Raw genomic sequence first — 56,690 nt, 5'->3', positions numbered from 1 at the left:
TTGAACCATTGGCCGACCGCTCGCCCAATGCCATCGTGGTGACGACGCTCGGCATCCTGATCGTCCTGTCGGAAGCAAGCCGCATCGCGGCCGACACGCATGATCTGTGGCTGCCGCCGATGCTGGCCGAACCCATCGTTTTCGCCGAAGGCTCCGGTTTCAAGGCGACGCTGACGCTGATCCAGGTGCTCGACTGCGTCGTGGTCCTGGCGGCGGTCGCACTCGCTACATGGGCGTTTGCCCGCTCAAACTTCGGCCGGTGCTGGCGCGCCGTCTCCGACGACCCCAGGGCCGCCGCCCTGTGCGGCGTCGACGTGCGTGGCGTGTTTAGGCGTGCCGTGCTGCTCGGAGGCTTCTGCGCGGCGCTGGCCGGGGTCATGGCCAGTCTCTATTACGGCAACGTCAGCTTCGGTTCCGGCCTGGTCTACGGCCTGAAGATCCTGTTCGTGACGGCTGTCGGCGGCTATCTCTCGCCGCCACGGGCCGCGCTGGGAGCGGCCGCTTTCGGCATGGCCGAATCATTGTGGGCCGGCTATTTCCCGGTCGAATGGCGCGATGCGTGGATGTATCTGTTCCTGGTGGCCATGCTGATCCTGATCGGCGCCGGCCGCGACACCGGCAAGGTCGTCTGAACCCCATCAGACTTTGGTTGCATGACGTATCGTCAGGCTGCGGTTTTCCACCGTGCCGCAAGAGCCGATGGCCTGCATCCTTCCTCCTCTTGTTGACCAACCGGACCACGCACTGCATACGGTTGGGCCAGGCGGCGCGACGAAAAAGGGGGATCCCGCGTCACCGCATCAGGGAGGAATGCATGGCAGGGCTTCTCGCTCTATCCAGAACGATCGATCGTATGAACGAGTTCATCGGCAAATCGGTATCCTGGCTGATCCTGCTGGCCATCCTGGTGAGTGCGGCCAACGCGGTCATCCGCAAGGTGTTCGACACCTCGTCGAACGCGTGGCTCGAGCTGCAATGGTACCTGTTCGGCGCCGCCTTCATGCTGGCCGCCGCCTATACGCTGAAACAGAACGAGCATATCCGCATCGATATCGTCTACGGCCTGTTTTCACGCCGCGTGCAGCACTGGATCGACCTCTTCGGCCACCTCTTCTTCCTGATGCCGTTCGTGACGCTGATGGTGTTCTATTTCGTGCCCTACGTATCGCTGTCGTTCCACAGCGGTGAAATGTCGACCAACGCCGGCGGCCTGATCGTGTGGCCGGCCAAGGCCATCCTGCTGGTCGGCTTTTTCCTGCTCGCGCTGCAGGGCATTTCCGAGATCATCAAGAAGATCGCCATCATGCGCGGCATCATTGACGATCCCAACCCGTTCATTTCCGTGCACGAACAGGCTGAACTCGAAGCCAAGGCGCTCGCTGAAGAAGCCAAGGCGCTCGCTGAAGAGGTGCGTTCGTGATGGAGTTCATCGCCCAGAACATGGCGCCGATCATGTTCGCCTCGCTGATTCTGTTCATGCTGATCGGCTATCCCGTCGCCTTTTCGCTCGCCGCCAACGGCCTGATGTTCTTCTTCATTGGCGTGCTTTTGACGCCCTATTCAGGCGGCGCGATCAATCTCGCCTGGCCGCTGCTCTATGCGCTGCCGGACAATTTCTACGGCAGCCGGGTGATGTCGAACGACACGCTGCTGGCCATCCCGTTCTTCACCTTCATGGGCATCGTGCTTGAGCGATCCGGCATGGCCGAGGACCTGCTCGACACGATCGGCCAGTTGTTCGGACCGATCCGCGGCGGCCTCGCCTATGCGGTGATCTTCGTCGGCGCGCTGCTGGCGGCGACCACTGGCGTGGTGGCGGCATCCGTCATTGCCATGGGGCTGATCTCGCTGCCGATCATGCTGCGCTATGGTTATGACCGCCGGGTAGCATCGGGCGTCATCGCGGCGTCGGGCACGCTCGCCCAGATCATTCCGCCATCGCTGGTGCTGATCGTTCTCGCCGACCAGCTCGGCCGCTCTGTGGGCGACATGTATGCCGGCGCCCTGATCCCCGGCCTGGTGCTGACCGGCCTGTACACGCTCTACATCGTGATCATGTCGATCGTCCGGCCAAAGTCGATGCCGGCTCTGCCGCTCGAGGCGCGGACACTCGGCCATGGCGTGGTGTCCTTGCTGATCGCGCTGGTAGCGGCCGTGGCCACCGCCTATGCGGCCTACCATTACCTGGTGCCCGCTCATGGCGACAATGCCGACATTCTCGGCGCGGCCGTCGGCGTCATCTTCATCTACGTCGTCGCGATTCTCGACCGCGGCCTGAACATCAACATGATGTCGCGGCTGGCGCAGCAGGTCGTGATCGTGCTGATCCCGCCGCTGGCGCTGATCTTCCTGGTGCTCGGCACCATCTTCCTCGGCATCGCCACCCCAACCGAGGGCGGCGCCATGGGCGCGGTCGGCGCACTGGCGATGGCGGCGATGAAGGGCCGGCTGTCGATGGACGTGATCAAGCAGGCGCTGGCCTCGACGACGCGGCTGTCGTCCTTCGTGCTGTTCATCCTGATCGGCGCGCGGGTGTTCTCGCTGACCTTCTATGGGGTCAACGGCCAGATCTGGGTCGAGCATCTCTTGACCTCGCTGCCGGGCGGCGAAGTCGGCTTCCTGATCGGCGTCAACATGCTCGTCTTCTTCCTCGCCTTTTTCCTCGATTTCTTCGAACTGGCGTTCATCATCGTGCCGCTGCTGGCGCCGGCCGCCGACAAGCTCGGCATCGACTTGATCTGGTTCGGCGTGCTTCTGGGCGTCAACATGCAGACCAGCTTCATGCATCCGCCGTTCGGTTTCGCGCTGTTCTATCTGCGCTCGGTCGCCTCGCGCGTGCCCTACCTCGACCGCCTGACCGGCAAGCAGATCGCGCCGGTGACGACGGGCCAGATCTATTGGGGCGCGGTGCCGTTCGTCTGCATCCAGGTGATCATGATCGGCCTGACCATCGCCTTCCCGCAAATGGTGATGCGCTACAAGGGCGCGGCCGTCGATTCCGGCACGATCGACTACAAGGTGCCGGAAATGCCCAGCCTGTCGCCGCTTGGCACGCAGGAAGGTGGCGGCGCGCCTGCCAATGGCGGTGGCGCACCGGCGGCGCCCGGTACGCCCGACCTGTCGCAACCGCCGAATTTCGGCGATACGCCACCAGCCAAGCCGGCGACACCGACGCCGGACCTGTCGCAGCCGCCGAATTTCAACTGAGCTCGGAGGGGAGACGCCATGAAAGCCGTGCGGCTGGAGAGAGTGGGCAGCATCTCGCTACGCGAAATTCCCAAGCCGGTCCCCGGTCCGGACGAGCTTCTGGTGCGGATCGAGGCCTGCGGTGTTTGCGGCACCGACCGGCATCTTTTCCACGGCGAGTTCCCCTGCAGGCCTCCACTGACGCCCGGGCACGAATTCTCCGGCATCATCGCGGCGGTCGGCACCGCCGTCTCCGGCTTTGCCGTCGGTGACCGGGTCACTGGCGACCCCAACATTGCCTGCGGACGCTGCGGCCACTGCCATGCCGGCCGCGTCAATCTGTGCCGCAATCTCACCGCCATCGGCATCCACCGCGACGGCGGCTTTGCCGATTATGTGGTGATGCCGCAGAAACAGGCTTTTGTCCTTCCCGCGGATATGAAGCCGACACATGGCGCGTTCTGCGAGCCGCTCGGCTGCTGCCTGCACGGCGTCGAGCTTGCCGAGATCAGGCCAGGCAGTTCGGTTGTCGTGCTCGGCGGCGGTGTCATCGGCCTGCTCACCGTGCAACTGGCGCGGCTTGCCGGGGCCACCACCATCATCCTGTCGACAAGGCAAGCCTCGCGGCGCGCGCTTGCCAGGGAACTCGGTGCGACGGCGACGGTCGACCCCACAGCCGCCGATGTGATCGATGCCATCGCCGGTCCGACCGGCCTGATGCCTGATGGCGTCGACGTGGTGTTCGAATGCGCCGGTGTGCGCGAGACCGTCGAGCAATCGATGCGGCTGGCAAGGGCCGGCGGCACCGTCGTCATCGTCGGCGTGACGCCGCAAGGCATGAAGGCGGAATTCGAGCCCTTCGACCTGTTGTTCCGGGAGCTGAAGGTGCTGGGCTCGTTCCTCAACCCCTACACACACCGCCGCGCCGCCGCGCTCATCGCGTCGGGCGCCATCGAGATCGACCGGCTGATCTCCAGGCAAGTCACGCTCGAAGAGGCGCCGGCGGTGATCGCCAACGCGCCGGCTCCAGGCGAAGTGAAGGTGCTGGTGGTGCCGGGTTTGGGCTGAGGCGCGGGCTTCGGGCGTCTGGCAATTGCCGTCGCCGTTGAGCAAGGAAAAGCCCCGGGACAGAAGAGCCCCGGGGCTTTCGAACAAACAAAGTGCGATCGCCTACAGCTTGCCGTTGCGCTGCTGGACCATCATGAAGGTGTCGTAGTTGTATTCGGCCACCTGCGCCCAGAGATAGTGCTCCTTGCGGAAGCCCTTGATCGATTCCCAGATCTTCTTGAACGGCGCGTTCGAGGCTTCCATTTCGGCATAGACCTCGTTGGCCTTCTCGAAGCACGCGGCCATGATCTCCTGGCTGAACGGACGTAGTTTCGCCCCGCCGGCCACCAGCCGCTTCACCGCCGGAGGGTTCACGTAGTCGTATTTCTGCAGCATGTTGGCATCGGCGGCCTGGGCGCACGTGCGCAGCAGCGATTTGTAGGTCGGCGAAAGCTCGTCGTATTTCGCCTTGTTGAACATCAGGTGGACGGTCGGGCCGCCCTCCCACCAGCCCGGATAGTAGTAATAGGGGGCGACCTTGTAGAAGCCGAGCTTCTCGTCGTCATAGGGGCCGACCCATTCAGCGGCGTCGATGGTGCCCTTTTCCAACGCCGGATAGATGTCGCCGCCGGCGATCTGCTGCGGCACGACGCCGAGCTTCTGCACCACTTTGCCGGCAAAGCCGCCGATGCGCATCTTGAGGCCGGAGAGGTCGGCGACGGTGTTGATTTCCTTGCGGAACCAGCCACCCATCTGCACGCCGGTGTTGCCGCCCGGCAGGCCGAACAGACCTTGCGTGGCGAGGAACTCATTGAATAGGTCGATGCCGCCGCCATGGTAGTGCCACGCATTCATGCCGCGCGCGTTGAGCGAGAAGGGCACCGCCGCACCCAGCGCCCATGTCGGATCCTTGCCCCAATAATAATATGCCACCGTGTGGCAGGCCTCGACCGTGCCGGCCGTGGTGGCGTCGGCGGCCTGCAGGCCGGGAACGAGTTCGCCGGCGGCAAAGACCTGGATCTGGAAATTGCCGTCGGTGGCTTCAGACAGCATCTTGGAGAACACTTCGGCCCCGCCATAGATGGTGTCGAGTGACTTCGGGAAGGAGGACGCCAGCCGCCATGTCACCTTGGGATTGGACTGGGCTATTGCCGGTGCGGCGAGCGTGGCCGCTGCCGCGGCTGCGCCGACGCCGGTGACGCCGGCCTTGCGGATGAATGAACGACGATCCATGCAGTTCCTCCCTTTTGGATCAACAGACCGACGTTCGGGAAATCCTCGGCCCCCGCATCGGTTCGCACGAAACAATACACGGGCAAGGAGTCGAGTCCAGCACCGCGGCCGGATTTGGTGGCGAAGCCGTGCGACCCTGCAACTATAGTCTAACAGGCGGTTTCCTGGCCCATGCGACACGCTGAAACTTGGCTGGAAAAATGCCGGGGGATCGCTTATTTTAAAGGCAGGACATCCCTTGCCAGATGGAAAACAGACCCAAATGCAGCAGCCGCTCGTCGCCATATCGACCGACGTCCGTCAATTCGACAACTACACCTGGCATGCCGCGCCCCAACAATATCTGGAAGCAGCAATCGTAGGTGCCGGCGTTTTCCCCCTGCTGGTGCCCTCGTTCGGCGACCGGCTGGACTTCGACGAACTCCTGTCGTCGGTCGACGGCGTCATGCTGACCGGCTCGAAATCCAATGTCGATCCCTCGCTCTATGGCAGCGATGCCAGCGAAGCCAATGGCCCCTATGACACCGCGCGCGACTCCACGACGCTGCCGTTGATCCGCAAGGCGATCGAGCGCGGCGTGCCGCTGCTTGCCATCTGCCGCGGCATCCAGGAGCTGAACGTGGCGCTTGGCGGCACGCTGGGCACCGAGATCCAGGAGCGCGAGGGGTCGCTGGACCACCGTGCGGCGGTGAGCGACAAACAGGATGAGCGCTTCGCCATTCACCAGACGATTTCGATCAAGCCAGGCAGTTGCCTCGCCGGCGTGTTCGGCGCGGGCGACATCAAAGTCAATTCCTTGCATCGCCAGGCGATCGACCGGTTGGGCTCGAAGCTCGAGATCGAGGCTGTCGCCGCTGACGGCACGGTCGAAGCGGTTTCGGTCAAGGGCGCGCGCGCCTTTGCCGTCGGCGTCCAGTGGCATCCCGAATACTGGGTCAAATCGGACAGCAATTCCGCCAAGATTTTTCGCGCTTTCGGTGATGCGGTGCGTTTGCACGCGGCGGCGAAAGCCGGCGCACGGGCCGCGGCTGAGTAGTCAGTTTCCGCGCTTCAAGCCACCGTCCGATGCCAGCGACAGCAACGGCAGCGCCGGGGCGTAGGATTCGTAGCCGTTGCCGTCAGCCACGGCGAAGGTGACGATCGGATCGATGCCGTTGGCGCTGAAGGCGACCGTTCCGTCGTTTTGCTCGCGCCAGAATTTCGCCTGCTCGAGGCCCGGCAGGAGCCGTCGGCAATTCGGAGCCACGGTCAACAGCGACAAGCCATCCGAGACCGAGGCGCCGCGCGTGACCGCGCAGGCCCCCTCGTCGCCATTGGCCACCAGCCTGTAGGTGTCGGACGGCGTGGCCTCTTCGCCGACGCTTTCAACACCGCCGGCATGAAACAGCTGAACGCCGCCGAACAAGGCAGCGGCCCCGATCAATGTGGAAAGCGTCTTCATCCTGATCTTCACCCACGCACGCACAGGATGAACAATGATTTCAAAGGGTTAAGCAGACGTTAATAAATATGGCGAAGCCGGGCGCTCAGCTGTGCGCCCGCACATGCGCCGTCTCGGGCACCGGTGTCAGCGGCCGGCGCTCGCTGAACCACGACACCAGATTGTCGACGCACAGATCGGCCATGGCGCGGCGCGTGTGCTCCGAAGCCGAGCCGACATGCGGCAACAGAGAGGTGTTTGGCAAGTCGAGCAACGCCTTGGGGACATTCGGCTCGTCGGCGAAGACATCGAGCCCGGCTGCGGCGATGGTGCCGTCGGCGAGAGCGACCGCCAGGGCCGCCTCGTCGACGGTGCTGCCGCGGCCGATGTTGACGAAGACGCCGTTCGCGCCGAGCGCCGACAGTATGTCGGCATTGACCGCTTTCTGTGTCGAAGCACCGCCGGGCGCCACCGAAATCAGCGTGTCGACTGCCTCGGCCAACCCCTTCAGCGTCGCGTGATACTGGTAGGCAAGACCTTCGACACGACGTCGGTTGTGATAGGCGACCGGCAGTCCGAACGCCTCCAGCCGCCGTGCAATGGCCTGGCCGATGCGGCCCATGCCGAAAATGCCGACACGGCGCGCGCGCAAGGTCAGCCGGCTCAGCGGATAGTTACCCTTGCGCACCCAGCTGCCGTCACGCAGCCAGGTCTCGGCGCGCGGCAGGTCGCGGATTGTGTTGATCAGCAGGCCGATCGCGGTGTCGGCGACCTCCTCGGTCAGGACGTCGGGCGTGTTGGTGACCATGATGTTCTTCGCCGCCGCATGGTGGACGTCGACCGAATCATAGCCGACGCCGAAGGAGGCGATGAGTTCGAGATTGGGCAACGCATCCATCATCGCCGCACTGATGCCGGCAAAGGATGCGATGCCACGCACGGCGCGGCGCATCTCCTCGGTGACCAGCGCCGGATCGGCGCGCTCGATGCGGACGCGCCTGAAGGTCCGTTCGATACGCCCGACGGCGTGATCGCTGAAATCCGCCGGCACCAAAATGGCAACGGCTTGCAGATCCTTGGCCCTGGTCATGCACGCTCCACCGGCTTGCCGGTCGACTGGCGCACATGCAGTTCAGGCTTGATCAATTCCTGCGAGGGCCGCACCGTCTGCCCGTTGAGCTTGTCGAGCAGCGCGCTGGCGGCGCGGCGGCCGACCTCGCGCTGCCCGTTCCAGACGGTGGTCAGCGCCGGCGTGGCGATCGCCGCCTCCTCGAGATCGTCATAGCCGGTAACGGAGATGTCGATGCCCGGCACCAGGCCGGCGCGCGCTATGCCGTTCATCAGGCCGATGGCGACGAGGTCGTTCCAGCAGCAGGCGGCGGTCGGTCTGTCCTTCAGCGCCAGGAACTGCCCGGCCGCCTCGAAGCCGGCTTGCTTGGTGCGCGGGCCGGCAATGCGCCAGGACGGTCTGACTTCAAGCCCCGCCGCCTCCATGGCGTTGACATAGCCCTGGTAGCGATCACGCCCTGTCGAGGTCTGGTCGGTGCCGCCGATCATGGCGATGCGCTTGTGGCCGAGCGAGATCAGGTGGTTGGTGGCGAGGCCCGTGCCATAGGCATCGTCACCGCGAAACACCGGCACGTCGGCGCCCTCCACGGTGCGTGCGATCAGCACCGCCGGCAAGCCGTTCTCCTCGGCCATGACGATATCTGATGCGGGCGTGCCGATGGCCGGCGACATGATGACGCCGTCGGCGCCGAGCTGCAGCAGCGTATCGATGAAGGTGCGCTGCTTTTCGAGCTGATCATAATGATTGGACAGGATGAAGGTTTGCCGGCTGCGGTCGAGCTCGCTCTCGATCGAGCGCAGGATCTCGGCGAAGAACGGGTTCATGATGTCGTGCACGACGACACCGACAATACCCGAGCGCGAGGTGCGCAGACTGGCGGCGCGGCGGTTGTAGATATAGCCGATGGCGCGGGCGTGTTCCTTGATGCGGTCGCGCGTCGAGCCGGCGACCAGCGGACTGTCGCGCAGCGCCAGCGAAACCGTGGCCGTGGACACGCCGAGCGCATCCGCGATCGTCGACAGCTTGATCTTCTGTGCCAGGCTTTCGCTCCCCGTCGTTTTTTAAACTGTTTAAGGGCGGCCTTATGCCATCGATCGGGGCCAAATCAAAGTTTTTTTGCCAGCGCTTCGGCCTCGACATCCGAGGCCGCGCGGCTGCGCAGCCTGAGCCGGTGTTCGCGATGGACGATGTAGAGGCCGCTGGCGACGATGATGGCGGCGCCGACCAGCGTCCAGCGGTCGGGGAACTGCTTGAAGACAAGCCAGCCGGAAATGATCATCCACACCATCTGCGAATAGGGATAGGGCGCCAGCGCCGTGGTCGTCGCCAGCCGATAGGCCTGCACCAGCAGCCAATGGCCGACGCCACCGAACACACCAAGCATGAGCAGGATGAACCAGTGCCAGCCATCGTGCGGCAAGGAGAAGGAGAACGGCAGCATGGGTAAAAGCAGCACCGCCGGCGCCAGCGCCGAGAACAGGATCAGGCTTTCCGACGTTTCGGTCGCCGACATGCGGCGCGTCATGATGACATAGAAGCAGTTCGACAGCATCGAGCCGAGCGCGAAGAGATGTCCCACGCCGAAAACACCGACACCCGGCCTCGTGATGATCAAGACCCCGGCGAAAGCGGCCAGGATCGCCAGCCAACGCCGCCAGCCGGCCCATTCGCCCAGCAGCGGGCCGGCAAGCGCGGTGATCACCATGGGCCCGAAGAAATAGATCGATGTCGTCTCGGCCAGTTGCAGGGAGCGCAGCGCCAGGACGTTGAACATGGTCGAGCCGAACAGGAAGGCGCCGCGTATCACATGCGCGGGCAAGTTGACCGGGCGGAACCGCACCGGCTCGCGCCAGCCGCGCAGCAGCGCCCCGACCAGCACGACATGCACGGCAAAGCGCACCCAGGCGACGATCAGGACGGAGACGCCTGCAAGGACGAGATATTTGCTGCTGGTGTCGAGGAAGGTGAAGAAGACATAGGTCGTCAGCATGCACAGGATCGCCACCGGCGGCGTCGCGCTTTCTGCATCTCTTTGGGAAGGATTCACGTGCAGGCCGGGGGAAAAGCTGGGCTGGAGCCCACCTTTGCGGGAATTGTCGCTTGCCGGCAAGCCAAAAACGTCTGGCACAACAAGACGCCTGGACAGGCTTAGCCTCGTCCGGCATGTCACGGCCCAAACCGCCACCAGCTCAGGTCAAGTCTGAGTACAGGCTCCATGGTCTTTTTTTGTTGATCGACGTCGAAAGCATGCCGACTTGACGACATGCACCTTTCCGCCTAGCCGTGATGCCATGAACATCGCAATGATTTTCATCGTGGTAAGAGAGCGCATGGGCAGGATGGTGTAACCATCCGGCGAAAGCACCATGCGCGGTAAGCAGGCTCCAGACGGGGCCTTTTTTTATGCCCGGAATTTGGGCCGCCCCGTCAGACCCTCACTTCAATCCCACCGACCAGGCGAACGAGATCATGGCGAGCGACAACCCCATTCCGAGTCCGAGCACAGACACAATCAGGAAAACGATATTCTCCGAACCGGCTGCTCCACCCCGACTAATCACTCTCATTCTGCTTTCAGCTCTTGCAGTGTTGCCGGTGAACATGATTTTGCCGTCGCTGCCGAACATTGCCGCAACGTTTCAAGCTGATTTCGCATTGGTCAATCTGTCGGTTGCCGGCTTTGCGATTATCACCGCCCTCATAGAGGCCGCCGGAGGCGCAATATCGGACCGATTTGGGCGAAGGCTGGTCGTCTTGGCATCTCTCCTGATCTTCGTCGCCGCGTCCATCGGCTGCGCCCTGGCCCCCAACATCGGCATTTTTCTTCTGTTTCGCGCTATGCAAGCGTGCATTGGCCCTTGCTACTCCGTCGCTCTGGTCATCATCAAAGAGACATCGGGTGAGCGCGAAGCCGCCAGCAAATTTGGTTATCTCGCCATGGGGTGGGCGCTCGCACCCATGGTCGGTCCCTTGTTGGGCGGGTCGCTGGACGAACTGTTCGGATGGCGGTCAAGCTTCATTGTCTTCGCGATCCTCGGCGCGGCAACCTTGGCCTTATCCATGCGCGAGATCAGGAGAACGGCCACCCCATTGTCGAGGTCCGATGGGAACTACGCTGCCTCATATGGACTGCTCCTCCGGTCGGCGCGGTTTTGGGCCCACACCCTGTGCATGGCCTGCTCGATGGGCGTGCTTTATGTGTTCCTCGGAGGAGCGCCATTGATCGTCGGCGATGCGCTCGGTGGGTCAAGCATGAAGCTCGGCTTTTACATGGGATTAGTCCCGACCGGCTTCCTTCTCGGCAGCTATTTGGCCGGGCGATATGCCTCGAAGATCTCGCTGGGCGCCACACTTGTTTTTGCGCGCCTCCTGACCTGCGCGGGTCTGGTGATCGGCCTGGTCCTGTCAAGCTTTGGCACCACTCACGTTCTGGCCTTCTTTGGACCTTGCGTGTTCATCGGTATCGGCAACGGGTTGACCATGCCCGCCGCCAACAGCGGCGCATTGTCGGTACGGCCGGATGTTGTTGGCACCGCGGCAGGACTGGCCGCCGCAATGAGGATCGGCGGCGGGGCACTCATCGCCTCCATCGCCGGCCTGTTTCTTGCAGATTCAGCTCCAGCGCTTTTTTCCATGATGCTGGTGTCGGCGATATTCGCATTGCTGGCGGGACTGTATGCAGCTTTTCTCGATCGGCGGTAGCCAGTCGATTGAGTTTGTGAGTTTGCCTCTATGCATGCATGCGGGCACCCTTGGTGATCTTGTCGACGACCTTCTTCCCTGCGCGCAGCGCGATGCCGACCACCTTGGCGTCTTCGGGCGCGAATTCGGCAAAGACGGCGCGATTGGCGGCGTCGAAGCCGGTCGAAAACATCTCCTCGACATAGAGCGAGGTGGTGACGCCGCGTTCCAGCGCACGCCGGTGGATCGCACCAAGCGCCGCATGGTCGGCCGAGAGCACGATGACCGGCTGGATCGATAGGGGATTGTAGAGATTGTCGGCGCGGTCGCGATAGGGCTCGCCGATGATGTCGGGGAATTGCGCGACGACGCCGCTGGTCAGGAAGGCGGTGACGTTGAGTTTCTGCCAGACGGGCAGGTCTTCCCGCAGTACGATTGCAAATTCGTATCAAACATGAGAAAATGCGCCATTCGAGGTTAGGCCCCGTATTGCGAGGCTGAAGGAGACGATGTCGTTCGAACTAGACCGCCAGGCCTTCGAGGGTCTTGGACGTTTGTGCGCCGATGCCGCTGAAAGCTGCATCATCTCCGCTCCCGACCCTGCGGGGATGGAGCGCATCGAGGCGCGGTTTCACGGCAGCGCCTTCGATCCCCATCGCCACGACACCTATGCGATCGGGGTGACGCTGCGCGGCGTGCAGACCTTTCGCTATCGTGGTGCCGCGCGGCATAGCCTGCCCGGCCAGGTTATCGTGCTGCATCCGGACGAATTGCACGATGGCGGCGCGGGTACCGAGGAAGGCCTGCGCTACAGAATGCTCTATCTCGAGCCGTCAATGATGCTCGACTGTCTCGGCGGCACGGCGTTGCCGTTCGTCAGCGACGGCGTGGTGACCGACGATACCTTTTGCGCGACGCTGCTTTCGGCGCTTGGGCCATTGGAGCGGGAACTCGACGAGCTATTCATCGAAGACTTCCTGGCTCAACTGGTGCAAAGCCTCGCCCGGCATGCCGGTCAGCCGGCAAAGGCACTAGCCGGGACGGCGTGGCGGGCGGCGACACTGGCGCGCGAATATCTCACGGAAAACCTCGACCGGCCCGTGCGTTCGGACGAGTTGGAAGCCATCACGGGTCTCGACCGCTATGCCCTGTCGAGACATTTCCGCGCGGCCTTCTCGACCAGTCCGCATCGTTTCCTGGTGATGCGCCGGCTTCAGAGCGCGCGCAGGATGATCGCCGCCGGCGAGCCCTTGGCGCAGATCGCGGTCGAGGCCGGCTTCAGCGACCAGAGCCATTTCAACAGGCAATTCAAGAAAGCGTTCGGCATGACACCGGGACGCTGGTCGTCCTTGATCCACGGAGCTGCCGCGGCGGCTTGATAGCCGAAGAGATCATTCGTCCGCCTCGGCGTCGTCGTCGATCAGCACCAGTTCCTCGTTGGAGAGGTTGGCCTCGATACGGGCGAGCAGCTTGAACAGCGCCTTCTGGTCTTTCTTGTCGAGGCCCTTCAGCGCCTGCTTTTCGGTCTTCTTCACCGACTTCTCGATGGCGCGGATGGTTTCACGGCCGGTATCGGTGAGGAAGATATGGGCCTGGCGGGCATCGGATTCCGATGCGCGTTTTTCCAGAAAGCCCTGCGCCTGCAGCCGGTTGATGGTCTTGGTGATGGTCGGCGGACGCACGCCGAGACGCCCGGCAAGATTGCCCGGTGTCTGGCCGTCCTCGCGGTCCAGCGACAGCATGATCTGATCCTGGCCGGCGTAGAAGCCGTGCGCCAGAAGCCGTGCCGCCAGCGCGGTCCTTGCCAGCCTTGCCGCCGAATGCAGCCGGCTCATCGTTGCAGTCTTGTCCGCCTTGGCCATGGTCATCCCTCTTCGGCCGTACCGGTGCGCACAGCATAGACGCAGCCGGCCGGTTGGCAATCGACGATCGAAAAAGATTCCGGCATCCGAAACAGCTTTGCCGGCAAGCATTTGCGGTGTCCGCCGTGGTGATGCCAGATGTTTATTTCAGTTAGATGACAAACGAGTTTCGCGTGCAGGAAATTCGGACCAACCGCTGCGTGAATGCGGTCCGACACCCGCCAGCCCGGGCAAGGCGACCCCCTGATTATTCCATCGCGCGGCGGCGACCGCTTTTCGCGGCCACGATGTCAGAACGAATCCCAGCGGTAAAATTTGGCCCATGGTTTGCCCCGTGCAAAAGCCCGGCGCACATCCTATATGGAACCGACAATCCCTTTCGCGGCCTGGATTTCAGGGCCCAGTCATTTCGAGGCAAGCCATGAGCGACGCACAGACGCAGATCCCCGTAACCGTTCTTACCGGCTATCTCGGCGCCGGCAAGACGACGCTGCTCAACCGCATCCTGTCGGAGACCCACGGCAAGCGCTACGCCGTCATCGTCAACGAATTCGGCGAGATCGGCATCGACAACGAGTTGATCGTGGAATCCGACGAGGAAATCTACGAGATGAACAATGGCTGCGTCTGCTGCACGGTGCGCGGCGACCTGATCCGCGTCGTCGAGGGCCTGATGCGCCGGCCCGGCCGCTTCGACGCCATCGTCGTCGAGACCACCGGGCTCGCCGATCCGGTGCCGGTGGCGCAGACCTTCTTCATGGACGACGACGTGCGCTCCAAGACCAAGCTCGATGCCGTGGTGGCGCTGGTCGACGCCAAGCATTTGCCGCTGCGGCTCAAGGATTCCAGGGAAGCCGAGGACCAGATCGCCTTCGCCGACGTCGTCGTGCTCAACAAGACCGACCTTGTGACCCCGGAAGAGCTCGCCAAGGTCGAGGCGACGATCCGCGCCATCAATCCGGCGGCCAGGATCCATCGTACGACCCGCGCCGGTGTCGAGCTGTCGGAAGTGCTCGACCGCGGCGCCTTCGACCTGTCCCGGGCATTGGAAAACGATCCCCATTTCCTCGAGGCGCATGATGATCATGATCACCATGACCACGATCATGATCATGATCATCACGACCATGATGGCCACGATCACCACCATCATGATCATGACGGGCATGACCATCACGCACATCCTTCCGACATCCATGACGTGACGGTGCAGTCGGTGTCGCTGCGCGGCGGCGAGATGGACCCGAAGAAATTCTTCCCTTGGATCGAGAAGATCACCCAGATGGAAGGCCCCAACATCCTGCGACTGAAAGGCATCATCGCGCTCAAGGGCGATGATGAGCGCTATGTCATCCAGGGCGTGCACATGATCATCGAAGGCGACCACCAGCGCGCCTGGAAGGACGGCGAGAAGCACGAAAGCCGGCTGGTGTTCATCGGCCGCGAACTCGACGCCGAGCGGCTGAGGAAGAGTTTCGAGGCCTGCCAAGCCTCGTAGGGCTGTATTGAAGGGCTCTCGAGATTGACTATGGGTCCATGTACACATATCATGTGTACATGGACCCGAGGAGATTTCCGATGCCCAGGTCGGCCGACAACAAAACCGAGCGCTATCAAATCCGCATCGCGCCTGCCCAGAAGGCGATGATCGCGCGCGCCGCCGCGCTATCTCATCAGGACGTTACCGACTTCATTCTCAACAAGGTGGTTCCGGAAGCACAGGCCGTAATCGAAGCAGCCGAGGTTGCGAAAGTGTCCGACCGCGATTTCACACGTATACTCGATCTGCTGGAGAACCCGCCGAAACCCAATGCCAAGCTCCGAGCAGCGATCGCAGCCTTGCCGGATACTCTGTGACGCTTCCCGCCTGGCACGAGGAGCCGATTGCGAAACGCCATGATCGGGCCTCGTTCGATTGCGGCGATGCGCAGATGAACGATTTTCTGCGGCGGTTCGCGCGGCAAAACCACGAACAAAATGCCGCCAAGACTTTCTGTGCGATCGACGATACCGCTTTGGAGCGGATCTTTGGCTTCTATACGATCGCGCCGTCAGCCATTGCTCATGAAACCGTGCCGGAGACGATGACGAGAGGCTTGGCGCGGCACGAGGTTTCCGGCTTCAAGCTTGTCCGGCTGGCGACCGACCGCAGCGTCGCCAGGCAAGGACTTGGAGGTCAACTGCTTGCCGCCGCCGCGTTGCGCTGCTTGCGACTTGCTGGCGAAGGCGGCGGCATCCTGCTCATCATCGATGCCAAGAGCGAGCGGGCCGCAAGATGGTATGCCAGCTACGGGGCCGAGCGTCTCGATGGATCGGATCTGACCTTGGTGATGCCATTGGCGACGTTCGCAACCGATTTGCGGGCGAAGGGCCTGCTTTGATGACAGCCTCTCGCCATCTGATCTGCCGGTTGCCGGAACCGCAAACGTCGAGTAAGCCGCCTCTGTAATCTCATTCAGTTGAACAAAGACAATCATGCCCACAGTCGCCCCGCTTGATCTCGAAGGCCATTGCGTTACCGCCGTCTTCCTTGGCGATGTGCCGCATTTCGCGCTGGCCGATGGCGCCGTCCACCGGCTCGACAATGGCCACAAGACTGTGCAGGCCAATGATGGGCTGCTCGCGGCCTTTCATGACGCGGCCAACGACCGGCTGATCACCGGCGGTGAGGACGGCAAGGTGTTTGCCGTCAAAGCCGGCGGTGAGACCCAGGAGGTGGCGAGCGCCGGCAAGAAATGGATCACCAGCGTTGCCGCCGGGCCGCAAGGGGCCATCGCCTATGCCACGGGCAAGACCGCCTTCGTGCGCTTCGCCGATGGCAAGACCCGGGAATTTGCCCATCCGCGCTCGGTCGAGGGGCTGGCGTTCTCGCCCAAGGGCATGCGCTTCGGCGTTGCCCGCTACAACGGCGCGACGCTGCATTTCCCGGCCGCCGAAGGCAAGCCGGTGGAACTCGAATGGGCGGGCGCCCACACCGGTATTACCTTCTCGCCGGACGGCGCCTTTCTGGTCACCACCATGCAGGAAAACGCCCTGCATGGCTGGAAACTCGCCGACGGCAAGCACATGCGCATGAGCGGCTATCCCGGCAAGGTCAAAAGCCTGTCGTGGAGCGTGAAAGGCAAGTGGCTGGCCAGTTCCGGCGCGCCGGCGGCGATCGTCTGGCCGTTCTCGGCCAAGGACGGGCCGATGGGCAAGGCGCCGCTGGAACTCGGCACCCGGGGCAACGCCATGGTGACGGCGGTCGCTTGCCACCCGAGCCAGGATGTCGTCGCCGTCGGCTATGACGACGGCATGGTCATGGCGGTGCGCTTTTCCGACGCCAAGGAAGTGCTTTTGCGGCGCCCGGGCAAAGGCGCCATCACCGCGATGATGTGGGACAAGGAAGAACGCCGCGTCGCCTTCGGCAGTGCCGCCGGCGACTGCGGCGTCATCGACATCACTGCGTAGTTTCGAAACAGCAGATTACTCGGCGCCGCAGGAAACCTTGCCGGTCAGATCGACCGGCTTGCCATCGCTGTCCTTGTCGGCCGTGCTGTCATAGACGGCGAGTTTGTAATCTCCATCATAGACGCCCTCGTCGCTGGCCCTGGTCAGGATCGTCAGTTCGACCGAACTGTAGGTCTTGGCCAGCTCCTGCTCGTGGTAGATGTTCAGCCGCAGCTCCTTGTTGTCGAGCCAGTATTGGGTGAGGTTGGAGTTCTCGAAAGTGGCCTTGCGCAGCTGATCGCCGGCCGGCCTTGCCTTGATTTCGAGGTCGCCGCGGAAGTTGAAGGTCGGGCCGCCCATGCCGGTGGTGACGCCGGCATCGACCTGGAATTTCACCTGTGGATCATCGACGGAGCACCAGATGCCGCCGGTCGCACAGGCCGTACCGGCCGACAGGAACAGTGCCGTCACGCAGATGATCGTCCGCATTTCCCTTGCCCCCTATTGCCGTTCCCATTGGCGCCGACTTCGCGCAGAGCGTCAAGCGCCGCCAGCTAGGGCTGAGCCAATGCAGAACGGCCGCGCGGCCAATTGCCGTCGCGGAGGTGGATTGGCTAAGAGGGACGTGCCAGAGGGTTTTCATGCACAGCGACAGTTCAAAGACCATCGGCGGCATCAGCCGCGACCGCATCGCGCAATTGCGCGAGACGGAAGGTGCCGTATTCCGCAAGGCGCGGCCGAAATCGCAGGCCAAGGTCGGCAACGGTATCCCCGGCTTCTTCGGCGGCGTGCCTATGCACTGGATGAACGACTGGCCGACGCCGTTTCCGATCCTGGTCGACAGTGCCCGCGGCGCCACGATCACCGACATGGACGGCAACAAGCTCGACGATTTCTGCCTCGGCGACACCGGTTCGATGTTCGGCCATTCGCCGCCGCCGGTGGCACGCGCCCTTCGCCGCCAGGCTGGGCGCGGCTTGACCTACATGCTGCCTTCGGAAGACGCGCTCGCCATCGGGCCGCTGCTGCAGCAGCGCTTCGGCCTGCCGTTCTGGCAGATCGCGACGACGGCGACCGACGCCAACCGGTTCGCGCTACGCGTCGCCCGCGCCATCACTGGGAGAGAAAAAATCCTGGTCTTCAACGGCTGCTATCACGGCTCGGTGGACGAGACGATGGTGCGGCTGATCGACGGCAAGCCCGTCAACAGGCCAGGACTGGCGGGTGAATTCCGCGACCTGACCCGCACGGCCAAGGTCATCGAATTCAACGATGTCGCCGCTCTCGAAGCCGCGCTGAAGGACAGGGATGTCGCTTGCGTCATCGCCGAGCCGGTGCTGACCAATTCCTGCATGGTGCTTGCCGATCCCGGCTACCATGATGCGCTGCGAAAGTTGACGCGCGAAGCGGGCACGCTGCTTTTGATCGACGAGACGCACACGATCTCGACCGGCCCGGGCGGCTACACCAGGAAATATGGGCTGGAGCCGGACTTGTTCGTGCTGGGCAAGCCGATTGCCGGCGGCGTGCCGGCGAGCGTCTGGGGCATGAGCGAGGAGGTCGCGTCGCGCTATGCCGACTACAACAGGACGAAAGAGCCTGGCTATTCCGGCATGGGCACGACGCTGTCGGCCAACCCGCTGCAGTTCGCGGCGATGCGCGCCACGCTCGAGGAGGTGATGACGCAGGAGAATTACGACCGCATGGATCATCTGGCGCGGCGGCTCGATGCCGGGCTGACCGGCGTGATCGATCGCTATCGTCTGCCCTGGCATGTCTCCCGTGTCGGGGCCCGCGTCGAGTTCATCTGCGCGCCCGGCCCGCTGCGCAACGGCGCTGAGGCGGAGGGTGCGCATGCACCGGAACTGGAGGCCGCCATCCATGTCGCGCTGGTCAACCGCGGCGTGCTGATCGCACCTTTCCACAACATGATGCTGATCTCACCGGCAACGTCAGGCGCCCAGGTCAACCGGCTGATCACCTCCTTTGGCGCGGTTGCGGCAAAGCTTGCGGCATGAGACAAGCCACCAAGCCAAACCCGAGTTCCACCATGACCTCACCTTCGGGCTCGACGCCTACCGAGGCGCAAGCCTTCCTCGACGCCCATCCCGAGGTCGAGGCCTTCGATATCGTGCTGACCGACGCCAACGGCGTCGGGCGCGGCAAGATCGTGCGCCGGCATGAGCTGAAAAGTATTTTCGAAGGCGGCCGGCATATGCCGATCTCGATCCTCGGCCTCGACATCACCGGCGAGGATGTGCACGAAACCGGGCTGATCTGGGACAGCGGCGATGGCGATCTCAGGGCCTGGCCGATTCCCGGCACGCTGGTGCCGCTTTACGGCACGAACCCGCCCCGCGGCCAGGTGCTGATGGCGATGCACCATCTCGACGGCCAGCCAATGTCGTCGGACCCGCGGCTGGCGCTCGCCCGGCAGGTCGACATACTGGCGGCCAAGGGCCTCCATCCGGCTGGCGCCTTCGAGCTGGAGTTTTTTCTGCTGGCCAATGAGCGCGATGCCGAGGGCAAGGTGCAGCCGGCGCGCGCGGTGCTCGATGGCCGCGTCTCGGGCAAGACGGAGGTCTATTCCGTCGACCATCTGCACGGCATGGAGCCGCTGTTCTCCGACATCTACACCGCCGCCAAGGCGCAAGGCATTCCGGCCGAGACGGTGATCTCGGAATATGCGCCTGGCCAGTACGAATTGACGCTGAACTACCGCAAGGACGTGATCCGGGCGGCGGACGATCTGGTCATGCTGAAGCGGCTGGTGCGGGCGCAGGCGCGCCGCCACGGCGTCACCGCCTGCTTCATGGCCAAGCCGATCGAGAAATATGCCGGCTCCGGCATGCATTTCCATGTCTCGCTCCAGGACAAGGACGGCCGAAACGTCTTTTCTGAAGCAGCCGGCGAGAACTGGTCGTTGCCGCTGCTGCGTGGCCTCGGCGGGCTGATCCAGACCATGGCGGAATCGATGCTGGTGTTTGCGCCGCACGCCAATTCCTGGCGCCGCTTCGTCTCGCAATCCTATGCACCGGTCGCGCCGACCTGGGGCGTCAACAACCGCTCGGTGGCGCTGCGCGTGCCGGCGGGCGATGCGAAAAACCGGCGTATCGAACATCGTCCGTCCGGCGTCGACGCCAACCCTTATCTGATTGCGGCGACGGTGCTCGCCGGCATCGTCAAAGGCCTCGATGAAGGGCTTGATCCAGGCCCCGAAACGACCGGCAATGGCTATGAGGCGTCCGTCACCCGTACGACGATGCCGGCCGATTGGCGCGCCGCCATCGAAGCAGCCAAGGCATCCAGCTTCCTGAAAGGCGCGCTCGGCGAGGACCTGCACCGCACCTTCGTGGCAATCAAGCAGTCCGAATACCTGCGCGTGGCGCGCACGGTCAGCGAACTGGACTATCATCTCTACCTGCACGAAGTCTGATGGCTGGGTGACCCGGCGACGATCACTTTTTCGCCGTCGTCATCAAAATGAGGTGGCGTATCAGCCATCCCATAGAAATATTGGCGGAACCTTCCCGAGGCCTCGCTCATTCCTGACTTGATCGCGAGAGCGGACAAGGCCGCCAGGGATATGATTGCGAAGATGCCGACAACGCCGGCGCCGCACCACGCCAAGGTGCAGGCGAGGCACTGGCCGAAGCAGCAGCCAGCCGAAACACCTGATGACGATGCCGCGGACACAGTTTCCGAATTGCGAGAGGTCGCGAAGGGATGCCGCCGCTGTCCGCTCTGGCGCGATGCGACGCAGACGGTATTCGGTGAAGGGCCTGACAATGCCAAGGTGATTTTTGTCGGCGAACAGCCGGGCGACCAGGAAGACCTCGCCGGCCAGCCATTCGTCGGCCCGGCGGGCAAAGTGTTCGATGCCATATTGGACGATGCCGGGGTCGATCGCCTGAAGGTCTACGTCACCAACGCGGTCAAGCACTTCAAATTCGAGCCGCGCGGCAAGCGGCGCATCCATTCCAAGCCGAATGTCGGCGAGGTTCAAGCCTGCCGCTGGTGGCTCGACCAGGAGTTTGACCTGATCAAGCCGAACGTCGCCGTGGCGCTCGGCGCCACGGCGGCGCTGTCCCTGCTTGGCAAGGCGATACCGGTGACCAAGATGCGCGGCCAGGTGATCGAACGCGAGGATGGCTTGCGGGTCTTCATCACCATTCATCCCTCCTTCATCCTGCGCATTCGTGATCACGCCGACAAAGAGGCCGAACGCGAGCGGTTTTTGCAGGATATGAAGCAGGTGAAGCGGCTTATGGCCGCTTGATTGCCGGTCTAGAGCGGTTCAGTGTTTGTTGGAATCGCCGAACCGCTCTAACTCTTGGTTTTCACGCAATTCCAGGCGGAAAACCGCTACGCACTTTTCCTGGAATTGCTCTAGCGCGCGTCGCGTCGAAACGGACTCATGCGACGCGCTTTAGGTCTTTGTGTTGATGCATGTCCTTCCCCCAAATCCGAGGTCACTTGGGCGACATGCATTAGCGGACGAGAATTGCCCTGAGATCGTTGACGTTCGTGCCGGTGGGGCCGGGCACGAAGAGATCGCCGACGGCATTGAAGGCCGTCCAGGCGTTGTTGCCGGCGAGCATCGCCTTGGCATCCACGCCCGCCGCGCGCATGCGCGAAACAGTCGAGCCGTCGGCGAAGGCGCCGGCATTGTTTTCCGAACCGTCGATGCCGTCGGTGTCGGCCGCCAAGGCATGAATACCCTCCACGCCATTGATGCCGATGGCGAAGGCGAGCAGGAATTCCGAATTGCGGCCACCCTTGCCTTTGGCCCGCAAGGTCACGGTGGTCTCACCGCCAGAAAGGATCAGAACCGGCTTTTGGAAGGGCCGGTTGCGCGTCGCCACTTCGCGGGCGATTGCCGCGTGGACGCCGCCGACCTCGCACGCTTCGCCTTCAACGGCATCGGAGAGGATGACGGCTTCTATGCCTTGCCGCCTCGCTTCCACTGCTGCCGCTTCCAGCGACACACCGGCAGAGGCGATCAGGTGCACTTCGTTGCGCGAAAAGCGCTCATCGTCGGGATCTGGCGCGTCGGCCGCAGGCGACCGGATATGCGCCATGACTGCGTCCGGCAGTTTCATGCCATAGGCTGATATCGAAGCCAGGGCATCTTCACGGCTGCCGGTATCGGGAACGGTCGGGCCGGACGCGACAAGGGCCGGATTGTCGCCGGGGATGTCGGAGACCACCAGCGACACCACCTTGGCCGGCCAGGCCGCGGCAGCCAGCCGGCCGCCCTTGATGGTGGAGAGGTGCTTGCGGATAGTGTTCATCGCCGCGATCGGCGCGCCGGAGGCGAGCAGCGCCTCGTTGACGGCACTCTCGTCGGCGAGCGTCAGGTCGGCGGCGGGAGACGGCAGCAGCGCCGAACCCCCGCCGGAAATCAGCGCCACGACCAGATCGTCCGCTGTCAGCCCGTGCACCTTCTCCAGCAGCCGCCGCGAGGCCTCGAGCCCGGCGGCGTCCGGTACAGGATGCGCCGCCTCGATGATCTCGATGCGCTCGCATTTGGCACCATAGCCGTAGCGGGTGACGACCAGGCCCTCGATCGGGCCATCCCAGACCTTTTCGAAGGCCGCGGCCATCTGCGCCGAGCCCTTGCCGGCGCCGATCACGATGGTGCGGCCCCTTGGCTTGGCCGGCAAATGGTCGCGGATGGTACGCTCCGGATCGGCGGCGGCGACGGCGGCATTGAAGATCGAGGTAAGAAAAACCTTGGGATCGGGCACGGTCATTCGGGGTCCGCGGACAGCGCCAGCTCGCGCCTGTCCATGCCCAGGTGATCGCACAGCGCATCGACCACCACGCCATGATCCTGGCGCTCCGGCAGGCCGGACACCGCGATCACACCGATGACACCGGCGCCCTTGACCGTGACCGGGAAGCCGCCGCCGGCCAGCACGTAGTCAGCAATATCCAGCCCCTCGCCGATCTTGAAGGTGCGGTCAGGACGTTGCTGTTCAAGCACCAGACGGTAAGTGCTTCTGAGATAGCGCTTCACGACATTGATCTTGCGCCGCGCCCAGTCGGGGTTGGAAGCGTTCGAACCCGGCATGGCGGCATAGAAAAGCGGCCGGTCCCATAGCCTGATGTCGACGATAATCGGCAGGTTCTCGGCCATTGCACGACCACGGATGGCTGCGCCGATCTCGAAGGCGACGGCCTCGTCGAAGGCTGCGAAGACAAGGGTCTCTTCCTGTCTCTTGATCAGAGCGATGTCGTCAGCAACGGCCATGTCTCTTTTCTCCGAAAATCGTGACGTTTCGTTTGTACGACAACATCGGCCGGGTCAAGCTTGCATCGCGGCGCCCCCTCATCCGGCCGCTGCGCGGCCGCGTTCTCCCCGGTTGGGAGAAGAGCCTGGCGCCAGCGCCGGCGGTCTCCTCTCTCCTTGGGGAGAGGCCGGATCGCCCCGAATTGCCCTTCGCAATTCGGTTGGCAAGACGGGGTTCACCCCGCGATCATGTCGCTCTTGGCCGCCCGCCCCGCCACATAGACCTCGCGCACGGCTCGGTCGTCGCCAAGCGTCTGCAGCAGAAACAATTCCTGCGCCAGCGTCTCGACCGTTTCCATCCTGAGCCGCATGGCGGGCGTCGCCCTGGCATCGAGCACGACGATGTCTGCATCGGTGCCTTCCTCCAGCGTGCCGATCTTGTCCGCCACCGACAGCGCCTCTGCGTTGCCGCGCGTGATCTGCCAGAAAGACTGGAACGGGTTCAGCTTCTCGCCATTGAGCGCGATGACCTTGTAGCCCTCGTCCATGGTGCGCAGCATCGAATAGTTTGTGCCGCCGCCGACATCGGTGGCGGCCCCTATGCGCAACGGCTTGTCGCGGCGGCGAAAGCGCTGATAGTCGAACAGGCCGGAACCGAGGAACAGGTTCGAGGTCGGGCAGAACACGGCCACCGAACCGCTGTCCGACAGCGCGTCCGCCTCGCGCTCCGACAAATGGATGCAGTGGCCGAACAGGCTCTTTTTGCCCAGCAGCCCATAATGCTCGTAAACATCGGTGTAGTCGCGCGACCAGGGGTAGAGTTCCCCGGTGAAGGCGATCTCGGCGTGGTTTTCGGACAGATGCGTCTGCATGTGCAGGTCGGGATGTTCGCGGCACAACGCGCCGGCCATCTCCATCTGCTCCGGTGACGAGGTGATGGCGAAACGTGGCGTGATGGCATAAAGCTGGCGGCCCTTGCCGTGCCATTCGGCGATCAGCGCCTTGGTGTCGTCATAGCCCGATTGCGGCGTATCGAGCACGCCTTCGGGTGCGTTGCGGTCCATCATCACCTTGCCGGCGACGTTGAGCATGTCGCGCGCATGCGACTCGGCGAAGAAGGCTTCCGCCGACGCCTTGTGCACCGAGCAGTAGGCGGCAACCGTGGTGGTGCCGTGGCGCACCGTCTCATCGAGGAACAGGCGCGCGATGCGGCGGCCATGCTGGGCGTTGGCGAATTTTGTTTCCTCGGGAAAGGTGTAGGTGTTCAGCCAATCGAGCAGTTCGGCGCCATAGGACGCGATGACCTGCATCTGCGGGAAATGCACATGGGCATCGATGAAGCCCGGCAGCAGGAGATGCGGCCGGTGGTCGATTTTTTTTGCCGTCTCACCGGCCTCTTTCTCGACATCGGCATAGGCGCCTGCTGCAACGATCCTGCCGTCGCTAATCAGCAGCCCGCCATCCTCCTCGTAGCGCCAGGCGGAGTGGTCGTCGATGGTTTGCGGCCAGCGCACGAAGGACAGCGTGCGGCCACGCAGAAGTGTCGAGGTCATGCTTATTTCCCCGCGCCTTCGAACCACGCCACCAGCAACGCCCGTTCCTTGTCGGTGATCTGGCTGACATTGGCTGGCGGCATGGCGTGGCTGCGGCCGGCCTGCAGATAGATCTCGCGGGCATGCTCGGCGATGCCAGCATCCGTATCCAGCATCACCCCCTTGGGTGCGTGATAGATGCCTTCATAGACCGGCTCCTGCGCATGGCACATCGAGCAGCGGCCGAGCACGGTGTCGCGCACGGCCGGGAAATGCGCCGAAGCGATATAGACCTCAGCCGCGGCGGAGGCCTTGGGCTCGCCCGTCAGCACCTTCGGCACCGTCGACAGCCAGATGATGATGAGGAACAGGACCAGGGCGCCCAGCCAGGTCCAGTGCGGATTGCCGGCGCGCTTGTGCACGCTGTTGAAATAATGGCGGATCAGGACGCCGATGATGAACACCAGCGAGGCGATGATCCAGTTGAACTCGGTGCCGAACGCCAGCGGATAATGGTTCGACAGCATCAGGAACAGGACGGGCAGCGTCAGATAGTTGTTGTGGAGCGAACGCTGCTTGGCGATCTTGCCGTATTTCGGATCCGGCTTGCGGCCGGCGATGAGGTCGGCGACGACGATCTTCTGGTTGGGAATGATGACCATGAAGACGTTGGCCGACATGATCGTCGCGGTGATGGCACCCAGATGCAGGAAGGCGGCGCGGCCGGTGAACAGATGCGTCAGCCCCCAAGCGATGAACACCAGCACGCCGTAGAGCACCAGCATCAGGCCGGTATCGCTCTTTCCGAGCGGCGAGCGGCACAAGAGATCATAGACCACCCAGCCGACGCCGATCGTCGCCATCGACAGCAGGATGCCGACCGGTACCGACATCGGCAGCACGTTGGGATCGATCAGGAACAGGTCAGCGCCGGCGTAATAAACCACGCACAGCATCGCGAAGCCGGAAAGCCAGGTGGCGTAGGATTCCCATTTGAACCAGGTCAGGTGTTCCGGCATCTCGGACGGCGCCACCAGATATTTCTGGATGTGGTAGAAGCCGCCGCCATGCACCTGCCATTCCTCGCCGAAGGCCCCAACCGGCATGCCCGGGCGCTGGCGCAGACCAAGATCGAGTGCGACGAAGTAGAAGGACGAGCCGATCCAGGCGATGCCGGTAACGACGTGCAGCCAGCGCACGGCGAAGCTCAGCCAGTCCCAGAAAATCGCGAAATCCATCATTGAAGTCGTCCCTGCCGATCCGGTGACTTTACGGTGTGGTGCGCAAACGAAAAGAGGCGAGGTGTACGATGACTTTCAAAAAAAATTGGAAAATACTAGTTTGATGGCCACAAACCGGCGAAGGTGCTCCGTATGGCCTATCTCGACAACATCGCCGTCTTCGTCCGCGTCGTCGAGCTCGGCAATCTGTCGGCGGCCGGCCGCGACATGCGCATTTCGCCGGCTGTCGCCTCCAATCGCATCAAGGAACTGGAGAAGCATCTCGGCGTGCGGCTGTTCAACCGCACCACCCGGCAGTTGATGCCAACAGAACACGGCACCGTTTTCTATTCCGGCGCCAAGCAGGTGCTGGAAGCGATCACCGAGGCGGAGGCTGCCGTCTCGGCGCTGTCCGGCCAGCCGCGCGGCACCATCCGCGTCACCGCGCCGCTCGGTCTCGGGCGACGGCTGGTGGCCTCGGGCATTCCCGATTTCCATGACAAATACCCTGACATCGAGGTGCGGCTCAGGCTCTCGGACCACAATGTCGACATCATGAAGGAAGGCATCGACGTCGCCTTCCGGCTCGGCATCATCGAGGATTCCAGTCTTCGGATGCGTGGCATCATGGAATGCGAGCGCGTGCTGGTCGCCGCACCAAAATATCTGGAGGCGCGCGGCGAGCCGATGGAGCCGCAGGAGCTGATCGGCAGGAAACATGATTGCCTGATGCTGCGCTATTCCGGCGCGCGCGAATATGTCTGGACCTTGCAGACCCCGACCGGGCCGCAAAAGTTCGAGGTACACGGCCCATACGACACCGATGATGGCGACGTGCTGACCGGTTGGGCGCTGTCAGGGCGCGGCATCATCAACAAGCCGCGCTTCGAGGTCGAGCCGTTCATCCGCGACCGCCGGCTGAAGGTGATCCTGAGCAACACGCCACCGACGCCGGTGCAGTTCGCGGCCGTTTATCCGCACAAGAAGCTGCAGGACCCCAAGGTGCGGCTGCTGCTCGACTTCATGGCGGAGCGCTGCCAGCGGCTGATCAAGGATCTTCTGGCCGGCAAGTAGGCGGAAGGGCGAACTGGCCTGCAAGTGATGGCCTCGTGGCCTATCCGATCCGGTTGCCTTGCGCGAAAGCCAGCCTAGGCTGGTCTAGCCGGGGCCATCACCTTGCCCTGCAGGGCCCGATGATCCGCGGTCACGTGGCTGACCAGCGCCGTCATGATCTCGGCGGCCGCCAGCGCGGCGATGACGGGCGGGCGCTTGTCCTTGACCGCATCGCCGCCGATCGGCGAGACGAGGCGGGCGAATTCAGCCTCCGTACCGTCCGCCGACTTCAGGAACCAGCTCCTGAACGTGGCTTTCTTGGTCTTCGACCCGATCATGCCGACATAGGCCGCGTCGTCGCGTTTCAGCGCCTCGGCGACGATCAGGAAATCGAGCGCATGGTCATGAGTGAGGATGGCGAAGGCGGTGCCGGCCGGGGCGTTGCGCACCTCGGCCTCCGGCATGGGGGTCAGCCGAGTCTCCACGGTTTCCGGCATGCCTTCCAGCGCCTCGGCGCGTGTTTCGATGACGACGCCGCGCACGGGAAGGAGCGCAATGGTCGACGCCAGCGCCTGGCCGACATGACCGCCGCCGAAAATATAGACATGCGGCATATGAGCTTCCTCGGCTTCCGCCGCCGCGACCAGTTCGGCGGCCAATGCGGTATCGACCAACCGGATCAGCACCTCGACCCGCCCGCCACAGCACTGGCCGATTTCGGGGCCGAGCGGGACGTCAAGCGTGGTGCGGACTTCGTCGACCGCGACGCGGGACGTCGACTGCAGGCGGTTGGACCCACCCGATGGCGCCACCATCTGCCGCGCCTTGTCGATGGCCATGTATTCGAGTTGACCGCCGCCGATCGTGCCAAAGATCGCCGTTCGCGAGACGAGCATGAAGGCGCCCTTCTCACGCGGCGTCGAGCCCCTGGTGCCGGCCACTTCGACCAGGGCAAGACGGCCGACGCCGCCGAGAAAGGCTTTCAGGCTTTGTGCTTTCGAGTTCATGGTTTCACGGTTCCCGAATGGGAAATATAGGCTTTTTCGGTCCGAATTGCACGTTCTGCCAGATTCAGGCGCTAGCCTTGATCGCTTTCTTCAGCCGCTCGATTGCCATCAGCACGCGTTCCGGCGTTGCCGGGGCGTCGAGGCGCGGGCAGATCTTGTGGTCGGCGACGCTGGCCACTGCGTCCGACAGGGCGTGCAGCACCGCCATGCCATGCGGCAGCGGCGGTTCGCCGACCGCCTTGGAGCGATGGATGGTCGGTTCATAGGCCTGCGACCAGTCAGTCAGCGCCACGTTGAAGATCTTCGGTCGGTCCGACGCCAGCGGGATCTTGTAGGTCGACGGCGCATGCGTGCGCAGCCGGCCCTTGTCGTCCCACCACAATTCCTCGGTGGTCAGCCACCCCATGCCCTGGATGAAGCCGCCCTCGACCTGGCCGAGGTCGATGGCCCGGTTCAGCGAACGGCCGCAATCGTGCAGGATATCGGCGCGCTCGACGACATATTCGCCGGTTAGCGTGTCGACCGACACTTCGGCGCAGGCCGCGCCATAGGCGTAGTAATAAAAGGCGTGGCCCTGGCCCTTGCCGCGGTCCCAGTGGATCTTCGGCGTCTTGTAGAAGCCGGCTGCCGAGAGCTGCACACGCGCAATATAGGCCTGCTTGACCAGATCGTTGAAGCTGACCTCCTGGTTGCCGACGCGCACCCGGTTTGGCAGGAACACCACCTGGTCGACAGGGATCTGGTATCTCTCGGCGGCAAAGTCGGTCAGCCGATGGCGGATCTGGCGCGCCGCGTTCTGTGCCGCCATGCCATTGAGATCGGCGCCCGAGGACGCCGCCGTCGGCGCGGTGTTGGGCACCTTGGCGGTGGTGGTGGCGGTGATCTTCACGCGGTCGAGGTCGATCTGGAATTCCTCGGCCACGACCTGCGCCACCTTGAGGTGCAGGCCCTGCCCCATTTCGGTTCCGCCATGGTTCATGTGCACCGAGCCGTCGGCATAGACATGCACCAGCGCGCCGGCCTGGTTGGACTCGGTCTTGGTGAAGGAGATGCCAAACTTGACCGGCGTCAGTGCCAGGCCGCGCTTGATGAAGCGGCTGTTGGCGTTGAAGGCGGAAATCTCGCGACGGCGGCGTGCATAGCTGGCGCTCTCTTCCAGTTCCGCCACGATGCGCTGGATGATGCAGTCCTCGACCTTCTGGTGATAGGGCGTGACGTTGCGGCCGCCGATCGCCTCCATCGGGTCGTAGAAATTCAGCTTGCGGATCTCGAGCGAATCCTTGCCGACCGAAAAGGCGACCTCGTCGATGACGCGCTCGGCGCCGATCATGCCTTGCGGGCCGCCGAAGCCACGGAAGGCGGTGTTGGAGACGGTGTTGGTAAAAAGCGGCGCCGATTTGGCCAGCACCGCTGGATAGAAATAGGCGTTGTCGCAGTGGAACAGCGCACGATCGCCGACCGGGCCGGACAGGTCGGCTGAAAAGCCGCAGCGCAGAGCGTAGGTGAAGTCGACGCCAAGGATGTTGCCCTCGTCGTCGAAGCCGACCTCGTAGTCGATAGCGAAATCATGCCGCTTACCGGTGGCGGTCATGTCCTCGTCGCGGTCGAGCCGGATCTTGACCGCGCGCTTCAGCCTCTTGGCGGCAATGGCGGCGATCGCGGCGCACTGATTGGCCTGCGTTTCCTTGCCGCCGAAGCCGCCGCCCATGCGGCGCACCTCCACCGTTACCGCGTTACTCGGCACGCCGAGCGTGTGGGCGACCAGATGCTGCGTCTCGCTCGGCCCCTGGGTCGAACAGTAGACGGTCACCTCGTCGTCCTCGCCGGGGATGGCGAGCGACACCTGGCCTTCGAGGTAGAAATGGTCCTGGCCGCCAAGCCACATGCGGCTCTTGATGCGGCGGGGCGCTGCCTTGATTGCCGCGGCCGCATCGCCGCGCTTCAGGACCAGCGGCGTGGTCACCTGCTTGTCCTTCGTCGGATCAAGGTCCCAGATGTCGATCACGGCGGGAAGCTCGTCATACTCGATCCTGGCCAGGCGCGCGGCGCGCCGGGCTGCCTCGCGCGTTTCGGCAATCACCGCGAAGATGGGCTGGCCGAAGAACTGCACCTTGCCTTCCGCCAGCACCGGATCGTCATGCATGTTGCTGGGCGAGACATCGTTCTCACCCGGCACGTCGGCATAAGTCAGCACGTCGACGACACCGGGGGCCGCGCGCACCGCCGAGAGATCGACGCTTTTCAGAACGCCATGCGCCACCTTGGACAGGCCAAGGCCGGCATGCAGCGTGCCGGCCGGCTCCGGCATGTCGTCGATATAGACGGCGCCGCCGCTGACATGCTTGTGGGCGGAATCATGCCGCTGGTCGGTAGCGATGCCGCCGACGATCTTCTCGGCCTTGTGGTTTGATGTGGCGTGCTTGTTCATCAGGCCGCCTCGCTGCGCGATACCTGCACCGGCACCTTGGTGCCCGTGGTTTCCACGTAAAAGCGCAACAAAAGGTTTTTTGCAGCCAGAGCTCGATATTCGGCGCTCGCGCGCATGTCGGTGAGCGGCGTGAAGTCCTTGGCGTATTCCGCCATCGCCGCCTCCACCGTCGCTTCGTTCCAGGCCTTGCCGATCAAAGCCTGTTCAACGGCCGCAACCCGCTTCGGCGTTGCCGCCATGCCGCCATAGGCGATGCGGATGTCGGCTACCGTGCCATCCTTGGCCAGAGCCAGGCAGAAGGCCCCAAGGGTCGCGGTGATGTCCTCGTCCCGGCGCTTGGTGACCTTGTAGACGGCGAATTTCACGTCCTTTGCCGGCACCGGCACATGCAAGGCCTCGACGAACTCGCCTGGCTGGCGGTCCTGCTTGCCATAGGCGATGAAAAAATCCTGCAACGGGATCGTGCGCCGCGTCTTGCCCTTGCGCAAAGTCAGCCGTGCGCCGAGTGCGATCAACGGCGGCGGCGTGTCGCCGATCGGCGAGCCGTTGGCGACGTTGCCGCCGATCGTGCCCATGTTGCGAACCTGTTCGCCGCCGATGCGGTCGAACAACGGTCCCAACGCCGGGATGCGTTTCGACAGTATCGAAAAAGCTTCGGTGTAGGTGACGCCGGCGCCGATCGATATGACACCATCGTCTTCCGTGATGGTGCAAAGCCCCGGCAGATTGCCGATGAAGATCGCCGGCGAGATTTCGCGCATATGCTTGGTCACCCACAGGCCAACGTCGGTCGAACCGGCGACGACGGTGGCGGTGGGTTCTTTTTCGAAGACAGAAGCGAAATCGTCGGCATCGGCCGGCACGACCAGCCGCGTCTTGCCGGAGTCCATCTCGATCCTGGCGCCGTCGCGCAACGCCTGCAGCCGTGTCGTGATGTCCCGGCGCTCCGCCGCCAGCGGGTCCTTCGCCGCCTTGCCATAGCTCGAGATGGCGTGCGCGGCACGCATGATCGCCTCGTAACCGGTGCAACGGCAGAGATTGCCTTGCAAAGCCTTTTCTATCGTCGCATCCGACGGGTCCGGCGACTTCATCCACAGGCCATAGAGCGACATGACAAAACCCGGCGTGCAGAAGCCGCATTGCGAGCCATGGAAATCGACCATCGCCTGCTGCACAGGATGCAACTGGCCAGCTTCGCCACGCAGATGCTCGACCGTCACGACATGGGTGCCGTCGAGCGAGCCGAGGAAGCGGATGCAGGCATTGACGCTTTCATAGACCAGTCCGGCGGCCGAAAGCTTGCCGATGAGCACGGTGCAGGCGCCGCAATCGCCCTCGGCACAGCCTTCCTTGGTGCCGCGCAGCGAACGGTCGAGCCGCAGCCAGTCGAGCAAGGTCGCATCGGGCGCCACGGATGACAGCGCGATATCCCTGCCATTCAGAATGAAGCGGATTTCGTTGCGGATGTTGACCTTGGCCATGCCTCAGCTCCCCCTGTAGGTGGAATAGCCGTACGGCGAGATCAGCAATGGTACATGATAATGCACCGCCTCCGCCATGCCGAAGCGGATCGGCACGCTGTCGAGGAAGGCAGGCGCGGGCAGCTTCGTGCCCTGGCCGCGCAGATAGTCGCCAGCCGCGAACACCAGCTCGTATTCGCCGGTGCGGAAGTCGGCGCCCGCCAGCAGCGGCGCGTCGCAGCGGCCGTCGGCATTGGTGACGACCGTCTTCAGAAGCGTGCGGGCGGAACCCTCCAGATGGTAGAGTGCGACCGACAATCCCGCCGCCGGCCTACCGGTCGCGGTATCCAGGACATGGGTCGTCAGACGCCCGCCATCGGCTTTCGACGTTTCTGCCATTGGCCGCCTCCCATTTTCCAATATGAATAAATTGGCCGGTACAATCGAGCACTAACGATGAATTGTGCGCCAATTAAAGGCGATGCATAAGTCCCGGTCGAGCGGAGTGCGACAAAAACACTTTCAAAAATTTTGAGGGGAATGCGAGAAGCACCCTTTCGATATCCTGATCATACTTCCGGTGATGCCGGGCGCGGAGGGACGATGCGTTACACCAGGGACATGCGTGGCTACGGAACCAATCCGCCGGATCCGAAATGGCCTGGCGGCGCGCATGTCGCCGTGCAGTTCGTCGTCAACTACGAAGAGGGCGGCGAGAACTGCGTGCTCCACGGCGACAAGGCTTCGGAAGCCTTCCTGTCGGAAATCGTCGGTGCGGCGCCCTGGGTGGGCCAGCGCCACTGGAACATGGAATCAATCTACGAATATGGTGCGCGGGCCGGCTTCTGGCGGCTGCTGCGCCTGTTCAGCGAAGAGCAAGTGCCTGTGACTTGCTATGGCGTCGCCACGGCGCTCGCGCGCTCACCCGACCAAGTCACGGCCATGCAGGAAGCCGGCTGGGAAATCGCCTCGCACGGGCTGAAGTGGATCGATTACCGCGATCACGACGCCGAGGACGAGCGCCGCGACCTCGAAGCGGCGATCAAGCTGCACTACGAGGTGACCGGCCAGCGCCCGACCGGCTGGTACACGGGCCGCACATCGGTCAACACGGTGCGGCTGGTGGCCGAAGAAGGCGGCTTCGATTACGTCTCGGACACCTATGACGACGAACTGCCTTACTGGTTCGAGCATGCGGACGGCACGCAGCTCATCATCCCCTACACGCTCGACGCCAATGACATGCGCTTTGCCACGCCGCAGGGTTTCAACTCGGGCGACCAGTTCTTTGCCTACCTCAGGGATAGTTTCGATACGCTCTATGCTGAGGGCAAGGCAGGCAGGCCGCGCATGATGAACATCGGCCTGCACTGCCGCCTCGTCGGACGGCCGGGCCGGGTGGCGGCGCTGAAACGCTTCGTCGATTATGTCAAATCGCACGACAAGGTCTGGCTGGCGCGGCGCATCGACATCGCCAAGCACTGGCAGGAAAATCACCCCTATCAACCGGCCGCTCTGCGCCCGTCGAAGATGGAATTCGAGACGTTCGTTCACACCTTCGGCGGCGTGTTCGAGCATTCGCCCTGGATTGCCGAACGGGCCTACGAGCTGGAACTCGGCCCAGCGCACGACACAGCCGGCGGCCTGCACAATGCGCTCTGCCGTATCTTCCGTTCCGCCAGCGAAACCGAGCGGCTCGGCGTGCTCAACGCCCATCCCGACCTCGCCGGCAAGCTGGCCAAGGCCAGGCGGCTGACGACGGAATCGACCAGGGAACAGGCTTCCGCCGGTCTCGACGCGCTGACCGACAAGGAGCGTGAATTGTTCTCCAAGCTCAACGCCGCCTACGTCACCACCTTCGGCTTCCCCTTCATCATCGCGGTGAAAGGCAAGACAAAGGAGGAAATCCTCGCTGAATTCGAAGCCCGCATCGGCAACGGCCGCGGCGTCGAATTCGAAACCGCTTGCAAGCAGGTCGAGCGCATCGCGCTGCTCCGCCTCAAGGACATGCTTCCACAATAGGTTTGAACCATGGATACGATCAGGATGCCCGAGCGCACCTATTATGCCCCACAGGGCGGCCATTCCGGCCAGAACGAACTTCTGACCGGACGCGCCGTCTTCACCGAGGCCTATGCCGTCATTCCCAAGGGGGTGATGCAGGACATCGTCACCAGCGCCTTGCCGTTCTGGGACAAGACCCGCGTCTGGATCCTGTCGCGGCCGCTGTCCGGCTTTGCCGAGACGTTTTCGCAATACATCGTCGAGGTCGCGCCCGGCGGCGGCAGCGACCGGCCCGAGCCCGATGCCGGCGCCGAGGGCGCCCTGTTCGTGGTCGAGGGCGAACTGACGGTTCTGCTCGACGGCAAGAAGCATAGCTTGAGCCCCGGCGGCTTTGCCTTCCTGCCGCCGGCCAGCGGCTGGACAGTCCGCAACGAAAGCAAGGCGGCTGTCCGCTTCCACTGGATACGCAAGGCATATGAGGCGGTGGATGGTCTCGAGATTCCCAAGGCCTTCTTCACCAACGAACAGGAGATCGCGCCGACCCCGATGCCGGGCACCGAGGGCCGCTGGGCAACGACGCGGTTCGTCGATCCCGCCGATCTGCGCCACGACATGCACATGACCATCGTCACGCTCGAGCCCGGCGCGGTCATTCCTTTCGCCGAGACACATGTCATGGAACACGGGCTCTATGTGCTCGAAGGCAAGGCGGTCTACCGGCTCAACCAGGACTGGGTGGAGGTCGAGGCCGGCGACTATATGTGGCTGCGCGCGTTTTGCCCGCAGGCCTGCTATGCCGGCGGCCCCGGCAAATTCCGCTATCTGCTCTACAAGGATGTCAACCGGCACGCCAAGCTCGGCGGGGCTGGCATCGCGAAGCGGACGTCATGACCCGCATCGTCGCGCGGCCGCTGACCCGTGAGGCCTTTGCCGAATTCGGCGACGTCATCGACATGGGCGGCGACAATCACTATCCGATCAATGGCGGCAAGGCCGAGCGCTATCACGATCTCGCCACCGCTGAAGCTGCAGGACACAACGCCCGCGTGCTGATTTCCATGGTACGCGGCACGCCCTACGAGATGCCGCTGAAGCTGACCATGGTCGAGCGTCATCCGCTCGGCAGTCAGGCGTTCATCCCGCTGTCGCCGCGTCCGTTCCTGGTCGTCGTCTGCCATGACGGCAAGGAGGGGCCGGGCGAACCACATGCCTTCATCACCGCGCCGGGGCAAGGCGTCAACTATTCCCGCAATCTCTGGCACGGCGTGCTGACGCCCATCGGAGAGCCTCAGGACTTTTTGATCGTCGACCGTGGCGGCGACGGCGCCAATCTCGAGGAATTCCATTTCTCGCACGCCTACGAGATCCATATCCCCGACGAGAGCTTGTGATGACCGACATTTCGCTGATCGACCGCCTGCTCGACGTGATCGAGCACGACATCGTGCCGAAGACGGCAGAAGGTGTCGCGCGCGGCAACAAGCTGTTCGGCGCGGCGATCCTGCGCAAGGGCGACCGGTCGCTGGTGCTGGCCGAGACCAACAACGAGATGGAAAACCCGCTCTGGCATGGCGAGGTGCATTGCCTGAAGCGCTTTTACGAAATGCCTAAGGCCGAACGTGTCGACACGAAAGATGCCATCTTCATTGCCACGCATGAACCCTGTTCGCTCTGCCTGTCGGCGATCACCTGGACCGGCTTCGACAATTTCTACTATTTGTTCAGCCACGAGGATTCGCGCGACAGTTTCGCCATTCCGCATGATCTCAAAATCCTGAAAGAGGTCTTCACCCTTGATCCCGGCGGCTACAACGCCGAGAACGCCTATTGGAAAAGTTTTTCGATCCGCAGGCTGGTGAGAGCGCTGCCCGAGGTCGAGCGCCAGCGGCTGGAGGAGCGGATCGGCAGGATTTCCGGACGCTATGACGAGCTGTCCGGCGCCTATCAGGCGAACAAGGCCGAAAACGACATTCCGCTTAACTGAGCTTCCGTCTCAATATCGCCGCTTGAATTACCCCCTTTATGGGGGCATATTGAATCATGGAGAAACGCAGACCCACTTACGATCTTGATGCGATCAAGACGACGTTTGGGTTTGTCGACACGCTGGCAATCACAACGTCCGCACTGCGGGATGCTGTTGGGCTGGGCTTCGATCGCGCCGGCATGGTCGAGGTGATCGAAAGCATGACGCGGAAGATGTTTGTGAAATCGATGACGACTTTCGCGGATCATCGAGTGTGGCAGGATGTCTATCACGTGCCAGCGCGCGACATGCTTCTCTATGTGAAATTCCAGGCGGATGTCGTGACCGAATTCACGATCATGTCGTTCAAGGAGAAATGACCATGGCGACGAGGGAGAGCAGTGAACCGAATACGATGGTCTCTCCCGAAACCGGAGAAGCGTTGATGCGCGGGGTGCGTCCATTCACCGTAACCTATAAGGACGAGACCATGATCGTCGACCTGCCCGGTTATTATCCGTCATCGGATGGCGAGGGTGTGCATGTCGGCGACGACATGGCCGCTGTCGATGCCGCCTTGCGCGCGCTCAAGGAGAAGGTCGACGGCGTGCCGGCGCCGTCAACCATCCGCCGCATGCGCACGAAGCTCAAGCTGTCGCAACGCGAGGCCGGATCCCTGTTCAAGGTCGGCGAGAACGCCTTCGACAAGTATGAAAGAGGCTTGATCGAACCGAGTGGCCCGACCATTCAATTGATGACATTGCTGGAAAAACATCCCGAACTGCTCGACGAATTGCGATAGCGGCACAGGTCGCATATTTCGCTGCTCCAGTCGCGAATGACGATTGAAAGTTCTCGTGCCGCGGAGCGTTATGCCTGCCATGAAAACCATCACCGAATTTCCCCGCAAGGTCGTCGAATTTCCCGACATGGGCATCGTCATGCCCGATGGCTGCCGGCTGTCGGCGCGGGTGTGGATGCCGGAGGATGCGGACGACGATCCAGTACCTGTCATCCTTGAGCACCTGCCTTACCGCAAGCGCGACGGCACGATCTTTCGCGATCAGCTTACCCATCCCTATTTTGCCGGCCACGGCTACGCCTCGGTCCGCGTCGACATGCGCGGCAATGGTGATTCCGAAGGGCTGATGGACGACGAATATTCCGAGCAGGAACTGCAGGACGCCTGCGATGTCATTGCCTGGGCGGCGGCGCAGCCCTGGTGCAACGGCAATGTCGGCATGATGGGTATTTCCTGGGGCGGCTTCAATTGCCTGCAGGTGGCGGCCAAACAGCCGCCGGCGCTCAAGGCAGTGATCAGCCTGTGCTCGACCGTCGACCGCTATGCCGATGACATCCACTACAAGGGCGGCTGCCTGCTGCTCGAGAATTTCGGCTGGGCCTCGACCATGCTGTCCTATTCGTCGCGGCCACCGGATCCGCTGATTGCCGGCGACGACAAATGGCGCGATCTGTGGCTGAAACGGCTGGAGAACCAGTCGTTCCTTTTGCCGCTGTGGCTCAGCCACCAGCATCGCGACGCCTATTGGAAGCGCGGTTCGATCTGCGAGGATTTTTCCGCTGTTCATGCCGCGGTGCTGTCGATCGGCGGCTGGCACGACGGCTACCGCAACACGATCTCGCACCTCGTCAGCAACATCGAGGCACCGGTCAAGGGTATCGTCGGACCGTGGATCCACAAATACCCGCACTATGCCGAACCCAAGCCCGCCATCGGCTTCCTCCAGGAAGCGCTGCGCTGGTGGGACCACTGGCTGAAGGGCGCCGAGACCGGCGTCGAGGCCGATCCCGACTATCGCGCTTATGTGATGGACAGCGTGCGTCCCGCACGCTGGCATCCAGAGCGGCCCGGCCGCTGGATAGCCGAGCAGAAGTGGCCGTCGTCCAACATAGCGGTTGAAGCGATCGAACTCATTTCCCCTGATGCAGGGCCTTCAACCGTCGCTTCGCCGCAGACCTGCGGGCTTGCCGGCGGCGAATACTTTCCGTTCACCTTCGGACCGGAATTGCCGGGTGATCAGCGCCCTGACGATGGGCTGTCGGCATGTTTCGACCAGCCTGAGCTCACCAAGCCGATCGAGATCGTCGGCGCGCCGGAGCTTGAGGTCCTGCTTGCCTCCGATCGGCCCCAGGCCAACATCGCGGTCCGGCTTTGCGACGTGCATCCCGACGGCGCCTCGGAACTTATCTCCTATGGCGTGCTCAATCTGACGCACCGCAACTCGCATGAATTCCCCGAAGCACTGGTCCCCGGGGAGACGGTTTCGGCGCGTGTCGTGCTCGACCAATGCGCCTACCGCGTGCCGGCCGGCCACCGTCTGCGCGTCGCCGTTTCGACCGCCTACTGGCCAATGATCTGGCCTTCGCCGGAACCGGCACGACTGACCTTGTCGGAGGCCACGCTATCGGTGCCGTTGCGACTGCTGGCAACAGGCGACGAAGCCGTTTTCGCCGAGCCCGAAGGGGCCGCGCCCTGGGCGACCGAGACGATCCGTCCCGCCAATTCCGAACGCCATGTCGACCGCGACGAAAAGACGGGAATCGTCACGCTTTCCATTGCCGATGATTTCGGCGAAGTGCGCGATCTCGACCACGGCCTGGTCAACGGCAGCATCGCCCGCGAAACCTGGACCATCCATCCCGACGATCCTCTGTCAGCCTCTGGGAAAACACACTGGACGCAGACCCTGTCGCGAAATGGATGGTCGGTCCGCACCGAAACATGGGCCCGGATGCGGTCGGACGCACAAAACTTCATCGTCAGCGCCAGAATCGAGGCCTACGAAGGTGAAAACCTCGTCTTCGCGCGCGATTTCGACGAAAAGGTCCCGCGCGCGCTGGTTTGAGCGCTGAAGCCGTTGGTCCAAATGCGACGTGCGATTTACGCCACGGCATGTCGCATTCGGTCTTGCTTACCGCTTTCCCTTGCGGTCATTATTCCCTTTAACAAGAAGCAAGAAAATCGACCGCAGAGTCGAACCAACAGAGTGAGGAACTCAAATGTCAAATGAACTGGAATTCCTTAGCCGGCNGGTTGCGTCGGGCAAACTGAGCCGTCGTGATTTTCTCGGCCGGGCGGCCGCGCTCGGCATCGCCGCACCCTTCGCCAACGCGCTGCTTTCAAGCGCTGCGCGCGCGGCGGGTCCGGTCAAGGGCGGTACGCTGAAGGCCGGCCTGGTCGGCGGTGAATCCACCAACAGCCTCGATCCGGCGCTGATGATGACGCAGGTGCCGTTCGCTTTCGGCAAGTGCTGGGGCGAATTGATCGTCGAGCTGTCGCCGGACGGCAAGCTCGAGAACCGTATCGCCGAAGAGATCGGCTCCTCGGACGATGCGAAGACCTGGACGCTGAAGATCCGCGACGGCGTCGAATTCCACAACGGCAAGACCGTGACCGCCGAAGACGTCGCCGCCACGCTCGAGCGCCATTCGGACGAGAAGTCGAAATCCGGCGCGCTCGGCTATATGAAGGGCATCGAGACCATCAAGGCCAGCGGCAAGGAAGTGGTGCTGACGCTGAAGGAGGCCAACGCCGATCTTCCCTATTTGCTCAGCGACTATCACCTGATCGTCCAGCCCAATGGCGGCAAGGACAAGCCTGATGCCGGCATCTCGGCCGGCCCATACGTGGTCAAGACCAACGAGCCCGGCGTGCGCCATGGCGGCGAGCGCTTCGCCAATTACTGGCAGGGCGACAAGATGGGCCATGCCGACCAGATCGAGGTCATCGTTATCAACGACGCGACGGCCCGCACGGCAGCACTGCAGGGCGGCCAGGTCAACATGATCAACCGCGTCGAGCCGAAGATCGTCGACCTGATCAAGCGCGTGCCGGGCGTCACCATCCGCAACCACGCAGGCCCCGGCCACTACGTGTTCATCATGCATTGCAACACGGCGCCGTTCGACAACAACGACCTCAGGATGGCGCTGAAGCTGGCGATCGACCGCGAGGAGATGCTGACCAAGGTGCTGCGCGGCTACGGCTCGCTCGGCAATGACTTCCCGATCAACGCGTCCTATCCGCTGTTCAGCGAGATCGAGCAGCGCAAGTATGATCCCGACAAGGCCAAGTTCCACTACAAGAAATCAGGTCATGACGGCACCGTGCTGCTCAGGACCTCGGACGTTGCCTTCCCGGGCGCTGTCGATGCATCCCAGCTCTTCCAGCAGAGCGCGGCCAAGGCCGGCATCAAGATCGAGCTCAAGCGCGAGCCCGGCGACGGTTACTGGAACGAAGTCTGGAACAAGCAGCCCTTCTGCGCTTCCTATTGGGGCGGCCGCTCGACGCAGGACCAGATGTACTCGACCGCCTATCTGTCGACCGCCGACTGGAACGACACGCGTTTCAAGCGCCCGGATTTCGACAAGATGGTGCTGGCGGCGCGTGCCGAACTCGATGAGGCCAAGCGCAAGCAGATGTACCACGACATGGCTGTCATGGTGCGCGACGAAGGCGGCCTGATCCTGCCGATGTTCAACCAGTTCATCGACGCCACCGGTGCCAAGGTCGATGGCTGGGTGGACGACCCGCATCAGGAGCTGATGAACGGCTACGCCCTGGCGAAGTGCTGGCTGCAGGCCTGAGTCCGGCTTTGCAGAGATGTCTTCACCCATCCTGAAACTAATTGCCCAGCGCATTGCGCTGGGCATCCTGCTTCTGTTGGCCATCTCGGTCCTGATCTTCGCCGGCACGCAGATCCTGCCTGGCGACGTCGCGCAAGCCATTTTGGGACAATCGGCGACACCGGAGTCGCTGGCCAATCTGCGCGAGCAGCTTGGGCTGAACGACCCGGCCTATGTCAGGTATTTCCATTGGCTCGGCGGCGTCCTGACCGGCGACCTCGGCACTGCGATGTCGAGCGGGCAGGATATCGCGACCTCGATCAAATCGCGCTTGTGGAACACACTGTTCCTCGCCTTCTGGGCGGCGATCGTGGCCATTCCGCTGGCGATCACGCTTGGCCTGATCGCCGTGCGCTACCGCAATGGCTGGGTCGACAAGCTGATCTCCGGCTTGGCGCTCGCGTCGACCTCCTTCCCGGAATTCTTCATCGGCTATGTGCTTGTCTATTTCTTCGCCGTGAAGTGGCAGATCTTTCCCGGCATCTCGACCGTCTATGAAGGCATGCCGTTCGGTGAGCGGATGCAGGCGATCGCGCTGCCGGCGACGGCGCTGACGCTGGTGGTGCTCGCCCACATGATGCGCATGACGCGCGCTGCGATCCTCAATGTCATGCAGTCGGCCTATGTCGAGACGGCGGAACTGAAAGGCCTGTCAGCGTTCAACGTCATCCGCAAGCACGCCTTCCCCAATGCCATCGCGCCGATCATCAACGTCGTCATGCTCAACCTCGCTTATCTCATCGTCGGCGTCGTCGTGGTCGAGGTGATTTTCGTCTATCCCGGCATGGGACAATATCTCGTCGATCATGTGACCAAGCGTGACGTGCCGGTGGTACAGGCCGTCGGCCTGATCTTCGCCGCCGTTTACATCAGTCTCAACATCATCGCGGACATAGCGGCGATCGTCGCCAATCCGCGTCTGCGACATCCGAAATAGGGGGCGGGCATGCTCGATATCAAACGCATCCCCATCCCCGCGTTGATCGGCATTATCCTGACGGCACTATTCGTGCTGGCGGCGATCTTCGCGCCATGGATTTCGCCGCATGACAACGCCGAAATTGTCGGCGATGTCTGGGAGCCGATGTCGGCGGCGCATTGGCTGGGCACCGACAATCTCGGCCGCGATTTGCTGTCCCGGATGATCTATGGCGCCCGCATCACCTTGTTTATCGCGGTGCTGGCAACCGCGCTGTCGTTCTCGCTCGGCGCTATCCTTGGCTTTTCGGCCGCGGTGTTCGGCGGCTGGTTCGACACGATCCTGTCGCGCCTCGTCGACCTCCTGATGTCGATCCCGACACTGATCATGGGCCTGGTGGTGCTCTCGGTGCTGCCAACCAACCTGGTGACGCTGATCCTGGTGATGGGCATTCTCGACTCGACGCGCGTCTATCGTTTGTCGCGCGCGGTCGCCGTCGACATCAACGTCATGGACTATGTCGAAGCCGCCAAGCTGCGCGGCGAGGGCAGCGTCTGGATCATCTTCCGTGAAATCCTGCCCAACGCGTTGTCGCCGCTGATCTCCGAGCTCGGCCTGCGCTTCATATACGCAGTGCTGTTCCTGTCGACGCTTTCCTTTCTCGGCCTTGGCGTGCAGCCGCCGGACGCCGACTGGGGCGGCATGGTGAAGGAGAACAAGGACGGCATCGTGTTCGGCATAGGCGCAGCGCTCATCCCCGCGGCCGCGATCGCGGCGCTGGCGATCTCGGTCAATCTTGTCGCCGACTGGGTGCTGAACCGCACGACAAGCCTGAAGGGAGGACGCGGGTGATGGCTGACGGCAAGGCAAAGTCCACCCCTCTGCTCGACATCCGCAATTTGCGCATCGAGGCGACGGTCTATCCGCCCGGTGAGGCGCCGAAGACCATCACGCTGGTGCACGATGTCTCGCTGACACTGGAGAAGGGCAAGGTGCTCGGCCTGATCGGCGAATCCGGTGCCGGCAAGTCGACCATCGGCCTGTCATCCATGGGCTATGGCCGTGGTGGCGTGCGCATCACCGGCGGCGAGGTGCTCCTCAACGGCCGCGACATCCTCAAGGGCGGCAAGGAGGACTTTCGCAAGCTGCGCGGCCGCGAGGTCTGCTATGTCGCGCAGTCGGCGGCGGCCGCTTTCAATCCCGCGCACAGGCTGATGGACCAGGTGGTGGAAGCCACGCTGCTGCACGGAACGGCGACACGAGCGGAGGCCGAGAAGCGCGCCGTCGCGTTGTTCAAGAAGCTCAGCCTGCCCAACCCGGAAGCCATCGGCGAACGCTTTCCGCACCAGGTTTCGGGCGGCCAGCTGCAGCGTGTGATGACGGCGATGGCGCTGTGCTCGGAGCCTGACCTGATCGTCTTCGACGAGCCGACCACGGCGCTCGATGTGACGACGCAGATCGACGTGCTGGCGGCGATCAAGGATGCTATCCGCGACACCCACGTGGCGGCGCTCTACATCACGCACGACCTGGCCGTCGTCGCCCAGGTTTCGGACGAGATCATGGTGCTGCGTCACGGCCGGCTGGTCGAATGGGGCGGCACCCGCCAGATCATCAAGGAACCGCGGCAGGAATACACCAATGCGCTGGTTTCGGTGCACGAGATCGAACATGCCGAGCAAAAACCCGGCACCACGCCGTTCCTGTCGGTCAAGAACGTGACCGCCGCTTATGGCGGCGGCCACGTCAAGGTGCTGAAGAACGTCTCGGTCGACATCTACCCCGGCCAGACGTTGGCCGTGGTTGGCGAATCCGGCTCCGGAAAGTCGACGCTGGCGCGCGCCATAACCGGACTTTTGCCGCCCGAGCAAGGCACCGTTACATTCGACGGGCGCCCCTTGGCCAACCGGCTTGCCGACCGGCCGAAGGAGGACCTGCGCCAGCTGCAGATGATCTATCAGATGGCCGACGTGGCGATGAACCCGCGCCAGACCGTCGGCACCATCATCGGCCGGCCGCTCGAATTCTATTTCGGCATGCGCGGCAGGCAGCGCGATGCCCGCGTCGCCGAACTGCTCGACAAGATCGAAATGGGCAAGGGCTTTGTCGACCGCTACCCGGCCGAGCTCTCCGGCGGCCAGAAGCAGCGTGTCTGCATCGCCCGCTCGCTCGCCGCCAAGCCCAAGCTGATCATCTGCGACGAAGTGACATCAGCGCTTGATCCGCTGGTGGCCAACGGCATCCTCAAGCTGCTGCTCGAACTGCAGAGGGAGGAAAACGTAGCCTATCTGTTCATCACCCACGACCTCGCGACGGTGAAGTCGATCGCCGATTCGATCGCGGTGATGTATCGCGGCGAAGTGGTGCGCTACGGTTCCAAGAGCAAGGTGCTCACACCGCCCTTCGATGCCTATACCGACCTGTTGTTGTCGTCCGTTCCGGAAATGGAGATCGGCTGGCTGGAAAAGGCGATCAAGGGGCGGCGCATGGCCAGCGCCGGGAACTAGCAAAGCGCAAGGTGATCTATCACGACACGGCCGTGCTGATGCGCGGCGGAGGCGGGTTGATCGTGCCCTTCTTCAACCGGCTCATCGACGCCACCGACAGACAATCGCATGGAGCAGCCCGTGGCGATCCAATCCAAGCTTCTGCTGATCATCCTCGATGGCGTTCCCTACCGGAACTGGCGCCGGCTGATGGGCAATCTCGAAGGCTGGGTGCAGTCGGGCGGGGCACGGGTGTGGAAGATGCGCTCGGTGCTGCCGTCGACCTCGGCCTGCTGCTATGCCTCGATCCACACCGGCGTGTCGCCGCAGGTGCACGGCATTCTGTCCAACGAGAACCGCTTTCGCGTCGGGCAGCCCGACATCTTCTCGGAAGTCAGCAAGGCCGGCGGCAAGACCGGCGCGGTCACCCATTCCTACTGGTCCGAATTCTTCCGCTCCTACCCGTTCGACCTCGTCGAGGACATGGAATATGACGAGCCGGACGGCCCGATCACGCATGGCCGCTTCCACACCATGACCGGCTATAATCTCAAGAACCAGATGACGCCGAGCGATATCGACCTGTTCGCGACGCTGACCATGCTCACCCGGCGCCACGGCATCGACTATGGTGTCCTGCACACCTGCACGCTGGACTCGATGGGCCACCGTTTCGGCCATGACTGCCACGAGATGGACCATGCCTGCTACGCCATGGACGGCATGCTGGCGGCCTTCCTGCCGGGCTGGATCGAGGCCGGCTACGAGGTCATGGTCACCGCCGACCACGGCCAGACCGACCGCGGCCACCATGGCGGCCATGACGACGAGATGCAGGATTTCGCGCTGTATTATTTCGGACAGGGCGAAGGGCCGGAAGCCGATACGCTGCTCGACCAGTTGCAACTGGCGCCAACGGTTCTGAGCCGGCTTGGCGTGCCGGTGCCGGCGACGATGAAGGCAAAGGCTTTTCTCTCCTGATTGAGTGGCTGGCACCGTTCCTCATGCGCCTGCCGGCACCTTCTCCCCGTAAACTGCGAGAAGGGATGCTCTGGCAACCGTCCCGCTCTTCGGTTAGCCTCCCAGAATTCCTTGGCGGAGGATGAACCTTTTTGGATCGATCGGCGACAGAGCAGACAGGAGCCAGGCGGCTCGACCGGCCATGACGGCGGCGACGGAAACCGATCGCGCGCTTGTCGACCGGGTCGCGAAGGGCGACCGGGCTGCCGTGCGGCTCCTGTTCATGCGTCATCACGCGCGGGTCTACCGCTTCGTGGCGCGCCAGACGGGATCGGAAATGATGGCTGACGATATCGCGAACGAAGTGTTCCTCGAACTGTGGCGCCAGGCGCCGAGCTTCGAAGGACGCTCCGAAGTCTCGACGTGGCTGCTCGGCATCGCCCGCTTCAAGGCGCTCTCGCTGCTGCGCAAGAAGAAGGAAGACTGGATCGACGACGAGGCCGCCGCGGCGGTTCCCGATAGCGCCGACACGCCTGAGGTCGTCACCATGAAGGAAGACAAGGCCGCCGCCTTGCGCCGCCTCATCGACGCCTTGCCCGACGAGCACCGCACGGTGATCGACCTCGCCTATTATCAAGGGCAATCGGTGACCGAGATCGCACAGGTGCTCGACATCCCGGTCGCGACCGTCAAGACCCGTATGTTCTACGCCCGCAAGAAACTCGGCGAAGCCTTGAAGGCCGCCGGTTACGACAGGGGGTGGCCATGAGCGCCGCTGAAAAGATGTCGCGCCGCGACGAAATGGAAACGCTGCTGCCGTTCTACCTGAACGGTTCGCTCGAAGGTTCGGATCTGGAAGCCATCGAAGAATGGCTGGCCACCGATCCTGCGGCACTTGTCGCGCTCGGCGAGGCGGAAGCCGAGTTCTCCGGCGCGGCGGCAGCCAATGAGGCGATCCGCCCGCCGGCCGATGCGCTCAGCCGCTTCGCCAAGGCGCTCGACGCGGAGGCGGGGCCGGTTCGAGCGCCCGCAAGCGCGTCCTGGCTGGCGCAGGCCTGGGGCCGTCTTATGGCGGTGCCGGTCGGCGTCGCCTGGGCGGCGGCCGCGGTCCTGCTGGCCTTGATCGCGGTCCAGTCTCTGGTGCAGCCTGGCGGCAAGGGCGGCAATTTCGAGATCGCCGGCGCACAAGACGATCTGGCCAAATTGCCGTTCGCGCTGGTCAAATTCAAGCCGGATGCCAGGATGGCCGATATTGCGGCCTTTCTCGACGCCAACAAGCTCAAGATCATCGGCGGACCGACCGCCGACGGTGTCTTCAGGCTCGCTATTCCGGCGACGACAGCCGCCGACTATGAGAAACTGCGGGGCCTTATTGCCGCCCAGCCTTTCGCGGAGGCTGTGATCGAGGGAAGGAAACCTGCTGATGGCGGTTGAGGCGGTCGTTCGATTTGCGGCTATCCTGGCGGCGGCGATGAGAATCGCCGCCCTGCCTGCGTCCGCGCAGGGCAACGATGCCACTCCCGACCGGACGAAAATCGATTGCGGCAACGAGGCCAATGCGACCGCAGCCGACTGCGTCAAGGACGGCGGCAATAAGGGTGGGTCGGGTGCGGCCCAGGCCGGCGCCGTTTTTCTGCCCGCTTTGATCGTCGACCTCTTCCCCAACCCGGTCGCCCTTCCTGCACCGGTTCCGACACCACGACCGGAGCCCGCGACAGCCCCCGCCGGGAACCAGGCAGGCCCGCCGTCCGGTGGCCCGATCATCTCGCCGACCGATCTCATCGCCGTCCAGTCGCGACGCGCCGTGACCGGCGACTTCGTACCCGACGAGGTGTTGGTGACCGTCGATGGCGATGCCGGAGCCGTGCAGCAGATCGCCGCTTCCTTCGGCCTTGAAGTGCGCTCGCAACGCCAGTCCCGGCTGCTCGGCACCACGCTGGTGCGTTTCGGCATTCCCGATGGCCGCCCCGTCGGCGTCGTGCTGGCGCAGCTTGCCGCCGACGGCCGCACGCAGCGCCGCGAGCCCAACCATATCTATTCGCTGCAGCAGGCGGCCGGCATCGTCAACTATGCCTTCGACCGTATCGCGCTCGACGCCAAACAGGCCAGTGGCGAGAACGTGCGTGTCGCCGTCATCGATACCGGCATCGACGATACCAATCCGGCTCTGGCCGGGGTCGTCGCCGCGCAGTTCGACGCGATGCCGAACGTGCCGATCGAAAAGCGCGACCACGGCACTTCGATCGATGGTCTGATTGCCGGCGTCGGCCCGCTGGAAGGCATGGCGCCGGGCGCGAAAATCTACCACGCGCGTGCCTTCGAGGGCGGCAAGTCGACCATGGACGTCATCCTGTCGGCGCTCGACTGGGCGGCGGACCAGAATGTCAGCATCATCAATATGAGCTTCGTCGGCCCGAAGAACGACCTGCTCGGCACCGCCTGCCGTAATGCACGGGCGCTCGGCATGGTGCTGGTCGCCGCCGCCGGCAACAACGGCCCGAAGGCGCCCTATGGCTATCCGGCCGCCTTTGACGGTGTCATCGCGGTGACGGCCACCGACGCCAGTGACGGACTGATGCCGCAGGCCAATCGCGGCGCTTATGTCTTCATCTCGGCGCCGGGCGTCGAGATGGTGGCACCGAGCGGCGCCGGCTCGGACGTGGTGACGGGCACCTCGTTTGCCGCGGCGATCGTCAGCGGCGCCATCGCCAACCTCATCCACGCCACGCCCGACCGCTCGGCCAACGACATCGAGAAGGCACTTGCGGCGACGGCGAGAGATCTCGGGCCCAAGGGGCGCGACAATGATTTCGGCTACGGGCTGCTGGATCTTAAGGCGGCCGAGGCCGTGAGGGAGTAGGTTTTTCGCTTCAGGCGTCGATTTCGTCGATCTGCGGCCGATCAACCTGTCGCCAGTTGCCGGGTTCGACGGAATAGCAGAAGCAACGCGACTCCAAGACAAAGCCCGACGACAGCCAAACCGATTATTGCCAGCCATCGCATTAATACCGCCTGCTCATCGCTGCCAATAACCCGGTAAAGGCCGTTGATCTCGATCATTTCCGAGTTAGACAACCGCTTCTTGGGCAGCGTTCGATCGGTATAGAAATATTTGGTCATGGCGTTGAATTCGAGTTCACTTCCGATGAACATTTCGGTGGGGTTCAGGTCTGACGTGACATGGCCTTCATGGGTGAGTTCCTGTGTGGAACGGACATCAACATTGTTGAAGTCCGGGGTTGTGGCGCCCGGGTGAAACCAGCCTGGCGCAAATACCGAGACCGGCCCGGAGCGGGGCAGATGCGTAATCGGCTGGTTGACGATCTCGACCACTCTCCGCTCTGCTCGCCCGGCTTCCAGATTCATTTTTTCGATGCCAGGCAACGTCCAGAAGACAGCGCCGGCCACGGTGAGCAGGAACGCCACTAAGCCAAGCAGACGCACAAGATGGCCTATGGTGCGCGTCGGTTCGACCGTGCGGCCAGCCAAGGCAGCCGGTACGCTGGCTTCGCGCCCGCGTCGGCCGAAAACCGCGTTTGGCTGATCGATTTTCATCCGGCCATGTCGGGACAAGCGCGCTAGTGCGCGGTTAAGAGGGCACTCTGTTTTGGGGCGACCCTACAGCATGTCGCGGCGAATAGGATTCGCCCGACCTGCTGTAAGCTTCTGATTTTATGCATGTCGTTGTCCGGGAACCGAGGACACTTCCGGGCGACATGCATTAGGCCGGCGCTCCCGCCACCGATCCCCTGACCACCAGGTCGACCGGCCAGACCTCGCCGCGCGCGCCCTCCTCCAGTCCCGATATCCGCGCCGCCAGCCGCTCGGCGATGCGCGCGCCGGCCCGCCGGATCGACGAGCGCGTCGTCGACAGCGGCACGGAAAAATTCTCCGGCTTCAGCCAGGGAAAGACGTCGTCATGGGCGATCAGCGAGATGTCGCCGGGAATGCTGAGGCCAAGGTCCCGCACCGCGCGCACGACGCCGAGCGCCATGATCAGGCTGGAGCAGGCGATTGCCGTCGGCGCGCCGTCCTGTTCAAGCAGGCGCCGGGCGGCGCGATAGCCGTTCTCCTCGGTCATGACTACGGAGCAGACATGGCGGTCGTCCAATGTCAGGCCGCTTGCTGCCAGCGCTCGGCGCAGGCCGCGCTCGCGATGAATGGCGAAGGTTTCCCCGTCGTCGCCATTGATCAGCGCCAGCCGCCGGTGGCCGAGCTGGACGAGCAGCCGGGCGGCCTCGTGGAAAGCGCCTTCATTGTCGATGTCGAGAAAGGGATAGTCGAAGTCCAAGCCCTCGCTGCGGCCATGGACGATGAAGGGAATGCCGAGCGTATTGACCAGCGCCACGCGCCGGTCGGCGGGCCTGGGCGAAGAGATGTAGACGGCATCGACCTGCCGGTTGGCGACGACGCGCCGGTAGGTCGTCTCCTGATCGTCGGCGTCGGTCGGGGACAGGACAAGGTCGAGTTCGTGCGAGCGGGCATAGTCGCCGAGGCCGGACAGGAATTCGACGAAGTGGGGGTCGATGTCGACCGCGGCACCCGTCGGCAGCACATAGCCGATCATTCCGGACTTGCCCGTGGCCAGCCGACGCGCGCTCGGATTGGGGCGATAGCCGTGGCGCTTGGCGGCGTCCATGACGCGCCTGCGGGTTTCCTCGTTGACTTCGGGATAGCCGTTCAGCGCCCGGCTTACCGTTGTCTGCGAAAGCGCCAGCATATGCGCGAGTTGCTTGAGGTTCACGAGAGGCCTCCCTGCCTCAAAGCGCTTTCAGATTGAATCGCCCCAAACACTACCCGAGATGCGGCCATATCGCAGAGACCATATGCGTGCCGGGGCCCGCTTTGAAACAGAAATTGCTGTTGCACCGCCAAAAAAGCATGTTGCAACGCACACTTCGGGCGCGGGCTGCTGGCAATTAAATCGATTAGTTCGCGAGCACTCTTGACTCCTGATTGATTCAATGGCGAGATCGGCAAAGCCAAAGCGCTTTGGAAGACTCTTCGAAAGGTTGCGGTTCCCTTGCGAGTGAGTCACAGTCCTGCGGCGTCGGCGGGCGGAATGGAGGTTCCGTCCTGTATGTGTGACCCACTGGGAGGAATACCGATGAAGAAGTTGCTTTTGCTGGGCGTTGCGTCTGCCGCGTTCGCCCTGAGCGCGCCCGCGCAGGCCGAACTGAAGTTCAAGCCCGGCGAAGATCAGCACTTTCACTGGGCGAATTATGAAGACCTCAAGAAAGTCGACCTCAAGGGTGAGACCTTGTCGATCTTCGGCCCATGGCGTGGCGAGGACGAGGCGCTTGTCCGGTCGGTACTCGATTATTTCTCCGAGGCCACCGGCGCAGAGGTCAAATATTCCTCGTCCGAGAATTACGAGCAGCAGATCGTCATCGACACCCAGGCCGGCAGCCCGCCCAACATCGCCGTCCTGCCGCAGCCGGGCCTCATCCAGGACCTTGCTTCCAAGGGCGTGCTGACCCCGCTCGGCGACGACGTCGCGACCTGGGTCAAGGAGAATTACGCCGCCGGCGACTCCTGGGCCAAGCTCGGCACCTATACGGGCAAGGACGGCAAGCCGGGCTTCTATGCCTTTCCCTACAAGATCGACGTGAAGGGGCTTGTCTGGTACTCGCCCGACAATTTCGAGGAAGCCGGCTACAAGGTGCCGAAGACGCAGGAAGAACTGGCCGAGCTCGAAAAGAAGATCATCGCCGATGGCGGCAAGCCCTGGTGCATCGGCCTTGGCTCGGGCGGCGCGACCGGCTGGCCGGCGACCGACTGGGTCGAGGATATCATGCTCAGGACGCAGCCGCCTGAAGTCTACGACAAGTGGGTGAAGAACGAGATCCCGTTCACCGATCCGGCAGTGGTCAACGCCATCGACATCTTCGGCAAGATCGCCACCGACGACAAGATGGTCGACGGCGGCGCCAAGGCGGTCGCGGCGACCGACTTCCGCGACAGCCCGAAGGGCCTCTTCACCGTGCCGCCGAAGTGCTACATGCACCATCAGGCATCGTTCATCCCTTCCTTCTTCCCGGAGGGCGTGAAGCTTGGCCAGGATGCGGACTTCTTCCCCTACCCGCCCTACGCCTCCAAGCCGGAACTCGGGACGCCGCTGGAAGTGGCCGGAACGCTGGTGATGATCACCAAGGATTCCAAGGCGTCGCGCGAATTCATCAAGTTCCTGCAGATGCCGCTCGCGCATGAATTGTGGATGGCGCAGAAGAGCTTCGTCACGCCCTTCAAAGGCGCCAACAAGGACGCCTATGGCAGCGATGCGTTGAAGAAGCAGGGCGAGATCCTGGTCGGCGCCACGACGGTGCGCTTCGACGGCTCCGACCTGATGCCCGGCAAGGTGGGCGCCGGCTCCTTCTGGACCGGCATGATCGACCTGGTCGGCGGCAAGTCCGCCCAGGACGTCGCCACCGACATCCAGAAGAGCTGGGACGCAATCAAGTAGGCCGCTGCGGCGAGACCTAATCCTTCCTGATCCTCCTACTGGATCCGGGCTACGGCCCGGATCCGACCGGCGGTGCATGCCGGAAGCCTTCGCGTTTCGATTGTTCCGAACAACTGAAAGTCGGCGTATCCAGTCGCCAGCATCGCCTGGCCAGTCATGCGCAGGGAGAGGGACCCATGGCGACTCAGATTTTCTCGGCAATATTCGTCATCATCATCGGCGTCGGCGGCTGCGTCGCCTATTTCTGGGGCGCCAACAAACTGCTCGACCTGATCTTCCCCTCGCGTGGGGTGTCCGGGACGGCCGCCATCAACAATCTGCGTCGGCAGGGATTGGTGCGGCCCTGGTTGTTCGTGGGTCCGGCGCTGATCATCCTGACCATCTACCTGATTTACCCGGTGATCGCGACGCTGTGGCTGTCTTTCTTCGACCGCGGCGGCACGAATTTCGTGGGGTCCGCCAACTACGAGTGGGCGCTGCGCGATCCGGATCTGCGAAACGCCATCCGGAACAACATCCTGTGGCTGGCGGTGGTGCCGGCGGCCTGCACCTTCCTCGGCCTGATCATCGCCGTGCTCACCGACAAGATATGGTGGGGCACGATCGCCAAGAGCCTGATCTTCCTGCCGCTGGCGATCTCCTTCGTCGGCGCCAGCGTGATCTGGAAGTTCATCTACGAATATCGTGGCGAGGGCCAGATCCAGATCGGACTGCTCAACGCCATCATCCAGTATTTTGGCGGCCAGCCGCAGGTCTGGATATCGCTGCCGCTCTGGAACAATTTCTTCCTGATGATCATCCTGATCTGGATCCAGACTGGCTTCGCCATGGTCATCCTGTCCTCGGCGCTGCGCGGCATCCCCGAAGAAACACTGGAAGCGGCGGTCATAGACGGCGCCAATCCGTTCCAGATCTTCTGGAAGATCATGGTGCCGCAGATCTGGGGCACCATCGCGGTGGTATGGACCACCATCACCATCCTGGTGCTGAAGGTGTTCGACATCGTCCTGACCATGACCAACGGTCAATGGAACAGCCAGGTGCTGGCCAATCTGATGTTCGACTGGATGTTCCGCGGCGGCGGCGATTTCGGCCGCGGCGCGACCATTGCCATCATCATCATGATCGCCGTCATTCCGATCATGATCTGGAACATCCGCCAGGCCAACAAAGAGACGGGAGGGCACTGAGATGGCCGTCGCGACCGGAAACTCCTTCGCCAGCCGTTTCGGCGTCCATATCGCGGTGCTCGTTTTCGTGGTGATCTGGACCATCCCCACGCTCGGCATCCTCGTCTCGTCGATACGCGACAAGGATCAGATCATCGCCTCGGGCTGGTGGAATTCGTTCGCCAGTTCCAGCCAGACCGAAGCCGGCCGCCTGCCGGCCGCCTCCACACAAGTCGAGAAGGACGGCAAGTTCGTTCTCCAGGGCAACATCTTCGGCGATGGGGCCAAGCGCGGCATCAGTGCCTTCGGCGTCAAGGCGGCGGCACCGACGCAGTATCCTGCCGGCACATCAGCCGATCTCGGCGACGGCGTCACCCTGCAACTCAACGCCGACGGCAGCTTCGTCATGGCCTCGCCCAAGGCATTCGAGGGCGACCGGGGCCAGCGCATCTACTACGCCTCGTCGGCGCCGCCGAAATTCACCCCCGAAAACTATCAAACCGTGCTGTTCTCCGAAGGCATCGGCCGCTCCTTCATGAATTCGCTGACGGTCACCATCCCGGCGACCGTCATCCCGATCCTGATCGCGGCGTTTGCCGCCTATGCGCTGGCCTGGATGCGCTTTCCAGGCCGCGCGCTCTTGATCGCTGTGGTCATCGGCCTACTGGTGGTGCCGCTGCAGATGTCGCTCATCCCGCTCCTGAAGCTCTACAACGGCGTCGGGACGTTCTTCGGCGTGCCGTCCAAGACCTATCTCGGCATCTGGCTGGCGCATACCGGTTTCGGCCTGCCCTTCGCCATCTATCTGCTTCGAAGCTACATTGCCGGCCTGCCGCGCGAGATCATGGAATCGGCGCGCATCGACGGCGCCAGCGATTTCGAAATCTTCGTCAAGATCGTGCTGCCACTGTCCTTCCCGGTGCTTGCCTCCTTCGCCATCTTCCAATTCCTGTGGGTATGGAACGATCTCCTGGTGGCAATGGTTTTCCTCGGAACGGCGCCCGATCAGATCGTGCTGACGGCCAAGCTCAATGCGCTGCTCGGCTCGCGTGGCGGCAACTGGGAGATCCTGACGACATCGGCCTTCATCACTATCATCGTGCCGCTGATCGTCTTCTTCTCGCTCCAGCGCTATTTCGTCCGCGGGCTGCTGGCCGGCTCGGTGAAAGGAGGTTGAAACAATGCAATCGGCTTTGAAGGCGACTTCGAAACCAGACCCCGCCATCGACCGCGACTGGTGGCGGGGCGCGGTGATCTACCAGATCTATCCGCGCAGCTATCAGGACTCCAACGGCGACGGCATCGGTGACCTCAAGGGCATCACCGGCAGGCTGCCCTACATTGCCGCCCTTGGCGCGGATGCCATCTGGATCTCGCCTTTCTTCAAATCGCCAATGAAGGATTTCGGCTACGACGTCTCGGATTATTGTGACGTCGACCCCATGTTCGGCACGCTGGCCGACTTCGACGCACTGACGGCGGAGGCGCACCGGCTGGGTCTCAAGGTGATGATCGACGAGGTGCTGTCGCATACCGCCGATATCCATCCCTGGTTCGTGGAAAGTCGCTCGAGCCGCACCAATCCGAAAGCCGACTGGTATGTCTGGGCCGACGCAAGGCCCGACGGCACGCCGCCCAACAACTGGCTGTCGATCTTCGGCGGCTCGGCGTGGCAATGGGACACCAGCCGCCAGCAATATTACCTGCACAATTTCCTGGCCGAGCAGCCCGACCTCAACTTCCATAGCCGCCAAGTCCAGGACGCGCTGCTCGACGTCACCCGCTTCTGGCTGGAGCGCGGCGTCGACGGCTTCCGTCTCGACACCATCAATTTCTACTTCCACAGCCAGGGGCTGGAAAACAATCCACCGCTGCCGCCGGAAGAGCGCAACGACCAGACCGCGCCGGCCGTCAACCCCTACAACTACCAGGATCATATTTACGACAAGAGCCGGCCGGAGAACCTCGCTTTCCTCGAGCGCTTCCGGGCGCTGCTCGACGAGTATCCGGCGACCGCCGCGGTCGGCGAAGTCGGCGATTCGCAGCGCGGGCTGGACGTGGTCGCCGCCTATACCGCCGGCGGCAAGCGCGTGCATATGTGCTATTCCTTCGACTTCCTGGCGCCGGAAAAGATCAGCGCCGCCAAAGTGCGCTCGGTGCTGGAAGCCTTTGGCAGGGTGGCCAGCGACGGCTGGTCGTGCTGGGCGTTTTCCAACCATGACGTGATGCGCCCGGCCTCGCGCTGGGCCGCCGACGAAGCCGACCCGTCCGCCTATCTCAAGGTCATCTCGGCATTGCTGATGTCGCTGCGCGGCTCGGTCTGCATCTACCAGGGCGAAGAACTCGGGCTCGGCGAGGCCGACCTGCGCTTCGAGGACCTGCAGGACCCCTACGGCATCCGCTTCTGGCCGGAATTCAAAGGACGCGACGGCTGCCGCACGCCCATGGTGTGGGATGGCGGCGCCAGGAATGGCGGCTTCTCCGCGGCAAACCCCTGGCTGCCGGTGCCGGCCAAGCATCTGTCACAGGCGGTCAATGTGCAGCAAGGCGACGAGACCTCCCTGCTTGAGCATTACCGGCGCTTTCTCGCCTTCCGCCGCGCCCATCCGGCGCTGGCAAAGGGCGACATCACCTTCATCGAAAGCGAGGGCGACACCGTCGCCTTCACCCGCCGGGCGGGCAATGAGGAGGTCGTCTGCGTTTTCAATCTGGGCGCCAGGCCGGCGAAGGTTGACCTCGGCAACCGAACCCTGCAACCTTTGGCGGGACACGGGTTTTCCGGGCAGGCGAGCACCGGTTCGGTCGAACTCGGCGGTTACGACGCCTGGTTCGGACGCATAGGCTGAAACATCTGAGGAATCACTGGAGGAAATCAATGGCCGATGTCAATTTGAGACAAGTGAAGAAGTCCTACGGCAATCTCAACATTCTCCACGGCATCGACCTCGACATCAAATCGGGCGAATTCATCGTCTTCGTCGGCCCGTCGGGCTGCGGCAAGTCGACCTTGCTGCGCTCGATCGCCGGGCTTGAGGAAATCACCTCGGGTGAACTGAGGATCGACGGCCAGGTGGTCAACGACGTACCGCCGTCGAAGCGCGGCATCGCCATGGTGTTCCAGTCCTATGCGCTCTATCCGCACATGACCGTCTACGACAACATGGCCTTCTCGATGAAGATCGGCAAGGAAAGCAAGGCCGAGATCGACAAGCGGGTACGGCAGGCAGCCGAGATCCTGCAGTTGACCAAATATCTCGACCGCCTGCCCAAGGCGATGTCGGGCGGCCAGCGCCAGCGTGTCGCCATCGGCCGCGCCATCGTGCGCAATCCGAAAGTGTTCCTGTTCGACGAACCGCTGTCGAACCTTGACGCGGCGCTGCGCGTCGCCACGCGCATCGAGATCGCCAAGCTCAAGGAATCGATGCCCAACACGACCATGATCTATGTCACGCACGACCAGGTCGAGGCGATGACGCTGGCCGACCGCATCGTCGTGCTGAAGGATGGCCACATCGAGCAGGTCGGCACGCCGATGGAGCTCTACAAGAACCCCGGCAACCTCTTCGTCGCCCAGTTCATCGGCTCACCGGCCATGAATATCCTGCCGGCGACGGTCGACAAGACGGGCAATCCGACCATCGTCAGTCATGTCGGCGGCCGCAAGGCGACGGTACCGATCGGGACGCCTGCTTCGGCAAAAGGAGCGGCGGTAAGCTTCGGCGTGCGGCCGGAAGATCTCGCGATCGCCAGTGGTAGCGATTATCTGTTCGAGGGGACGGTCGATTATCTCGAGCAGCTCGGTGAGGTTCAGCTGGTCTATATCGACATCGGCCGTGCCGACCTGCCGCTGGTGACCAAGTTGCCGGGCAATGTCGAGGTCAAGCGCGGCTCGACGCTGCGGCTGACCGCCAATGCCGGCGACCTTCATATCTTCGATGCGGATGAACGGTCGTTCGCCCTGCACGAAGCGGAAGCCAAAGCCGCCTGAGACCACAAGCTGTCTCGACAACGCAAAAAGAGAGCGGCGGGTAAGCCCGCCGCTCTCTTCAGACTGCTGACAAACCCCCGTCGAATTTCGGCGGGGTTTTGTTTTATGGGACTGAATGGATTTGCGATTNTGGTGTCAGGATAATTTGACGGGATGGCGCAGGAGGCACACCGGGTGGTTCTTGGGCCTCAGGCGAAGCCGGTTCTTGGCTTTGGCCACTGGCAAA

53 protein-coding genes (1 of these 53 running past the window's edge) are annotated in these 56,690 nt (G+C 63.1%); 35 read left to right on the top strand and 18 right to left on the bottom strand.

The features are described from left to right. The 4 genes from M653_RS0107675 to M653_RS0107660 all read left to right on the top strand — a co-directional run. A protein-coding gene (locus M653_RS0107675) for a branched-chain amino acid ABC transporter permease (RefSeq protein ID WP_027142810.1) crosses the window boundary here: on the top strand, nucleotides 1-632 show its 3' portion. 274 nt of this gene lie to the left of the window's left edge; only the last 632 of its 906 coding nucleotides appear in the window; the start codon falls outside the window, past its left edge; its stop codon occupies nucleotides 630-632. 182 nt (nucleotides 633-814) lie between these two features. Further along, nucleotides 815-1,420: a TRAP transporter small permease subunit gene (locus M653_RS0107670; RefSeq protein WP_027142809.1), complete on the top strand. Its 606-nt coding sequence runs from the start codon at nucleotides 815-817 to the stop codon at nucleotides 1,418-1,420. Then, nucleotides 1,420-3,207: a TRAP transporter large permease subunit gene (locus M653_RS0107665; RefSeq protein ID WP_027142808.1), complete on the top strand. Its 1,788-nt coding sequence runs from the start codon at nucleotides 1,420-1,422 to the stop codon at nucleotides 3,205-3,207. Before M653_RS0107670 ends, M653_RS0107665 begins: the two co-directional genes overlap by 1 nt. A gap of 18 nt (nucleotides 3,208-3,225) precedes the next feature. Beyond that, nucleotides 3,226-4,254, top strand: coding sequence for a zinc-dependent alcohol dehydrogenase family protein (locus tag M653_RS0107660; RefSeq protein ID WP_027142807.1), 1,029 nt, complete (start codon nucleotides 3,226-3,228; stop codon nucleotides 4,252-4,254). 102 nt (nucleotides 4,255-4,356) lie between these two features. Here M653_RS0107660 and M653_RS0107655 read toward each other — a convergent pair whose 3' ends face one another. After that, a complete protein-coding gene (locus M653_RS0107655) occupies nucleotides 4,357-5,466 on the bottom strand; it encodes a TRAP transporter substrate-binding protein (protein WP_027142806.1) in 1,110 nt (369 codons plus the stop codon). 262 nt (nucleotides 5,467-5,728) lie between these two features. On the opposite strand from M653_RS0107655, the gene M653_RS0107650 reads away from it, so the two are divergent. Continuing rightward, the gene (locus M653_RS0107650) at nucleotides 5,729-6,502 is read left to right on the top strand and encodes a gamma-glutamyl-gamma-aminobutyrate hydrolase family protein (RefSeq protein ID WP_027142805.1); all 774 of its coding nucleotides are present in this window, start codon (nucleotides 5,729-5,731) and stop codon (nucleotides 6,500-6,502) included. On the opposite strand, the gene M653_RS0107645 is transcribed toward M653_RS0107650, so the two are convergent. The 4 genes from M653_RS0107645 to M653_RS0107630 all read right to left on the bottom strand — a co-directional run bounded on the left by M653_RS0107645 (nucleotide 6,503) and on the right by M653_RS0107630 (nucleotide 9,945). Next, the gene (locus tag M653_RS0107645) at nucleotides 6,503-6,907 is read right to left on the bottom strand and encodes a hypothetical protein (RefSeq protein ID WP_027142804.1); all 405 of its coding nucleotides are present in this window, start codon (nucleotides 6,905-6,907) and stop codon (nucleotides 6,503-6,505) included. A gap of 85 nt (nucleotides 6,908-6,992) precedes the next feature. After that, entirely contained in the window at nucleotides 6,993-7,976 is a 984-nt protein-coding gene (locus tag M653_RS0107640; protein ID WP_027142803.1) for a 2-hydroxyacid dehydrogenase, read from the bottom strand. Next, complete coding sequence (locus M653_RS0107635) at nucleotides 7,973-8,995, bottom strand: LacI family DNA-binding transcriptional regulator (RefSeq protein WP_084636511.1); 1,023 nt, start codon at nucleotides 8,993-8,995, stop codon at nucleotides 7,973-7,975. Before M653_RS0107635 ends, M653_RS0107640 begins: the two co-directional genes overlap by 4 nt. A gap of 65 nt (nucleotides 8,996-9,060) precedes the next feature. After that, entirely contained in the window at nucleotides 9,061-9,945 is an 885-nt protein-coding gene (locus tag M653_RS0107630; protein WP_032935110.1) for a DMT family transporter, read from the bottom strand. 479 nt (nucleotides 9,946-10,424) lie between these two features. On the opposite strand from M653_RS0107630, the gene M653_RS0107625 reads away from it, so the two are divergent. Next, nucleotides 10,425-11,657 (top strand): multidrug effflux MFS transporter, encoded by a 1,233-nt coding sequence (locus tag M653_RS0107625; RefSeq protein WP_027142800.1) that lies wholly within the window; start codon nucleotides 10,425-10,427, stop codon nucleotides 11,655-11,657. A 28-nt stretch (nucleotides 11,658-11,685) separates the two neighbouring features. On the opposite strand, the gene M653_RS0107620 is transcribed toward M653_RS0107625, so the two are convergent. Beyond that, the gene (locus M653_RS0107620; protein WP_027142799.1) at nucleotides 11,686-12,072 is read right to left on the bottom strand and encodes a DUF2000 family protein; all 387 of its coding nucleotides are present in this window, start codon (nucleotides 12,070-12,072) and stop codon (nucleotides 11,686-11,688) included. A 73-nt stretch (nucleotides 12,073-12,145) separates the two neighbouring features. Here M653_RS0107620 and M653_RS0107615 point away from each other — a divergent pair, with 73 nt between their 5' ends. After that, nucleotides 12,146-13,015 (top strand): AraC family transcriptional regulator, encoded by an 870-nt coding sequence (locus M653_RS0107615; protein ID WP_027142798.1) that lies wholly within the window; start codon nucleotides 12,146-12,148, stop codon nucleotides 13,013-13,015. Nucleotides 13,016-13,027: 12 nt separating this feature from the next. Here the strand turns inward: M653_RS0107615 and M653_RS0107610 are convergent, their stop codons facing one another. Next, nucleotides 13,028-13,498, bottom strand: a complete 471-nt coding sequence (locus tag M653_RS0107610; RefSeq protein WP_027142797.1) for a MarR family transcriptional regulator — start codon at nucleotides 13,496-13,498, stop codon at nucleotides 13,028-13,030. Between the two features lie 421 nt (nucleotides 13,499-13,919). Between M653_RS0107610 and M653_RS0107600 the strand changes: the two genes are divergently transcribed. The 4 genes from M653_RS0107600 (at nucleotide 13,920) to M653_RS0107585 (ending at nucleotide 16,948) form a co-directional block, all read left to right on the top strand. Next, the gene (locus M653_RS0107600; protein WP_027142796.1) at nucleotides 13,920-14,996 is read left to right on the top strand and encodes a GTP-binding protein; all 1,077 of its coding nucleotides are present in this window, start codon (nucleotides 13,920-13,922) and stop codon (nucleotides 14,994-14,996) included. Nucleotides 14,997-15,076: 80 nt separating this feature from the next. Beyond that, complete coding sequence (locus tag M653_RS0107595; protein WP_027142795.1) at nucleotides 15,077-15,355, top strand: DUF1778 domain-containing protein; 279 nt, start codon at nucleotides 15,077-15,079, stop codon at nucleotides 15,353-15,355. Beyond that, nucleotides 15,352-15,879, top strand: a complete 528-nt coding sequence (locus tag M653_RS0107590; protein WP_027142794.1) for a hypothetical protein — start codon at nucleotides 15,352-15,354, stop codon at nucleotides 15,877-15,879. Before M653_RS0107595 ends, M653_RS0107590 begins: the two co-directional genes overlap by 4 nt. A 94-nt stretch (nucleotides 15,880-15,973) precedes the next feature. Further along, nucleotides 15,974-16,948 (top strand): WD40 repeat domain-containing protein, encoded by a 975-nt coding sequence (locus tag M653_RS0107585; RefSeq protein ID WP_027142793.1) that lies wholly within the window; start codon nucleotides 15,974-15,976, stop codon nucleotides 16,946-16,948. Nucleotides 16,949-16,963: 15 nt separating this feature from the next. Here the strand turns inward: M653_RS0107585 and M653_RS0107580 are convergent, their stop codons facing one another. Further along, nucleotides 16,964-17,416 (bottom strand): hypothetical protein, encoded by a 453-nt coding sequence (locus tag M653_RS0107580; protein ID WP_027142792.1) that lies wholly within the window; start codon nucleotides 17,414-17,416, stop codon nucleotides 16,964-16,966. Between the two features lie 152 nt (nucleotides 17,417-17,568). Between M653_RS0107580 and M653_RS0107575 the strand changes: the two genes are divergently transcribed. The 3 genes from M653_RS0107575 (at nucleotide 17,569) to M653_RS0107565 (ending at nucleotide 21,206) form a co-directional block, all read left to right on the top strand. Further along, a complete protein-coding gene (locus M653_RS0107575; protein ID WP_027142791.1) occupies nucleotides 17,569-18,945 on the top strand; it encodes an aspartate aminotransferase family protein in 1,377 nt (458 codons plus the stop codon). A gap of 32 nt (nucleotides 18,946-18,977) precedes the next feature. Further along, entirely contained in the window at nucleotides 18,978-20,363 is a 1,386-nt protein-coding gene (locus M653_RS0107570) for a glutamine synthetase family protein (protein ID WP_027142790.1), read from the top strand. Between the two features lie 117 nt (nucleotides 20,364-20,480). After that, on the top strand, nucleotides 20,481-21,206 hold the full coding sequence (locus M653_RS0107565) for a UdgX family uracil-DNA binding protein (protein ID WP_280940096.1): 726 nt from the start codon (nucleotides 20,481-20,483) through the stop codon (nucleotides 21,204-21,206). A gap of 211 nt (nucleotides 21,207-21,417) precedes the next feature. Here M653_RS0107565 and M653_RS0107560 read toward each other — a convergent pair whose 3' ends face one another. The 4 genes from M653_RS0107560 to M653_RS0107545 all read right to left on the bottom strand — a co-directional run bounded on the left by M653_RS0107560 (nucleotide 21,418) and on the right by M653_RS0107545 (nucleotide 25,935). Then, entirely contained in the window at nucleotides 21,418-22,683 is a 1,266-nt protein-coding gene (locus M653_RS0107560) for a glycerate kinase (RefSeq protein ID WP_027142788.1), read from the bottom strand. Next, nucleotides 22,680-23,183: a heme-degrading domain-containing protein gene (locus tag M653_RS0107555; RefSeq protein WP_027142787.1), complete on the bottom strand. Its 504-nt coding sequence runs from the start codon at nucleotides 23,181-23,183 to the stop codon at nucleotides 22,680-22,682. The genes M653_RS0107560 and M653_RS0107555 overlap by 4 nt, the downstream gene beginning before the upstream one ends. A gap of 215 nt (nucleotides 23,184-23,398) precedes the next feature. After that, entirely contained in the window at nucleotides 23,399-24,715 is a 1,317-nt protein-coding gene (guaD, locus tag M653_RS0107550) for a guanine deaminase (RefSeq protein ID WP_027142786.1), read from the bottom strand. 2 nt (nucleotides 24,716-24,717) lie between these two features. Then, the gene (locus tag M653_RS0107545) at nucleotides 24,718-25,935 is read right to left on the bottom strand and encodes a urate hydroxylase PuuD (RefSeq protein WP_027142785.1); all 1,218 of its coding nucleotides are present in this window, start codon (nucleotides 25,933-25,935) and stop codon (nucleotides 24,718-24,720) included. 132 nt (nucleotides 25,936-26,067) lie between these two features. On the opposite strand from M653_RS0107545, the gene M653_RS0107540 reads away from it, so the two are divergent. Continuing rightward, nucleotides 26,068-26,988 (top strand): LysR family transcriptional regulator, encoded by a 921-nt coding sequence (locus M653_RS0107540; RefSeq protein WP_027142784.1) that lies wholly within the window; start codon nucleotides 26,068-26,070, stop codon nucleotides 26,986-26,988. A 74-nt stretch (nucleotides 26,989-27,062) separates the two neighbouring features. On the opposite strand, the gene xdhC is transcribed toward M653_RS0107540, so the two are convergent. From xdhC to uraH, 4 genes are all read right to left on the bottom strand, one after another. Continuing rightward, nucleotides 27,063-27,974, bottom strand: a complete 912-nt coding sequence (gene xdhC / locus M653_RS0107535; protein ID WP_027142783.1) for a xanthine dehydrogenase accessory protein XdhC — start codon at nucleotides 27,972-27,974, stop codon at nucleotides 27,063-27,065. 64 nt (nucleotides 27,975-28,038) lie between these two features. Beyond that, the gene (gene xdhB, locus M653_RS0107530; protein ID WP_027142782.1) at nucleotides 28,039-30,402 is read right to left on the bottom strand and encodes a xanthine dehydrogenase molybdopterin binding subunit; all 2,364 of its coding nucleotides are present in this window, start codon (nucleotides 30,400-30,402) and stop codon (nucleotides 28,039-28,041) included. Next, nucleotides 30,402-31,883, bottom strand: a complete 1,482-nt coding sequence (gene xdhA / locus M653_RS0107525; protein WP_027142781.1) for a xanthine dehydrogenase small subunit — start codon at nucleotides 31,881-31,883, stop codon at nucleotides 30,402-30,404. Before xdhA ends, xdhB begins: the two co-directional genes overlap by 1 nt. A gap of 3 nt (nucleotides 31,884-31,886) precedes the next feature. Further along, the gene (gene uraH / locus M653_RS0107520) at nucleotides 31,887-32,261 is read right to left on the bottom strand and encodes a hydroxyisourate hydrolase (protein WP_027142780.1); all 375 of its coding nucleotides are present in this window, start codon (nucleotides 32,259-32,261) and stop codon (nucleotides 31,887-31,889) included. 204 nt (nucleotides 32,262-32,465) lie between these two features. Here uraH and puuE point away from each other — a divergent pair, with 204 nt between their 5' ends. The 15 genes from puuE (at nucleotide 32,466) to M653_RS0107445 (ending at nucleotide 47,704) form a co-directional block, all read left to right on the top strand. Next, a complete protein-coding gene (gene puuE / locus M653_RS0107515; protein ID WP_027142779.1) occupies nucleotides 32,466-33,884 on the top strand; it encodes an allantoinase PuuE in 1,419 nt (472 codons plus the stop codon). Between the two features lie 9 nt (nucleotides 33,885-33,893). Beyond that, nucleotides 33,894-34,757, top strand: coding sequence for a bifunctional allantoicase/(S)-ureidoglycine aminohydrolase (locus M653_RS0107510; protein ID WP_027142778.1), 864 nt, complete (start codon nucleotides 33,894-33,896; stop codon nucleotides 34,755-34,757). Next, on the top strand, nucleotides 34,754-35,257 hold the full coding sequence (locus tag M653_RS0107505) for an ureidoglycolate lyase (RefSeq protein WP_027142777.1): 504 nt from the start codon (nucleotides 34,754-34,756) through the stop codon (nucleotides 35,255-35,257). Before M653_RS0107510 ends, M653_RS0107505 begins: the two co-directional genes overlap by 4 nt. Continuing rightward, complete coding sequence (locus M653_RS0107500; protein WP_027142776.1) at nucleotides 35,257-35,850, top strand: nucleoside deaminase; 594 nt, start codon at nucleotides 35,257-35,259, stop codon at nucleotides 35,848-35,850. The genes M653_RS0107505 and M653_RS0107500 overlap by 1 nt, the downstream gene beginning before the upstream one ends. A 56-nt stretch (nucleotides 35,851-35,906) precedes the next feature. Continuing rightward, nucleotides 35,907-36,212: a type II toxin-antitoxin system MqsR family toxin gene (locus tag M653_RS0107495; protein WP_027142775.1), complete on the top strand. Its 306-nt coding sequence runs from the start codon at nucleotides 35,907-35,909 to the stop codon at nucleotides 36,210-36,212. Nucleotides 36,213-36,214: 2 nt separating this feature from the next. Then, complete coding sequence (locus M653_RS0107490) at nucleotides 36,215-36,634, top strand: type II toxin-antitoxin system MqsA family antitoxin (protein WP_027142774.1); 420 nt, start codon at nucleotides 36,215-36,217, stop codon at nucleotides 36,632-36,634. 79 nt (nucleotides 36,635-36,713) lie between these two features. Continuing rightward, the gene (locus M653_RS0107485) at nucleotides 36,714-38,699 is read left to right on the top strand and encodes a CocE/NonD family hydrolase (protein ID WP_027142773.1); all 1,986 of its coding nucleotides are present in this window, start codon (nucleotides 36,714-36,716) and stop codon (nucleotides 38,697-38,699) included. 154 nt (nucleotides 38,700-38,853) lie between these two features. Further along, nucleotides 38,854-40,440, top strand: a complete 1,587-nt coding sequence (locus M653_RS0107480; protein ID WP_027142772.1) for an ABC transporter substrate-binding protein — start codon at nucleotides 38,854-38,856, stop codon at nucleotides 40,438-40,440. A gap of 16 nt (nucleotides 40,441-40,456) precedes the next feature. After that, the gene (locus M653_RS0107475; protein ID WP_027142771.1) at nucleotides 40,457-41,416 is read left to right on the top strand and encodes an ABC transporter permease; all 960 of its coding nucleotides are present in this window, start codon (nucleotides 40,457-40,459) and stop codon (nucleotides 41,414-41,416) included. A 9-nt stretch (nucleotides 41,417-41,425) separates the two neighbouring features. Next, nucleotides 41,426-42,250, top strand: coding sequence for an ABC transporter permease (locus M653_RS0107470; RefSeq protein WP_027142770.1), 825 nt, complete (start codon nucleotides 41,426-41,428; stop codon nucleotides 42,248-42,250). Beyond that, the gene (locus M653_RS0107465; RefSeq protein ID WP_027142769.1) at nucleotides 42,250-43,905 is read left to right on the top strand and encodes an ABC transporter ATP-binding protein; all 1,656 of its coding nucleotides are present in this window, start codon (nucleotides 42,250-42,252) and stop codon (nucleotides 43,903-43,905) included. The genes M653_RS0107470 and M653_RS0107465 overlap by 1 nt, the downstream gene beginning before the upstream one ends. 120 nt (nucleotides 43,906-44,025) lie before the next feature. Beyond that, a complete protein-coding gene (locus tag M653_RS0107460; RefSeq protein WP_027142768.1) occupies nucleotides 44,026-44,865 on the top strand; it encodes an alkaline phosphatase family protein in 840 nt (279 codons plus the stop codon). A gap of 181 nt (nucleotides 44,866-45,046) precedes the next feature. Further along, nucleotides 45,047-45,613, top strand: coding sequence for a sigma-70 family RNA polymerase sigma factor (locus M653_RS0107455; RefSeq protein ID WP_027142767.1), 567 nt, complete (start codon nucleotides 45,047-45,049; stop codon nucleotides 45,611-45,613). Then, a complete protein-coding gene (locus M653_RS0107450) occupies nucleotides 45,610-46,278 on the top strand; it encodes a hypothetical protein (protein WP_027142766.1) in 669 nt (222 codons plus the stop codon). The genes M653_RS0107455 and M653_RS0107450 overlap by 4 nt, the downstream gene beginning before the upstream one ends. Then, nucleotides 46,268-47,704: a S8 family serine peptidase gene (locus M653_RS0107445; protein WP_027142765.1), complete on the top strand. Its 1,437-nt coding sequence runs from the start codon at nucleotides 46,268-46,270 to the stop codon at nucleotides 47,702-47,704. The genes M653_RS0107450 and M653_RS0107445 overlap by 11 nt, the downstream gene beginning before the upstream one ends. A 41-nt stretch (nucleotides 47,705-47,745) precedes the next feature. Here the strand turns inward: M653_RS0107445 and M653_RS0107440 are convergent, their stop codons facing one another. Continuing rightward, a complete protein-coding gene (locus M653_RS0107440) occupies nucleotides 47,746-48,399 on the bottom strand; it encodes a hypothetical protein (protein ID WP_027142764.1) in 654 nt (217 codons plus the stop codon). A gap of 166 nt (nucleotides 48,400-48,565) precedes the next feature. Further along, nucleotides 48,566-49,588 (bottom strand): substrate-binding domain-containing protein, encoded by a 1,023-nt coding sequence (locus M653_RS0107435; protein WP_027142763.1) that lies wholly within the window; start codon nucleotides 49,586-49,588, stop codon nucleotides 48,566-48,568. 363 nt (nucleotides 49,589-49,951) lie between these two features. Here M653_RS0107435 and M653_RS0107430 point away from each other — a divergent pair, with 363 nt between their 5' ends. The 5 genes from M653_RS0107430 to ugpC all read left to right on the top strand — a co-directional run bounded on the left by M653_RS0107430 (nucleotide 49,952) and on the right by ugpC (nucleotide 56,464). Then, a complete protein-coding gene (locus tag M653_RS0107430) occupies nucleotides 49,952-51,307 on the top strand; it encodes an ABC transporter substrate-binding protein (protein WP_027142762.1) in 1,356 nt (451 codons plus the stop codon). A gap of 176 nt (nucleotides 51,308-51,483) precedes the next feature. Continuing rightward, nucleotides 51,484-52,497: a sugar ABC transporter permease gene (locus tag M653_RS0107425; protein ID WP_027142761.1), complete on the top strand. Its 1,014-nt coding sequence runs from the start codon at nucleotides 51,484-51,486 to the stop codon at nucleotides 52,495-52,497. Nucleotide 52,498: 1 nt separating this feature from the next. Next, nucleotides 52,499-53,653, top strand: a complete 1,155-nt coding sequence (locus M653_RS0107420) for a carbohydrate ABC transporter permease (RefSeq protein WP_027142760.1) — start codon at nucleotides 52,499-52,501, stop codon at nucleotides 53,651-53,653. Nucleotides 53,654-53,657: 4 nt separating this feature from the next. Then, a complete protein-coding gene (locus M653_RS0107415) occupies nucleotides 53,658-55,322 on the top strand; it encodes an alpha-glucosidase (RefSeq protein WP_027142759.1) in 1,665 nt (554 codons plus the stop codon). Between the two features lie 29 nt (nucleotides 55,323-55,351). Then, nucleotides 55,352-56,464, top strand: a complete 1,113-nt coding sequence (ugpC, locus tag M653_RS0107410; RefSeq protein WP_027142758.1) for a sn-glycerol-3-phosphate ABC transporter ATP-binding protein UgpC — start codon at nucleotides 55,352-55,354, stop codon at nucleotides 56,462-56,464. Nucleotides 56,465-56,690 lie beyond the last annotated feature (226 nt).

Origin of the sequence: Mesorhizobium sp. WSM3626 (assembly GCF_000513935.1) — a bacterium.
GTDB classification, from domain to species: Bacteria; Pseudomonadota; Alphaproteobacteria; order Rhizobiales; family Rhizobiaceae; genus Mesorhizobium; species Mesorhizobium salmacidum.
Note: the sequence above shows the minus strand (reverse complement) of the source record. Positions and strands in the feature narration are given on the sequence as shown.

What these genes read in the sequence shown, in the direction of transcription:
- M653_RS0107510 (WP_027142778.1), top strand. Translation starts at nt 33,894, where the DNA reads ATGGATACGATCAGGATGCCCGAGCGCACCTATTATGCCCCACAGGGC.
- M653_RS0107540 (WP_027142784.1), top strand. Translation starts at nt 26,068, where the DNA reads ATGGCCTATCTCGACAACATCGCCGTCTTCGTCCGCGTCGTCGAGCTC.
- uraH (WP_027142780.1), bottom strand. Translation starts at nt 32,261, where the DNA reads ATGGCAGAAACGTCGAAAGCCGATGGCGGGCGTCTGACGACCCATGTC.
- M653_RS0107610 (WP_027142797.1), bottom strand. Translation starts at nt 13,498, where the DNA reads ATGGCCAAGGCGGACAAGACTGCAACGATGAGCCGGCTGCATTCGGCG.
- M653_RS0107615 (WP_027142798.1), top strand. Translation starts at nt 12,146, where the DNA reads ATGTCGTTCGAACTAGACCGCCAGGCCTTCGAGGGTCTTGGACGTTTG.
- M653_RS0107670 (WP_027142809.1), top strand. Translation starts at nt 815, where the DNA reads ATGGCAGGGCTTCTCGCTCTATCCAGAACGATCGATCGTATGAACGAG.
- xdhA (WP_027142781.1), bottom strand. Translation starts at nt 31,883, where the DNA reads ATGGCCAAGGTCAACATCCGCAACGAAATCCGCTTCATTCTGAATGGC.
- xdhB (WP_027142782.1), bottom strand. Translation starts at nt 30,402, where the DNA reads ATGAACAAGCACGCCACATCAAACCACAAGGCCGAGAAGATCGTCGGC.
- M653_RS0107560 (WP_027142788.1), bottom strand. Translation starts at nt 22,683, where the DNA reads ATGACCGTGCCCGATCCCAAGGTTTTTCTTACCTCGATCTTCAATGCC.
- M653_RS0107580 (WP_027142792.1), bottom strand. Translation starts at nt 17,416, where the DNA reads ATGCGGACGATCATCTGCGTGACGGCACTGTTCCTGTCGGCCGGTACG.
- M653_RS0107655 (WP_027142806.1), bottom strand. Translation starts at nt 5,466, where the DNA reads ATGGATCGTCGTTCATTCATCCGCAAGGCCGGCGTCACCGGCGTCGGC.
- M653_RS0107650 (WP_027142805.1), top strand. Translation starts at nt 5,729, where the DNA reads ATGCAGCAGCCGCTCGTCGCCATATCGACCGACGTCCGTCAATTCGAC.
- M653_RS0107485 (WP_027142773.1), top strand. Translation starts at nt 36,714, where the DNA reads ATGAAAACCATCACCGAATTTCCCCGCAAGGTCGTCGAATTTCCCGAC.
- M653_RS0107505 (WP_027142777.1), top strand. Translation starts at nt 34,754, where the DNA reads ATGACCCGCATCGTCGCGCGGCCGCTGACCCGTGAGGCCTTTGCCGAA.
- M653_RS0107455 (WP_027142767.1), top strand. Translation starts at nt 45,047, where the DNA reads ATGACGGCGGCGACGGAAACCGATCGCGCGCTTGTCGACCGGGTCGCG.
- M653_RS0107440 (WP_027142764.1), bottom strand. Translation starts at nt 48,399, where the DNA reads ATGAAAATCGATCAGCCAAACGCGGTTTTCGGCCGACGCGGGCGCGAA.
- M653_RS0107640 (WP_027142803.1), bottom strand. Translation starts at nt 7,976, where the DNA reads ATGACCAGGGCCAAGGATCTGCAAGCCGTTGCCATTTTGGTGCCGGCG.
- M653_RS0107475 (WP_027142771.1), top strand. Translation starts at nt 40,457, where the DNA reads ATGTCTTCACCCATCCTGAAACTAATTGCCCAGCGCATTGCGCTGGGC.
- M653_RS0107585 (WP_027142793.1), top strand. Translation starts at nt 15,974, where the DNA reads ATGCCCACAGTCGCCCCGCTTGATCTCGAAGGCCATTGCGTTACCGCC.
- xdhC (WP_027142783.1), bottom strand. Translation starts at nt 27,974, where the DNA reads ATGAACTCGAAAGCACAAAGCCTGAAAGCCTTTCTCGGCGGCGTCGGC.
- M653_RS0107645 (WP_027142804.1), bottom strand. Translation starts at nt 6,907, where the DNA reads ATGAAGACGCTTTCCACATTGATCGGGGCCGCTGCCTTGTTCGGCGGC.
- M653_RS0107630 (WP_032935110.1), bottom strand. Translation starts at nt 9,945, where the DNA reads ATGCTGACGACCTATGTCTTCTTCACCTTCCTCGACACCAGCAGCAAA.
- M653_RS0107545 (WP_027142785.1), bottom strand. Translation starts at nt 25,935, where the DNA reads ATGATGGATTTCGCGATTTTCTGGGACTGGCTGAGCTTCGCCGTGCGC.
- M653_RS0107600 (WP_027142796.1), top strand. Translation starts at nt 13,920, where the DNA reads ATGAGCGACGCACAGACGCAGATCCCCGTAACCGTTCTTACCGGCTAT.
- M653_RS0107570 (WP_027142790.1), top strand. Translation starts at nt 18,978, where the DNA reads ATGACCTCACCTTCGGGCTCGACGCCTACCGAGGCGCAAGCCTTCCTC.
- M653_RS0107425 (WP_027142761.1), top strand. Translation starts at nt 51,484, where the DNA reads ATGGCGACTCAGATTTTCTCGGCAATATTCGTCATCATCATCGGCGTC.
- M653_RS0107445 (WP_027142765.1), top strand. Translation starts at nt 46,268, where the DNA reads ATGGCGGTTGAGGCGGTCGTTCGATTTGCGGCTATCCTGGCGGCGGCG.
- guaD (WP_027142786.1), bottom strand. Translation starts at nt 24,715, where the DNA reads ATGACCTCGACACTTCTGCGTGGCCGCACGCTGTCCTTCGTGCGCTGG.
- M653_RS0107495 (WP_027142775.1), top strand. Translation starts at nt 35,907, where the DNA reads ATGGAGAAACGCAGACCCACTTACGATCTTGATGCGATCAAGACGACG.
- M653_RS0107415 (WP_027142759.1), top strand. Translation starts at nt 53,658, where the DNA reads ATGCAATCGGCTTTGAAGGCGACTTCGAAACCAGACCCCGCCATCGAC.
- M653_RS0107595 (WP_027142795.1), top strand. Translation starts at nt 15,077, where the DNA reads ATGCCCAGGTCGGCCGACAACAAAACCGAGCGCTATCAAATCCGCATC.
- M653_RS0107665 (WP_027142808.1), top strand. Translation starts at nt 1,420, where the DNA reads ATGGAGTTCATCGCCCAGAACATGGCGCCGATCATGTTCGCCTCGCTG.
- ugpC (WP_027142758.1), top strand. Translation starts at nt 55,352, where the DNA reads ATGGCCGATGTCAATTTGAGACAAGTGAAGAAGTCCTACGGCAATCTC.
- M653_RS0107555 (WP_027142787.1), bottom strand. Translation starts at nt 23,183, where the DNA reads ATGGCCGTTGCTGACGACATCGCTCTGATCAAGAGACAGGAAGAGACC.
- M653_RS0107490 (WP_027142774.1), top strand. Translation starts at nt 36,215, where the DNA reads ATGGCGACGAGGGAGAGCAGTGAACCGAATACGATGGTCTCTCCCGAA.
- M653_RS0107575 (WP_027142791.1), top strand. Translation starts at nt 17,569, where the DNA reads ATGCACAGCGACAGTTCAAAGACCATCGGCGGCATCAGCCGCGACCGC.
- M653_RS0107470 (WP_027142770.1), top strand. Translation starts at nt 41,426, where the DNA reads ATGCTCGATATCAAACGCATCCCCATCCCCGCGTTGATCGGCATTATC.
- M653_RS0107430 (WP_027142762.1), top strand. Translation starts at nt 49,952, where the DNA reads ATGAAGAAGTTGCTTTTGCTGGGCGTTGCGTCTGCCGCGTTCGCCCTG.
- M653_RS0107420 (WP_027142760.1), top strand. Translation starts at nt 52,499, where the DNA reads ATGGCCGTCGCGACCGGAAACTCCTTCGCCAGCCGTTTCGGCGTCCAT.
- M653_RS0107500 (WP_027142776.1), top strand. Translation starts at nt 35,257, where the DNA reads ATGACCGACATTTCGCTGATCGACCGCCTGCTCGACGTGATCGAGCAC.
- M653_RS0107625 (WP_027142800.1), top strand. Translation starts at nt 10,425, where the DNA reads ATGGCGAGCGACAACCCCATTCCGAGTCCGAGCACAGACACAATCAGG.
- M653_RS0107465 (WP_027142769.1), top strand. Translation starts at nt 42,250, where the DNA reads ATGGCTGACGGCAAGGCAAAGTCCACCCCTCTGCTCGACATCCGCAAT.
- M653_RS0107660 (WP_027142807.1), top strand. Translation starts at nt 3,226, where the DNA reads ATGAAAGCCGTGCGGCTGGAGAGAGTGGGCAGCATCTCGCTACGCGAA.
- M653_RS0107450 (WP_027142766.1), top strand. Translation starts at nt 45,610, where the DNA reads ATGAGCGCCGCTGAAAAGATGTCGCGCCGCGACGAAATGGAAACGCTG.
- puuE (WP_027142779.1), top strand. Translation starts at nt 32,466, where the DNA reads ATGCGTTACACCAGGGACATGCGTGGCTACGGAACCAATCCGCCGGAT.